Annotated in this window: 49 protein-coding genes, 6 tRNA genes and 1 other annotated feature; of the genes, 50 read left to right on the forward strand and 5 right to left on the reverse strand. The window is 30.3% G+C overall.

Annotated features, from left to right (window positions below):
• Window positions 1-154: 154 nt before the first annotated feature.
• From Q0X02_RS02880 to Q0X02_RS02895, 4 genes are all read left to right on the forward strand, one after another.
• Window positions 155-230 (forward strand) — tRNA-Lys (locus tag Q0X02_RS02880).
• 20 nt (window positions 231-250) lie between these two features.
• Window positions 251-326: transfer RNA gene (locus Q0X02_RS02885), tRNA-Lys, on the forward strand.
• Window positions 327-423: 97 nt separating this feature from the next.
• Entirely contained in the window at window positions 424-807 is a 384-nt protein-coding gene (locus Q0X02_RS02890; RefSeq protein ID WP_297811281.1) for a hypothetical protein, read from the forward strand.
• Window positions 804-1,529: an HAD family phosphatase gene (locus Q0X02_RS02895; protein ID WP_297811284.1), complete on the forward strand. Its 726-nt coding sequence runs from the start codon at window positions 804-806 to the stop codon at window positions 1,527-1,529. Before Q0X02_RS02890 ends, Q0X02_RS02895 begins: the two co-directional genes overlap by 4 nt.
• Window positions 1,530-1,568: 39 nt before the next feature.
• On the opposite strand, the gene Q0X02_RS02900 is transcribed toward Q0X02_RS02895, so the two are convergent.
• Window positions 1,569-2,240, reverse strand: coding sequence for a class A sortase (locus tag Q0X02_RS02900; protein ID WP_297811288.1), 672 nt, complete (start codon window positions 2,238-2,240; stop codon window positions 1,569-1,571).
• A gap of 167 nt (window positions 2,241-2,407) precedes the next feature.
• On the opposite strand from Q0X02_RS02900, the gene mraZ reads away from it, so the two are divergent.
• The 33 genes from mraZ (at window position 2,408) to Q0X02_RS03065 (ending at window position 34,216) form a co-directional block, all read left to right on the forward strand.
• Complete coding sequence (gene mraZ / locus Q0X02_RS02905; RefSeq protein WP_297811291.1) at window positions 2,408-2,839, forward strand: division/cell wall cluster transcriptional repressor MraZ; 432 nt, start codon at window positions 2,408-2,410, stop codon at window positions 2,837-2,839.
• A gap of 7 nt (window positions 2,840-2,846) precedes the next feature.
• Window positions 2,847-3,785: a 16S rRNA (cytosine(1402)-N(4))-methyltransferase RsmH gene (gene rsmH, locus Q0X02_RS02910; RefSeq protein ID WP_297811294.1), complete on the forward strand. Its 939-nt coding sequence runs from the start codon at window positions 2,847-2,849 to the stop codon at window positions 3,783-3,785.
• Window positions 3,786-3,804: 19 nt separating this feature from the next.
• Entirely contained in the window at window positions 3,805-4,194 is a 390-nt protein-coding gene (locus Q0X02_RS02915; protein ID WP_297811296.1) for a cell division protein FtsL, read from the forward strand.
• On the forward strand, window positions 4,194-6,437 hold the full coding sequence (locus Q0X02_RS02920; protein ID WP_297811299.1) for a penicillin-binding transpeptidase domain-containing protein: 2,244 nt from the start codon (window positions 4,194-4,196) through the stop codon (window positions 6,435-6,437). The genes Q0X02_RS02915 and Q0X02_RS02920 overlap by 1 nt, the downstream gene beginning before the upstream one ends.
• A gap of 43 nt (window positions 6,438-6,480) precedes the next feature.
• Entirely contained in the window at window positions 6,481-7,443 is a 963-nt protein-coding gene (mraY, locus tag Q0X02_RS02925; RefSeq protein ID WP_297811302.1) for a phospho-N-acetylmuramoyl-pentapeptide-transferase, read from the forward strand.
• Between the two features lie 7 nt (window positions 7,444-7,450).
• Window positions 7,451-8,770 (forward strand): UDP-N-acetylmuramoyl-L-alanine--D-glutamate ligase, encoded by a 1,320-nt coding sequence (gene murD / locus Q0X02_RS02930; protein ID WP_297811304.1) that lies wholly within the window; start codon window positions 7,451-7,453, stop codon window positions 8,768-8,770.
• Between the two features lie 10 nt (window positions 8,771-8,780).
• The gene (locus Q0X02_RS02935) at window positions 8,781-9,899 is read left to right on the forward strand and encodes an FtsW/RodA/SpoVE family cell cycle protein (protein WP_297811307.1); all 1,119 of its coding nucleotides are present in this window, start codon (window positions 8,781-8,783) and stop codon (window positions 9,897-9,899) included.
• Complete coding sequence (gene murG / locus Q0X02_RS02940) at window positions 9,896-11,008, forward strand: undecaprenyldiphospho-muramoylpentapeptide beta-N-acetylglucosaminyltransferase (protein WP_297811310.1); 1,113 nt, start codon at window positions 9,896-9,898, stop codon at window positions 11,006-11,008. Before Q0X02_RS02935 ends, murG begins: the two co-directional genes overlap by 4 nt.
• A 61-nt stretch (window positions 11,009-11,069) precedes the next feature.
• On the forward strand, window positions 11,070-11,720 hold the full coding sequence (locus Q0X02_RS02945; RefSeq protein WP_297811313.1) for a cell division protein FtsQ/DivIB: 651 nt from the start codon (window positions 11,070-11,072) through the stop codon (window positions 11,718-11,720).
• A gap of 331 nt (window positions 11,721-12,051) precedes the next feature.
• The gene (gene ftsZ, locus Q0X02_RS02950) at window positions 12,052-13,134 is read left to right on the forward strand and encodes a cell division protein FtsZ (protein ID WP_297811316.1); all 1,083 of its coding nucleotides are present in this window, start codon (window positions 12,052-12,054) and stop codon (window positions 13,132-13,134) included.
• Window positions 13,134-13,586, forward strand: coding sequence for a transcriptional regulator NrdR (gene nrdR, locus Q0X02_RS02955; RefSeq protein ID WP_297811319.1), 453 nt, complete (start codon window positions 13,134-13,136; stop codon window positions 13,584-13,586). The genes ftsZ and nrdR overlap by 1 nt, the downstream gene beginning before the upstream one ends.
• Window positions 13,587-13,679: 93 nt before the next feature.
• Window positions 13,680-14,966 (forward strand): replication-associated recombination protein A, encoded by a 1,287-nt coding sequence (locus Q0X02_RS02960; protein ID WP_297811322.1) that lies wholly within the window; start codon window positions 13,680-13,682, stop codon window positions 14,964-14,966.
• Window positions 14,967-14,969: 3 nt separating this feature from the next.
• Complete coding sequence (gene asnS, locus Q0X02_RS02965; RefSeq protein WP_297811325.1) at window positions 14,970-16,355, forward strand: asparagine--tRNA ligase; 1,386 nt, start codon at window positions 14,970-14,972, stop codon at window positions 16,353-16,355.
• A 53-nt stretch (window positions 16,356-16,408) separates the two neighbouring features.
• Window positions 16,409-16,590, forward strand: a binding site (T-box leader).
• Between the two features lie 37 nt (window positions 16,591-16,627).
• Window positions 16,628-19,036 carry a leucine--tRNA ligase gene (leuS, locus tag Q0X02_RS02970; protein WP_297811328.1) on the forward strand — a complete coding sequence of 803 codons (2,409 nt, stop codon included), beginning with the start codon at window positions 16,628-16,630 and terminating at the stop codon, window positions 19,034-19,036.
• A 106-nt stretch (window positions 19,037-19,142) separates the two neighbouring features.
• A complete protein-coding gene (locus Q0X02_RS02975) occupies window positions 19,143-19,547 on the forward strand; it encodes an Rrf2 family transcriptional regulator (protein WP_297811331.1) in 405 nt (134 codons plus the stop codon).
• Window positions 19,548-19,559: 12 nt separating this feature from the next.
• The gene (locus Q0X02_RS02980) at window positions 19,560-20,747 is read left to right on the forward strand and encodes an AI-2E family transporter (RefSeq protein WP_297811334.1); all 1,188 of its coding nucleotides are present in this window, start codon (window positions 19,560-19,562) and stop codon (window positions 20,745-20,747) included.
• A gap of 10 nt (window positions 20,748-20,757) precedes the next feature.
• The gene (gene alaS, locus Q0X02_RS02985; protein WP_297811339.1) at window positions 20,758-23,379 is read left to right on the forward strand and encodes an alanine--tRNA ligase; all 2,622 of its coding nucleotides are present in this window, start codon (window positions 20,758-20,760) and stop codon (window positions 23,377-23,379) included.
• A gap of 11 nt (window positions 23,380-23,390) precedes the next feature.
• A complete protein-coding gene (locus Q0X02_RS02990) occupies window positions 23,391-23,654 on the forward strand; it encodes an IreB family regulatory phosphoprotein (RefSeq protein ID WP_297811342.1) in 264 nt (87 codons plus the stop codon).
• A gap of 62 nt (window positions 23,655-23,716) precedes the next feature.
• A complete protein-coding gene (gene ruvX, locus Q0X02_RS02995; RefSeq protein WP_297811345.1) occupies window positions 23,717-24,130 on the forward strand; it encodes a Holliday junction resolvase RuvX in 414 nt (137 codons plus the stop codon).
• 2 nt (window positions 24,131-24,132) lie between these two features.
• Complete coding sequence (locus Q0X02_RS03000; RefSeq protein ID WP_297811348.1) at window positions 24,133-24,375, forward strand: DUF1292 domain-containing protein; 243 nt, start codon at window positions 24,133-24,135, stop codon at window positions 24,373-24,375.
• The gene (locus Q0X02_RS03005; RefSeq protein WP_297811351.1) at window positions 24,375-24,827 is read left to right on the forward strand and encodes a Fur family transcriptional regulator; all 453 of its coding nucleotides are present in this window, start codon (window positions 24,375-24,377) and stop codon (window positions 24,825-24,827) included. Before Q0X02_RS03000 ends, Q0X02_RS03005 begins: the two co-directional genes overlap by 1 nt.
• Complete coding sequence (locus tag Q0X02_RS03010) at window positions 24,828-26,495, forward strand: ribonuclease J (protein ID WP_297811354.1); 1,668 nt, start codon at window positions 24,828-24,830, stop codon at window positions 26,493-26,495. It begins immediately after the preceding gene.
• Window position 26,496: 1 nt separating this feature from the next.
• The gene (locus Q0X02_RS03015) at window positions 26,497-26,835 is read left to right on the forward strand and encodes a YlbF family regulator (RefSeq protein WP_297811356.1); all 339 of its coding nucleotides are present in this window, start codon (window positions 26,497-26,499) and stop codon (window positions 26,833-26,835) included.
• Window positions 26,828-27,472 carry an O-methyltransferase gene (locus Q0X02_RS03020; RefSeq protein ID WP_297811358.1) on the forward strand — a complete coding sequence of 215 codons (645 nt, stop codon included), beginning with the start codon at window positions 26,828-26,830 and terminating at the stop codon, window positions 27,470-27,472. Before Q0X02_RS03015 ends, Q0X02_RS03020 begins: the two co-directional genes overlap by 8 nt.
• A 46-nt stretch (window positions 27,473-27,518) precedes the next feature.
• Window positions 27,519-28,745, forward strand: a complete 1,227-nt coding sequence (locus Q0X02_RS03025) for a U32 family peptidase (RefSeq protein WP_297811361.1) — start codon at window positions 27,519-27,521, stop codon at window positions 28,743-28,745.
• 37 nt (window positions 28,746-28,782) lie between these two features.
• The gene (locus Q0X02_RS03030; protein ID WP_297811364.1) at window positions 28,783-29,940 is read left to right on the forward strand and encodes an HlyD family efflux transporter periplasmic adaptor subunit; all 1,158 of its coding nucleotides are present in this window, start codon (window positions 28,783-28,785) and stop codon (window positions 29,938-29,940) included.
• Complete coding sequence (locus tag Q0X02_RS03035; RefSeq protein ID WP_297811367.1) at window positions 29,940-30,620, forward strand: YggS family pyridoxal phosphate-dependent enzyme; 681 nt, start codon at window positions 29,940-29,942, stop codon at window positions 30,618-30,620. Before Q0X02_RS03030 ends, Q0X02_RS03035 begins: the two co-directional genes overlap by 1 nt.
• A gap of 11 nt (window positions 30,621-30,631) precedes the next feature.
• The gene (locus tag Q0X02_RS03040; protein ID WP_297811370.1) at window positions 30,632-31,117 is read left to right on the forward strand and encodes a cell division protein SepF; all 486 of its coding nucleotides are present in this window, start codon (window positions 30,632-30,634) and stop codon (window positions 31,115-31,117) included.
• A complete protein-coding gene (locus tag Q0X02_RS03045; RefSeq protein WP_297811373.1) occupies window positions 31,117-31,386 on the forward strand; it encodes a YggT family protein in 270 nt (89 codons plus the stop codon). Before Q0X02_RS03040 ends, Q0X02_RS03045 begins: the two co-directional genes overlap by 1 nt.
• Before the next feature lies 1 nt (window position 31,387).
• Entirely contained in the window at window positions 31,388-32,164 is a 777-nt protein-coding gene (locus Q0X02_RS03050) for a YlmH/Sll1252 family protein (RefSeq protein ID WP_297811376.1), read from the forward strand.
• An 8-nt stretch (window positions 32,165-32,172) separates the two neighbouring features.
• Complete coding sequence (gene lspA / locus Q0X02_RS03055; protein WP_297811378.1) at window positions 32,173-32,619, forward strand: signal peptidase II; 447 nt, start codon at window positions 32,173-32,175, stop codon at window positions 32,617-32,619.
• On the forward strand, window positions 32,619-33,296 hold the full coding sequence (locus Q0X02_RS03060) for a uracil-DNA glycosylase (protein ID WP_297811381.1): 678 nt from the start codon (window positions 32,619-32,621) through the stop codon (window positions 33,294-33,296). Before lspA ends, Q0X02_RS03060 begins: the two co-directional genes overlap by 1 nt.
• Window positions 33,275-34,216, forward strand: a complete 942-nt coding sequence (locus Q0X02_RS03065) for an RluA family pseudouridine synthase (RefSeq protein ID WP_297811383.1) — start codon at window positions 33,275-33,277, stop codon at window positions 34,214-34,216. Before Q0X02_RS03060 ends, Q0X02_RS03065 begins: the two co-directional genes overlap by 22 nt.
• 14 nt (window positions 34,217-34,230) lie before the next feature.
• Here the strand turns inward: Q0X02_RS03065 and Q0X02_RS03070 are convergent, their stop codons facing one another.
• Window positions 34,231-35,118, reverse strand: a complete 888-nt coding sequence (locus tag Q0X02_RS03070) for a DegV family protein (RefSeq protein ID WP_297811386.1) — start codon at window positions 35,116-35,118, stop codon at window positions 34,231-34,233.
• A gap of 32 nt (window positions 35,119-35,150) precedes the next feature.
• Window positions 35,151-35,226 (reverse strand) — tRNA-Thr (locus tag Q0X02_RS03075).
• A 123-nt stretch (window positions 35,227-35,349) separates the two neighbouring features.
• Between Q0X02_RS03075 and Q0X02_RS03080 the strand changes: the two genes are divergently transcribed.
• The 4 genes from Q0X02_RS03080 (at window position 35,350) to Q0X02_RS03095 (ending at window position 37,029) form a co-directional block, all read left to right on the forward strand.
• The gene (locus Q0X02_RS03080; RefSeq protein ID WP_297811388.1) at window positions 35,350-36,024 is read left to right on the forward strand and encodes a glucosaminidase domain-containing protein; all 675 of its coding nucleotides are present in this window, start codon (window positions 35,350-35,352) and stop codon (window positions 36,022-36,024) included.
• Between the two features lie 28 nt (window positions 36,025-36,052).
• Window positions 36,053-36,739: a thermonuclease family protein gene (locus Q0X02_RS03085; RefSeq protein WP_297811391.1), complete on the forward strand. Its 687-nt coding sequence runs from the start codon at window positions 36,053-36,055 to the stop codon at window positions 36,737-36,739.
• A gap of 126 nt (window positions 36,740-36,865) precedes the next feature.
• Window positions 36,866-36,942 (forward strand) — tRNA-His (locus tag Q0X02_RS03090).
• A gap of 3 nt (window positions 36,943-36,945) precedes the next feature.
• Window positions 36,946-37,029: transfer RNA gene (locus tag Q0X02_RS03095), tRNA-Leu, on the forward strand.
• A 263-nt stretch (window positions 37,030-37,292) separates the two neighbouring features.
• Here the strand turns inward: Q0X02_RS03095 and Q0X02_RS03100 are convergent.
• Window positions 37,293-37,379 (reverse strand) — tRNA-Leu (locus tag Q0X02_RS03100).
• Window positions 37,380-37,550: 171 nt separating this feature from the next.
• Between Q0X02_RS03100 and Q0X02_RS03105 the strand changes: the two genes are divergently transcribed.
• Window positions 37,551-38,504: a DUF1002 domain-containing protein gene (locus tag Q0X02_RS03105; protein WP_297811394.1), complete on the forward strand. Its 954-nt coding sequence runs from the start codon at window positions 37,551-37,553 to the stop codon at window positions 38,502-38,504.
• Between the two features lie 146 nt (window positions 38,505-38,650).
• The gene (locus Q0X02_RS03110; protein ID WP_297811396.1) at window positions 38,651-39,214 is read left to right on the forward strand and encodes a redoxin domain-containing protein; all 564 of its coding nucleotides are present in this window, start codon (window positions 38,651-38,653) and stop codon (window positions 39,212-39,214) included.
• A 31-nt stretch (window positions 39,215-39,245) separates the two neighbouring features.
• Here the strand turns inward: Q0X02_RS03110 and Q0X02_RS03115 are convergent, their stop codons facing one another.
• Window positions 39,246-41,087 (reverse strand): ATP-dependent helicase, encoded by a 1,842-nt coding sequence (locus tag Q0X02_RS03115; RefSeq protein ID WP_297811398.1) that lies wholly within the window; start codon window positions 41,085-41,087, stop codon window positions 39,246-39,248.
• Window positions 41,088-41,182: 95 nt separating this feature from the next.
• On the opposite strand from Q0X02_RS03115, the gene Q0X02_RS03120 reads away from it, so the two are divergent.
• The 7 genes from Q0X02_RS03120 to Q0X02_RS03150 form a co-directional block, all read left to right on the forward strand.
• Entirely contained in the window at window positions 41,183-41,983 is an 801-nt protein-coding gene (locus tag Q0X02_RS03120; RefSeq protein WP_297811401.1) for a nitroreductase family protein, read from the forward strand.
• Between the two features lie 68 nt (window positions 41,984-42,051).
• Entirely contained in the window at window positions 42,052-42,849 is a 798-nt protein-coding gene (gene modA / locus Q0X02_RS03125; protein WP_297811403.1) for a molybdate ABC transporter substrate-binding protein, read from the forward strand.
• Entirely contained in the window at window positions 42,842-43,525 is a 684-nt protein-coding gene (gene modB, locus Q0X02_RS03130; protein ID WP_297811406.1) for a molybdate ABC transporter permease subunit, read from the forward strand. The genes modA and modB overlap by 8 nt, the downstream gene beginning before the upstream one ends.
• Complete coding sequence (locus Q0X02_RS03135; RefSeq protein ID WP_297811409.1) at window positions 43,512-44,126, forward strand: ATP-binding cassette domain-containing protein; 615 nt, start codon at window positions 43,512-43,514, stop codon at window positions 44,124-44,126. The genes modB and Q0X02_RS03135 overlap by 14 nt, the downstream gene beginning before the upstream one ends.
• Window positions 44,127-44,202: 76 nt before the next feature.
• The gene (gene rnr, locus Q0X02_RS03140; protein WP_297811412.1) at window positions 44,203-46,308 is read left to right on the forward strand and encodes a ribonuclease R; all 2,106 of its coding nucleotides are present in this window, start codon (window positions 44,203-44,205) and stop codon (window positions 46,306-46,308) included.
• A 12-nt stretch (window positions 46,309-46,320) separates the two neighbouring features.
• Window positions 46,321-46,770: an SsrA-binding protein SmpB gene (gene smpB / locus Q0X02_RS03145; protein ID WP_297811415.1), complete on the forward strand. Its 450-nt coding sequence runs from the start codon at window positions 46,321-46,323 to the stop codon at window positions 46,768-46,770.
• Window positions 46,771-46,779: 9 nt separating this feature from the next.
• Window positions 46,780-47,483, forward strand: a 704-nt coding sequence (locus Q0X02_RS03150) for an NFACT family protein (RefSeq protein ID WP_297811418.1), incomplete at its 3' end; no start/stop codon positions are given.

The following is a 47,483-nucleotide window of genomic DNA, read 5'->3' on the forward strand; positions in this document are numbered from 1 at the left end:
TACATTCCGCATAAAATATTATTAAATTATTCCGTGTTTACGGGTTCAGGTCAAAATTTGACTGCCTTTTTTGATGTTCATAATATATTTAGCCGGCAAAACTCTTTACAAATTCTTAAAATAGTGTATAATAATATTGTTGTCAAAATAATATGCGCCTTTAGCTCAGTTGGTAGAGCAACTGACTCTTAATCAGTGGGCCCAGGGTTCGAGTCCCTGAAGGCGCACCACTTTTTTTACAACTTAATATGCGCCTTTAGCTCAGTTGGTAGAGCAACTGACTCTTAATCAGTGGGCCCAGGGTTCGAGTCCCTGAAGGCGCACCACACAATCCGAGATATCTCGGATTTTTTTATTGTAAATATTTATAAATATCATAAAAATTCGTTTTGAATATGATATAATAACAAAAGGAGGATGATTATGAAATCAATATTATCGGTAATTTGGAAGTACAAAGCATTTTCTTTGATTTTTATTTTAATAGTTATTGCTTCAATTGTTATTGTAAATTTTCTTCATAATAAATTACATAGTAAACAAAAAAAATACATTTTTACAACATTTCTTTTTATTATTTCTGCAGTCTTGTTTGTGTTATCATTTTTGTCGATTTTGAGCAAATATGGGCTAGTGTTTTTGATGTTGTTCGTTTTTTCGTTTTTTACGGCTGTAATTTGTCTTTCTTTATCTATGATATTAGACACAATCAAGCCAATAGTTGTGTACAAGAAAAATTCGGGATTTAGAACTATAATTGATAAATTTGACAGATTAGTAGAAGAATCTAGGAGCAATAAAAGATGACAATAGGTGCTTTTTTTGATATTGACGGTACGATAGCCAGAGACTCATTGATGATTGAACATTTCAAAAAGCTAATTAATTTTGAAATAATCGATCAAAAATTATATTACGAAAAAGTTTATCCGGCTTATCAAAATTATGAAAAGAGAAAAATAGATTATGACGATTATTTGAATGAATTGGTTGAAGTTTACAAATACAAACTAAAAGGATTTAGTTGCGATTTTAATGAGTTCATATCAAATCAAGTAATAAGTCAAGTTAAAGAAAAAGTATACAGGTATACAAGAAAGATGATTCAATACCACAAAGAAAATGGTCATCTGGTATTTTTCATTTCGGGGAGTCCAGATTTTTTGGTAAAAGAAATGGCTAATAGCTACGGCGTCACAGAATATCGTGCGTCAGTATATGTTATTAAAAATGGAATGTATACTGGAGAAGTTATTCCTATGTGGGATAAAAACAGCAAAAAAACAGTTATCGATGAAATAATAAAAAAATACAACATTGATGTAGATAACTCTTATTGCTATGGCGATACATCAGGGGATTTTTCGATGATAAATATGATGGGAAAGCCTACTGCGATAAATCCGACTCGAGAACTGTTTGATATGATTAGAGCTAATGAAAAGATAAACGATAAAACGAAAATTATAATCGAAAGAAAAGATGTAATATATGATTTTCCAAAATATGGTAATGTTTTAGATATTTAAAAAATCCTTGCTACAAATTTGTGAGCAAGGATTTTTCATTTAATTTTGTTTGAAATAATTTTTGTCGTATTTAAAAGTTTTTACAAGTTTTCCTATCTGAAATACTCTGTTGTCAGGGTCATTTGGCATATCGCAAGTCATCAATGATAAAATAGGCTCATTGTTATACTTTTCAATTCTATTATCTTCTAGCATATAAAAAGCATACGAATCTGTAACTTTCCTGTCAATAATTTCATATTCATATATGTTTTTCTTGTCAGTGATATAGACCTTTGTTCCCTTTTCCAAATCGTACACTTTACTGAACAACGAACCATTTCGTTTCATATAATGGCCAGTTAAAGTGTAATTTTTTTCACCCATTTTTTGGTTGTCCTTCATTGTTGCGGCACCGCTCAATAGATGTTCATCTGTTACACCTCTGTGTATTGGAAGCGAAAGATTGTAGTCTGGAATTATGATTTGACCGATAACATCCTCTCCACTTATAGCTGCAAAATTAAACAACGAAGTTTTTGTATTAATAGAATTAACCGCGTCGAAATCATTCTTAAATTCTTTTTTATTATTTTGTTCCATTTGTTGAGATGATATATCTTGACTTATATCATTTTCACTGTAATAAGTAGGTATCAATCTCGCTGCAAAGTACAATGCGAAAAGCAGAATACCAACAGTCATTAGAAATATTCCGAATTTTTTTCTCATATTCATCTCCATAAAAAATTATTGCATAATGTATTCTATCACATAAATTTGAATTAGTAAACAATATAAGAACAAATATTCAGAACGGATAAAAAGATTGAATACAACACATAATAAAGATACTATTAATGTAGTGGAATGAAAGTGGTTTAAAGTGGAGGGGAATTATGTTTATTAATGAATATTTTCATAATATAGACTCAAAAGGTCGAGTAATTATGCCCTCAAAATTTAGAGATGAAATAGGAGAAGAATTTTTTATCACTAAAGGAATGGACGAATGTTTATTTGTTTATCCTGTTTTGGCTTTCATTCAAATGACAGAGAAACTCAACAAGTTGTCGTTAACTAGAAGGCAAGCTCGAGCATTTTCTAGGGTGTTTTTTTCTGGCGCAAGCAATCAAGAAATTGACAAGCAAGGAAGATTTTTGATACCTCAATCATTGAGAAAATACGCTGGTATTAAAAAAGAGGTAGCAATTATCGGCGTGTCCAATAGAATCGAAATTTGGGATAAGGAAAAATGGGAAAAGTATTCTGACGATTCTTCGTTGAATTACGATGATTTAGCAGATGATTTAACAGACCTTGATTTGTAGGTGGATTATGGAATTTAAGCATGTGCCAATTTTGTTGGATGAATGTATTGAAAATTTGAATATTAGACCTGGAAAAATCTACGTTGATTGTACCGTTGGAGGAGCAGGACATTCACGAGAAATTGTTAAAAAAATAGAAGACGGAAAATTAATTTGTTTTGACCAAGATGAAACAGCGTTGAACGTTGCGAAAAAAAGACTTGAAGATTATTCTGATAGAGTTGTTTTTATTAAGGATAATTTTAAAAACATAAAAAAAGATTTGCAAAATATTGGGATTGAAAAGGTCGACGGGATTTTGATGGATATTGGAGTTAGTTCCTATCAAATAGATGAGGATAAGAGGGGATTTTCTTATATGCATGATGCACAGTTAGATATGAGAATGGACCAATCAAATCCAATAAGCGCAAAAGACATTGTAAATACATATTCCAAAGAGGATTTGGAAAATATTATTTTCAAATATTCTGATGAAAAATGGGCAAAAAGGATTGCTGAATTTATCTGCAAAGAAAGAGAAATTAAACCAATTGAGACTACTTTTGAATTGGTAGAGGTTATAGAAAAGGCTATACCAAAAAAAGTTAGGATGAATCAAAAAGGCCACAGTTCTAAAAAAACCTTTCAGGCTATAAGAATTGAAGTCAACAAGGAATTAGATGTATTAGAAAAAGCTGTCGGAGATTGTATTGATTTGTTGAATTTAGGTGGAAGAATTTGTATTATAACTTTTCACTCGTTAGAAGATAAGATTTGCAAGGAAATTTTTAAAGATAGGCAGAGAGGATGTATTTGTCCTCCGGAAATTCCTGTTTGTGTATGCAATCACAAGCCGGAAATTAAAATACTTACAAGAAAGCCTATAGAGCCATCGAAAGAAGAATTAAAACAAAATTCAAGGGCTAGAAGTGCAAAGCTAAGAGTGGCTGAAAAAATTATTTAGACGATAAATGGAGTCGGGTATGGGAAATGCACAAAGAAAAATTGAAATTTTTCCACAATACGAAGAAAAAAGACAATTTGAAGTAAAAAAAATAGAAAAAACTAAGAAATTAAACAGACCTAGCAGAAAATCAGATTTATTTTCTTCGTTCAATAAGATAATGATTTGTGTGGTAATTTGTTTATCCATTTTCGTAATGTATCGTTACTCAAAAATTCAAAGTATGAGTAAAGATTTAAGCGTTATTTCAAATCAAGTTATGATTCAAGAAGGAAATAGAGATGTGATAAAATCTCATATAGAGAGCAAACTTACGAATAAGAACATTGAAGATAAAGCTAAGAATAGTTTGGGGATGCAATTTCCTGAAAACTCTCAAATTATGTATTTGAAGTCAGGAGAAAAATAATGAGAAGAAAAAAAGTTAATCCGAATAAAGGGAAAATCAATATAATTTTCAATAAAAGCTACAATTATCGTATTGTAGTTTTATTTTGTATATTGATGGCGATTGTGGTGCTAATTATAGGGAAACTTGTTTATCTTCAATTGACACCTGCTGGAGATAAATACAGGAAATTATCAGCAAGACAAAGTACAAATACTATTCAAATAGAAGCAGAACGGGGAAAAATTCTAGATAGAAAAGGAGAAGTTTTGGCAGATAATGTTGTAAGCAATAATCTTTATGTCAATGCTACATATTTAAATGAGAAGATGAAATCTGAGTTGATAGATGCTTTGTCAAAAAACATCAACATAAAAAAGGATGAGCTGAAAAAAAATCTTGATAAAAGAAAAACTTCTCTTGTAAAATTTTCGTTAACAAAATCTGAAATAGATAATTTAAAAAAATTGCCAACAGATACTCAAAAATTTATAAGTGTTTTGCCAGAGAAAAAAAGATATTATCCGAACAAAGAAATGTTGGCACAAGTTTTGGGATTTACAAATCTTAACAATGATGGAGTTGTTGGACTAGAAAGCTATTACAATTCAAAATTAAAGGGAAAAGCGGGCAAGAGAATTTTGAATAGTTCCGTGAATAAATCTATAGATTTGTCAAATGATAGTTCGATAATAATAAATCCACAAAATGGTTTTGATTTAAAAACTACTATTGACAGTACTATTCAAGGATTTGTAGAAGATAGCTTAAAAGATATTGATGAGAATTTTAAGCCAAAAAGTGCAACTATTATCGTTATGAATCCTAATAATGGCGAAGTTCTTGGAATGGGTTCGTTCCCAAGTTTTAATCCAAATGACGCGAAAACTCCTATTCAAAAAAATCAGATAGATGAGTTAAATGATTTGAAAAAACAAAACGATGAGAATAAAATAAGCAAATTTTTCTTCAAAATGTGGGAGAACAAAGCTGTGTCTTGGACGTATGAGCCAGGTAGTGTCTTTAAAACGATAACGAGTGCGGCAGCAAGAGAAGAACACACCGCAACAAATTCATCGCATTATTTTTGCAATGGTTTTATAAGAGATATACCGGGTGTTGTTATTAGATGTGAGAGATATTGGAATCCTCACGGCGACGAAACTTTTCAACAAGCGTTTAACAATTCTTGTAACATTGCCTATGTTCACATCGGAAGAGATTTGGGTAAAGCTAATATGCAGAAATATATAACTGGATTTGGATTCAATCAAAAAACAGATATTGATTTACCGTCTGAGGAAATTGGATTGGCACCAAAAAAAGTTTCAGAAATTGATGCGGCAAGGCTTGCAACTTTATCTTATGGGCACGGTATATCGGCAACTCCAATTCAAATGCTAACTGCATTAAATTCAATCGTAAACGGAGGAATGTTGATAGAGCCACATATTGCGAAGGAATTTATATCTAAAGATACAAAGAAAACAGAAAAAATAGATATAAAAGTCAAAAGACAAATAATTTCATCAAAATCATCCGCAGAAATGAATAAAATGTTGCAAGGGGTTGTTGATGATGGTAGTGGTAAAAAAGCACAGGTGAAAGGATACGCTATCGGTGGTAAAACTGGTACGAGCATAAAAATTGTTGACGGAAAATACACTGACAATAAAACAACGGCGTCTTTTTTCGCATCATTTCCTACAGACCATCCAGAATACACAATTATTGTAGTAGTTGACGAACCTCAAAGGAAAAATGGAGGCTCTGCAGTCTGTGCTCCATCTGCTGGAAAAATTATTTCAAGTATTATAGAATACAAGAGGATTAATAAAACAAGAATTGATGCTGACGAAAATGGAAAAGTTTTGGTTCCTGATATAGAAGGATTGCCGATTAAAATTGCAGTAGAAAAATTAAATTCAGCTGGATTGAAATCAAGAATTGATAATTCGGATTCAAATGTCAATTCAATCGTTAAAAAACAACAACAAGCTGCATATTCTAAGGTGGATTCTGGTAGTATAATTGGAATTACAGCGGGCTCAATCGATGATACACCAATAAAAATTCCAGAGATAGTGGGATTTAGAGTCGAAGATGCAGTTGACACGTTAAAAGATTATGGAATTAAAAATATCGAAATCAAAAATGGGAAAAAAGGAAAAGTAGTCAGAATAGTTCCTGAAGAAAACAAATTACTAAATCCAAAATCGTATATAAAAATTTATATTGAACAAGAAAAAAACAAAGAAGATTAAATTTCTCGTGTGATATAATTAATAATTATAAAAGGAGAGAGAAATGGATTTAAAAAACGAAATTATATTATCGATGTTGGTGGCAATAGTCATATCATTGATATTAGGTAAATTTATCATTAAAATTTTAAGACAAAAACACATTGGCCAAGAAATAAGAGATGACGGTCCAAAATCACACTACTCAAAAGCGGGGACGCCGACAATGGGAGGGATTATTTTCATAATATCCACTTTGATAACTGTTTTGATTTTTAGGTTGTTTGACAGCGAAATATTATTAGCTATTTATGGAATGATAGCATTTGGTTCAATAGGATTCATTGATGATTTTATGAAATTGGTGATGAAACGCTCACTTGGTTTAAATGAAAAGCAAAAATTGATATTGCAGTTGTTGTTTTCTATTATAGCTTGTTTTTTGTTAAAAAAAGTCAATCCGAATTTTACCAAACAGGAAATTCCATTTTTAAATATGACTGTTGATTTTGGAATAATTACTTATCCATTTTTGATATTTGTGATGATGGGAACATCCAATGCCACAAACCTCACAGATGGATTGGATGGGCTTGCCACATCTGTTTCGGTCCCAGTATTTATTGCGACAAGTTTTATAATGTATCATTTGGGTTCGCGAATAAGTGTATTCAGTATCATATTTGCAGGAAGTTTGTTGGGATTTTTGGTATACAATTCAAATCCTGCAAAAGTGTTTATGGGTGATACTGGCTCAATGGCTATCGGCGGAGCGCTTGTTATGATGATGGCGACTTATGGATTAAGCTTGTATTTAATTATTTTAGGATTCGTTTATATGATAGAAGTGTTATCTGTAATAATCCAAATGACAAGTTATAAATTGAGAAATAAAAAAAGAGTGTTTCTTATGAGTCCTATTCATCATCATTACGAATTAAAAGGATACAAGGAACAAAAAATAGTATCAACTTTTATGGTGGTTTCAATTATAACAAGCTTGATAACTTTAATAGATTTATTGTAGGTGAAATATGAAAAAAATATTGGTATTTGGTTTAGCTAGAACGGGAATTTCTGCATTAAAAACACTAAAATTAAAAGGATATGAATTAGGAGCAATCGATGATAATATCGATGATGAAAAATCTAAAATACTTAAAGAACTTGAAGTAAAAGTAGAAACTATAGATACAATTGAAGACTACAATATAATTTTGAAAAGCCCAGGAATTAGATTAGACAACCCTGTAATTGTAAAAGCAAATGAGTTGAACATTGAAGTTGTCAGTGACCTTGAATTAGCACAAAGAATATTTGACGATATTAAAATTGTTGCAATAACAGGAACCAACGGAAAGACAACGACTACTTCCCTTATGACAAAAATGCTTAATGATTCAGGAAGAAAAGCCATATCCATAGGAAATATCGGCGTGGGAATGTTGTGGGAGATATACAACAGCGATAAAGACACTTTTTTTGTAATCGAGTGTTCGAGTTTTCAATTGGAAAGTACAAAGAATTTCAAACCTCAATATTCTTGTATCATTAATATTACTCCAGACCATATCGACTGGCACGGAAGTATGCAAAATTATGTAAATGCGAAGAAAAAAATCTTAAAAAACCAAGATAAAAAATGTTTTGCAGTATTAAATTCTGATGACGAATATTTTGATGAATGCAAAAATACTACGAATGCAAATGTATACGAAGTATCTACAAAGAAGGAAGTAAAAAAAGGAGCGTTCATTAAAGACGATTCAATTTACTATTCTGATTCATCAGTACAAAAGATTATTGAGTTAAAAGATGTGAAATTAATAGGCTACCATAATTACCAAAATGTTTTATTCTGCGTAAGCTTAGCAAAATTAATTGGAATTGACAACGAAAATATCAAAAAAACTTTGATGAGTTTCTCAGGAGTTGAACACAGACTTGAGTTTGTAAGAGAAATCCAAGGCGTAAAATACTACAACGATTCAAAGGGGACAAACGTTGATGCCAGTGTAAAAGCAATCGACTCATTCGATAATAATATTATTATTTTAGCTGGAGGATACGATAAAAAAGTAAGTTTAGATAATTTTTTTATAGCGGGAAAAAATAAATTCAAAGCAATAATCTTGATGGGACAAACCAAAGAATTATTTAAAGAAAAAGCATTACAATATGGTTTTAAGAACATATTTTTAGTAGATAATATGAAGCAAGCGGTAGAAAAAGCGAATGAATTATCAGAAAAAAATGATACAGTTTTGCTTTCTCCAGCAAGTGCAAGTTGGGGAATGTACAACAATTACGAAGAAAGAGGAAACGAATTTAAAGAATTGGTAAATAAATTATAAGGACTATTATATGAGACTTTCAAAAGACGGGAAAGCAGTGCTTTATATTACTATATTTCTAACTATTTTCGGAATAATAATGGTATTGAGTTCGAGTTGGCCAACGGCTATTAGCGACAACAAAAAATGGTATTATTATGGATTTAGGCAAGGAATATTTGCGATTTTAGGATTTATAGTAATGTATATTACAAGTAAATATGATACGCAAAATTATAAAAAGAATGCGTTGTGGATTTTTGCTTTCTCATTAATATTGTGTGTATTGGTATTCACACCCTTGGGAAAAGAAATAAATTACGCCAGACGATGGATAAAAATAAGAAGTTTCAGTTTTATGCCAAGTGATTTTTTGAAATTCGCATCGGTAAATTTAGCGGCAACGATAATATCTAAAAATATCAGTAAAATCAAAAATTTTAAGGACGGATTCCTCAGAATGATTCTACTCGCCGGTGTATCTGGAGTGATAGTATTTATTCAGCCTGATTTATCAACGGCAATTGTAATAATTGGCAGTGTTTTTTGCGTGTTTTTAGTAAGTGGATTAAATGCAAGATATATTTTCTCGACTCTTTTTGGAGTAATTGTTTTAGGGTATTTAGCGATATTTAAAGTGAAAATAGGCTACAGTAGAATAGACAGAATTATTGCTTTTAGCGACCCTTTGGGACATCTTGACGATGAAGGATGGCAATTATCACAATCACTTGCAGCGGTTTCTAATGGATGCTTTTTGGGAAGTGGACTTGGTATGAGTAAGCAAAAATTTTTGTACTTGTCACAGGCTCACAATGATTTTATTTTTGCGATAATTTGTGAAGAATTTGGGTTTTTAGGAGCTTTGGTATTAATAATATCATATTTTGCATTTTTGGTTTTCGGAATAAGAATTGCATTGAAAACCAGATATATTTATTTAAGATTGCTTATATCTGGAATATTGTTTGTGATAGGGATTCAAGCATACGTCAATATGACAGTTGTTACGGGGTTAATACCACCTACTGGGTTGACGCTTCCTTTTATCTCTTACGGTGGAACATCATTAATGATAATGTTAGGACTCGTAGGAATAATTTTGAATGTTGATAGCAATAATTTAAAAAATATAGAGGAGAAAAAATGAATATAATTGTTTCTGGTGGAGGTACTGGAGGACATATTTATCCAGCTATTTCACTAATAGAAGAACTAAAAAAAAGAGATAAAAACAATAAAATCTTATATGTTGGAACAAAAAATGGATTAGAAAGCTCAATTGTTCCGCAACTTGGAATTGACTTCAAAACAATTCATGTAAGAGGAATACCAAGAAAAATCAACATAAATTCCTTTAAAGCCTTAAAGGAACTTTTTATAGGTTTGAGAGAAGCAAGCAAAATTTTAAAAGAATTTAAACCTGATTTAGTTATAGGAACTGGTGGATATGTAAGTGGTCCGATATTATACAAGGCAACTAAAACAAAAGCAAAAGTAGCATTTCATGAACAAAACAGTTACCCCGGTATAACTAATAGAATATTATCAAGATACGTTGATAAATACTTTGTAACATTCAAGGAATCTATTAAATTCTTTAAAAACCAAGACAAAGCAATACTTACGGGAAATCCAATTAGAAATAGATTCAGCAATATTGAAGAAAAGAAAAAAGAAGCGATTAAAAAATATGAACTTTCAGAAAACAAAAAAGTGGTATTTGTATTTGGGGGTTCCAATGGTTCGGAAATTTTAAATAAGATAGTACTTGAAATGTCTGATGAAATAGCAAATCAGAATGTTTTTGAAGTTATCTTGGCAACTGGAAAATCAAACTATGACGAATTAAAAGACTCATTAAAGAGTGAACACAAAAACTTGCATTTATATCCATATATCGATGATATAGATAAAGCATACGCGGTTAGTGATTTGATAGTAACAAGTAGTGGGGCTATTACATTAGCAGAACTTTCTTTTTTAGGAAAAGCATCTATTCTAGTTCCAAAATCATACACAACAGAAAATCATCAAGAACACAATGCACGAGCATTTGAAAAAAATGGGGCAAGCAAAGTTATTCTTGAAAAAGAATTAAATGCAAATTCACTTTATGAAATGATAACATCAATATTAAAAGATGAAAATACTCTTAAAAACTTATCGGAAAATGCAAAAAAAATGTCTTACCCTACAGCTTGTAAAGATATTGTAGATGAACTTTACAAATTGGTAGATTGCAATGAAAAAGCATAAAATACTAATAACTTCTATAGTTGTATTTTTTCTATTCTTAGTCACCTATCTAATCCTGACAATGGATTATTTTTCAGTTAAAAAAATTAAAGTGTACAATAATAAATTAGTCACAAAACAAGAATTAAATAACATAACTAAAGATTATATTGGGCAAAATATTTTCAGACTGAAAAAAAATAAATTATCCGACAAACTCGTAGAAAATTCATACATTAAAAATGCAGAAGTAAAAAAAGTGCTTCCAAATCTTGTTGAAATCAAAATACAAGAAACTAAGGATATCTGTTATTTTGAAATAGGAAAAGATAAGTTTTTTGTGGATACAGATTACAACGTAGTGAAAAATAAAAATAGAGTGGATTATACCAAGCTGCCTAAGATAGTTGGAGCAAATCAAAATATTGAAAAGATAAGTAACTTACAAGCAGATAAAAATTTCTACTTATTTATTAAAAATCTTAAAGAGCAAAAAGTTCTTAATCAATTAAATGAAATAAATGTAGATGATGTAAAAAGCATTTTTTTAAACGAAAAAAAAGGTATTTTGATTGAATATGGTGATTTAGGTGATTCAGAAAAAAAATCAATAAAAATTTTTAAAATTCTAAAACAGATTGGTACTAAAAGTATAAATGCGAAAACTGTGAACGTAAGCGATATTCAAAGACCGTTTTTCACAATCAAGGACGATAAACAAACAGAAGAATAAGCCAATCTTCAAATATTAGTTTGAACTTTTATTAAGTTTGGTGCTTAGTATAGGTGTATTTTAAATACATTAATTGATTTTGAATATTAAAACAAGAAAAAAACCATATTCGTATGATTGATATTACTTAACCGTGATATCAAAAAAAGTACAAATGCAAATATTGAAAATAAAAGAATTTAATAGTATATACAAAGAAAAATGTATTAAAAGTACAACCAAAACTTAAAAAATAATAATAAGCTGAACAGGAAAAACTTTTACAAACTTGTAGTATAATTAAGCTATAAGCATTAGAAATAAATTTAGAGTTAATAATTAGGAGGATGTTATGACTTTTGATATGGAATTAGAAGATAATGATTTGGCAAAAATCAAAGTAATCGGTGTTGGTGGCGGTGGAAATAACGCTGTCAAAAGAATGAAAGAAGAAGGCCTTCAAGGAGTTGAATTTGTTGCTGTCAATACTGACAAGCAAATTTTGAACAACTTAGATATTGATACTAAGTTACAAATTGGAAGCAAGATTACGAAAGGTTTGGGAGCTGGAGCTAATCCTGCAGTAGGTATGAAAGCTGCTGAAGAAAGCAGAAATGAAATCGAGGAAGCACTAGATAAAACTGATATGGTATTTGTCACTGCTGGTATGGGTGGCGGAACAGGAACTGGTGCTGCTCCAATTGTCGCACAAATTGCAAAAGAAAAGGGAATACTTACAGTTGGCGTTGTAACAAAACCATTCACTTTTGAAGGAAGAAAAAGACAAATGCAAGCTGAACAAGGTATAGAAGCCTTGAAGGGTAAAGTGGATACATTGGTAATTATTCCTAATGATAAGCTTTTACAAATTTCAGATAAAAGAACTACAATGTCAGAAGCTTTTATGATGGCTGATGAAGTGTTAATGGATGGTATTCAAGGTATTTCAGATTTGATTGCTGTACCTAATTTAATCAATTTGGACTTTGCAGACGTAAGATCTATTATGTTAAACCAAGGAATTGCACATATGGGAATTGGAAAAGCTAATGGTGATAATAGAGCTATGGAAGCTGCAAAATTGGCTGTTAAGTCTCCTTTATTGGAAACATCAATTGGTGGAGCAAAGGCAGTTTTAATTAATGTTACTGGAAAAGAATTGGGATTATTTGAAGTTAATGAAGCAGCAGAATTAATCAGAGAAGAAGTAGATCCTGATGCTAATATTATTTTTGGTGCCGGAATTGATGAATCATTAGGAGATGACATCAAGATTACTGTAATTGCAACAGGATTTGATTCTGATAACCCAATGGCAAACAAATTAAAATCAACAAAAAAACAAGAAAGTTCACAACCAAAATCAGAAGAACATTCTGAGAAAGATTCAGATGATATCGAAATACCATCATTCTTAAAGAGAAGAGGATTCTAATGAAGTGTCCGTTCTGTAATGCATCTGATACTAAAGTTGTGGATACGAGAGCATCTGAAGATGACAAAATAGTAAGACGCAGAAGAGAATGTATAGATTGTCACAAAAGATTTACGACATATGAGAGATACGATTTTAATAATCTTACAGTTGTAAAAAAAGATAAAAATAGAGAAGCTTTTGATAGGGATAAAGTGTATCGTGGAATGAAAAAATCTTGCGAGAAAAGACCAGTTCCAGATTCAAAGTTACTTGAGGCTACTAAAGAGATAGAAGTTGAGTTAACACACGGCAATAAAAGGGAGGTAGATTCATCTGAGATAGGTGAATTGATAATGAGAAAGCTTAAAAAAATTGACAAAGTTGCATATATTCGTTTTGCTTCGGTTTACAGAGAATTTACAGATGTTAAATCTTTTAACGAGGAAATTTCAAAATTAGATGATGAATAAAGGTCGGATTTTTGTCCGACCTTTAATTTTATTTAACGACAATTGATTTTTGTGGTAATATATAAATAAATTAACTGTTAAAGGGGAAATATTTTGGATTTATTTGAATATAATTTACAATTACAAAAAGAAAATAGTTCGCCATTAGCAAATAGATTGAGGCCAAAAAGTTTGGACAAATATTTTGGGCAATCTCACATAGTTGGAGATGGAAAGCTATTGAACAGACTTATAAAGGCTGATAAAATTCCATCGATGATTTTTTACGGACCTCCAGGAACTGGCAAAACAACTCTTGCAGAAATTATTTCAAACCAAACCAATTGTTTGTTTGAAAGACTATCTGCCATTTCAAGTGGTGTGAAAGATGTAAGAGATGTTATATCTTTGGCTAAAAAAAACCTGAGTATGTACAATAAAAAAACTGTTCTTTTTATTGATGAAATTCATAGATTTAATAAATCACAACAAGATGCGCTTCTGGGGTTTGTCGAAGACGGAACAATTACTTTAATTGGGGCCACTACTGAAAATCCTTTTTTCGAAGTCAATAAAGCTCTTCTATCGAGATGTCAGATTATTGAGTTAAAACCGCTGGGAAATGAGGATATTAGAAATATTATCGAGACTGCTCTTGATGAGGATAAAAAGCTCAAAGATATGAGTATTAATATAGATGAAAAAGCGATGGATTATTTAATACTGTCATCAAATGGAGATGCTAGAAGTGCGCTAAATTCTCTTGAGATTGCTATAGAAAGCACGGACTTAACAGATGGAACTATTCATATAGATGAAAGTGCGATAAAAAATTCTGTATTTAGGCCGATTCTAAAATATGACAAAGAAGAGGACCATTATAATGTCGTGTCAGCATTCATTAAATCGATGAGAGGTTCAGATGTGAATGCTTCTTTGCATTATTTAGCAAGGATGATTGCCTGTGGTGAAGACCCAAAATTTATAGCTAGAAGAATGGTTATTTTTGCATCTGAAGATATTGGAATGGCAAATCCTGATGCTCTTGGAGTTGCGGTAGATGTTTTTAACGCTGTAAATATCATCGGTCTTCCTGAATGCAGGATAAACTTGTCAAATGGAGTTGTGTATTTGGCTACAAGCGATAAGTCAAATACATCTTATATAGCTATAGAAAAGGCAATAAGTGATGTAAATGCAAATAAAATTTATGATGTTCCAGATTATTTAAAAGATGCTCATTACAGTGGAGCAAAATCGCTAAATAGAGGGGTAGGGTACAAGTATCCGCACAATGATGATTCATACCAACAGTATTTGCCGGATGAATTAAAAGATGTTGAATATTACAATCCGAAAGATATTGGATTTGAAAGTAAAATATATAAAAAAGAGGAGTAAATAATGATATTAATTAGGGATTTAATTGAAGATTTTGAAAAATTTTCTGACAAGGAAATAGAAGTGGGAGGCTGGATTAAAAATTCAAGATTCAGCAAAAATGTAGGATTTATTGAGTTAAATGATGGAACATTTTTCAATCCTGTGCAAGTTGTTGTAAACAAAGAAATTGGCGATTTTGAAAAAGCAGAAAAATTGAAATTGAGCTCTGCAATAATAGTGGTTGGTAAGTTGGTTCTTACTCCAAATTCAAAACAACCATTTGAAATTCAAGCAGAAAAAATCATAGTTGAAGGAGAATCAACAGATGATTATCCATTACAAAAGAAAAGACATACTTTTGAATTTTTGAGAACAATATTGCACTTAAGACCAAGGACAAATACATTTAACGCTGTATTTAGGGTGAGAAGTAGATTGGCGTTTGCTATTCACAAATTCTTCAATGAGAGAGGGTTTGTATATGTTCATACTCCAATAATAACAGGCAGTGATGCTGAAGGTGCCGGAGAAATGTTCAGAGTTACTACATTGGATTTGAACAATGTCCCTAAAGATAAAGATGGAAATATTGATTTCTCAGATGATTTCTTCTCAAAATCTACTAACTTAACTGTAAGTGGTCAGCTTCAAGCGGAAGCTTATGCACTGGCTTTTAGAAATGTTTACACATTTGGACCTACATTTAGAAGTGAACACTCTAATACCCCTCGACATGCTGCAGAGTTTTGGATGATGGAACCGGAAATTTGTTTTGCTGAATTAGATGATGTTTGTAACTTAGCAGAAGATATGGTCAGATATATTATCAAAGATGTAATGGAAAATTGCAAAGAGGAAATTAAATTTTTCAATAGTTTCGTAGATAAAAATTTAATAGAAAGATTGACAAAAGTAGCCGACAAATCATTCAAAAAATTAACTTATACAGAAGCTGTAGATATATTACAAAAATCTGGCGAAAAATTCGAATATCCTGTTGAATGGGGAATGGATTTACAAACAGAACACGAAAAATATTTGAGTGAAAAAGTTGTAGATGGTCCGGTGTTTATAACTGATTATCCAAAAGAAATCAAGGCTTTTTATATGAGATTGAACGACGACCAAAAGACTGTTGCTGCAACTGACCTTTTAGTTCCAGGAATTGGAGAATTAATAGGAGGTAGCCAAAGAGAAGAAAGATACGATGTATTGGATAAGAAGATGGAAGAATTGGGCTTCAATAAAGAAGAATACAAATGGTATCTTGATTTAAGAAAATACGGCGGAGTTAAACATGGTGGATTTGGTTTGGGATTTGAAAGAATGGTAATGTATATGACAGGAATGTCCAACATTAGAGATGTCATTCCATTTCCAAGAACTGTTGGACACTGTGAATATTAATAAGTATTGAAAATATATTTTAAATATGATATTATGTTAATAAGTTTTTGATATTAATATTTGAATAAAAGTAGTAAATAAATTTTGAAATTTCAGAGAGTTGGTGGAAGGTGCGAATCAATATTTCAAATTATTGAACTTGTTTATTCGAAAAATATACGTATGTCTGCGTTAAAGATTCAAAGTGGGATTAACCAATAAGAGTGGTACCGCGGAATTTTATTTCGTCTCTTCTAAGTGAGAGGCGATTTTTTTATTATATGGAGGTAGAAATGGATAAATATAATCCGAATTCAATTGAAAAAAAATGGCAAAAGTTTTGGAAAGAAAACAAAACTTTCAAAACATCTGATGATAAATCAAAAGAAAGATTTTATGCACTTGTAGAATTTCCATATCCTTCAGGTCAAGGTCTACACGTAGGTCATCCAAGACCTTACACTGCACTAGATATAGTTTCTAGAAAGAGAAGAATGCAAGGATATAATGTTTTGTATCCAATGGGATGGGATGCTTTTGGACTTCCAACTGAAAATTATGCGATTAAAAACAAAATTCATCCTGAAATTGTCACTAAAAACAATATAGCAAACTTCAAAAAACAAATGCAATCAATTGGTTTTTCGTTTGATTGGGATAGAGAAATAAACACAACTGACCCTGAATATTATAAATGGACACAATGGATTTTCATTCAACTTTTCAAAAAATGTCTTGCATATAAGAAAGAAATGCCAATAAATTGGTGTCCATCTTGTAAAGTTGGTCTTTCAAATGAAGAAGTAATAAACGGACATTGCGAAAGATGTGGGGGTCAAGTTGTAAGAAAAGTTAAAAATCAATGGATGCTAAAGATTACTGAATATGCTGACAGGCTAATTGATGACTTAAAAGATGTTGATTATTTGGAAAAGATTAAGGCACAACAAATCAACTGGATTGGAAGGTCATACGGAGCTGAGATTAACTTTTCAATTAAGCAAGTAGATGAAAAAATCAGTGTATTTACTACTAGAGCAGATACTATTTTCGGAGCGACTTATATGGTTATTTCGGTTGACCATCCTTTAATCGAAAAATACAGCGATAAGATTAAAAATATCGAAGATATTAGGAAATATAGAGCAGAAGTTGCAAAAAAATCAGAATTAGAAAGAACAGATTTATCAAAAGAAAAAACAGGATACAAGATAGATGGTTTGACTGCTATTAATCCTGTTACAAACAAAGAAATACCGGTTTATGTTTCGGATTATGTTTTAATGACTTATGGAACCGGTGCCATAATGGCAGTTCCTGCGCACGATGATAGAGATTATGAATTTGCAAAAAAATTCAATATAGAAATGATTCCTGTAATTGAGGGCTCAAATATAGAAAAATGTGCTCACACAGAAACTAATCAAGGCAAACTAATTAATTCAGGTTTCTTAAACGGATTAAATGTAGATGAAGCAAAAGAAAAAATGTATGAATACATTGAATCAAAAGAAATTGGACACAAAAAAACTAACTATAAACTAAGAGACTGGGTATTTTCAAGACAAAGATATTGGGGAGAACCAATTCCTTTGGTTTATTGTGAACATTGTGGATGGGTTCCTTTGGATGAAAAAGATTTGCCATTAGTTTTGCCAAAGGTAGATAATTATGAGCCTACTGATAATGGAGAATCACCACTATCAAAAATAGATGAATTTGTGCATACAAAATGTCCAAAATGTGGAAAAGATGCTGTTCGAGAAACTGATACAATGCCACAATGGGCAGGTTCTTCTTGGTACTATTTGAGATACACTGACCCTCACAACAAAGATTCTATTGCAAGCAAGGAAAACTTAGATTATTACACACCAGTTGATTGGTATAACGGTGGAATGGAACACACTACACTTCACTTATTGTATTCAAGATTCTGGCATAAATTCTTATATGACATTGGAGTTGTACCAACAAAAGAACCATATATGAAAAGAACAAGTCATGGAATGATTTTGGGCAATAATAATGAAAAAATGAGTAAATCTCGTGGAAATGTTGTTAATCCGGATGACATCGTTAGAGATTATGGAGCTGACACATTGAGATGCTACGAAATGTTCATCGGTGATTTTGAAAAATCTGCACCTTGGTCAGAAAATGGAGTTAAAGGTTGTAGAAAATTCTTAGACAAAGTATGGAGAACTCAAGAATTAGTCGATGGAGACTCTAACTTTGAAAAGCTTGAAACATTGGTTCATCAAACAATCAAAAAAGTCAGCGAAGATTATGAAAATTTAAAATTCAATACTGCAATCGCTCAGTTAATGACATTGTTAAACGAGTTCAATAATTATGATAGAATATCAAAAGAACAATACAAAACTTTCTTAGTATTATTAAACCCTGTTTGCCCACATATTACAGAAGAAATTTGGCAAAGAATGGGTTATGAAGGATACGTTCATGAATCTGAGTGGCCACAGTTTGATGAATCAAAAACAATTTTAGATGTAATTGAATTGCCAATTCAAATCAACGGTAAATTGAGAGCTACTATAAAAATAAACAGAGAAGCATCAGAAGATGATGTGTTCAATGAAGCAACCAAAGACGAAGTTGTCCTTAAATATATTGAAGGAAATAATATAGTTAAGAAAATTTATGTCAAAGGTAGGATATTCAATATAATTGTAAAATAATCAGGGTAATAGTAGATTAAAATATTTTAATCTACTATTACTATTGCTATAAGATATTTACACAATTATTGTACTATGATAAAATTTATCATAAATAGGAGGGCTTATGAGATTATCTACAAGAGGAAGATATGGTCTTGCAGCTATGATATATTTAGGAAAAAAATATGGCCAAAGTCCAGTTAATCTGAATGAAATATCTAAAGCTACAGGATTGAGTAATAATTATTTGGAACAACTTATTAGAGAATTAAAAAAGCATGATTTGATAATTTCTGTAAGAGGTGTACAAGGGGGATATTTACTTAATAAATCTCCAAATGAGATATCAGTAGCAGAAATATTAGATTGTTTGGAAGAATTTTTAGGAACGACAGAGTGTTCTGTAGTTCCAGGATTGTGCTCAAGGGAAAAGACTTGTCCATCAAGAATTATATGGACAAAAATGCACGATGAAATGTTAAAAAGCATAGAAAATATCTCTTTAAAAGAGCTGATTGATAAAAAATAACGGTGAGTAATTATGATTTTTAACTCTGAATTTCTAATTAATATTTTATTGATAGTTGGTATAATATTCTTGGGGTTTGCGATTTATTATCTTGTTACAATAGGGAATAAAAATGTTTCTGATAATAAAAAGATTGTTTTTAACGTCAGAAAAATAAGAAAAATTTTAATTCTGGGATTTCTTTTATTTGGATTGATATTTATATTATTTAAATATAAAATAATTTTTGAAACTATAAACACTTTATTGTTTGGCATTGTAATTTCTTATATCATAAATCCTATGGTGAAATATTTTGAAAACAAAGGTCTAAAAAGAGCTTATGCGATATTAATTATATACTTAATAGTGTTGCTTCTAGTAATATTATTAGGAATGATTGTAGTTCCACAAACTATCCAACAAACTAAAAAACTTATTATTAGTTTGCCTGAATTTTTCAGGGATATTTTTGTTAAACTAACCGATATTAACAACAAAATATTCAAACAATATCCAACGGTTAGCCAAATAATGTACAAAACAATTCAGCAATTATATCAAAGACTTGGTAATGTTCAAAATTATATTATGGATGCTATATCAAAAACAGGATATTTTACAAGTAATATATTCAGCAACATTTTAAAATTGATTTTGATACCAGTTGTGACTTTCTATATGTTATTGGACAAAGAAAAATGTATAGATTTTATTATGGAATTAATTCCAGAAAACAATAAGACCAAATTTGTAGATGTTTGCAAAGATATTGATATGGCTTATAGTGAATTTATACGTGGAAGAGTAATAATGGCTATTTTTGTGGGAGTATTGACAACAATATTTTTGCTTATAATGAAGGTTGATTTTGCAATAGTTATTGGAATATTGACAACTGTAGGAGACATAATTCCTTATATTGGGCCTTTTATTGCGGTTCTTCCGGCATTTTTGATAGCTTTTCTAACAAGCCCTATCAAAGCTATCATAGTAGTTATCGGATTCGGATTAATACAATGGGTTGAAAATAATATTCTTGCGCCTAAACTTCTTGGAACAAAAGTTGGATTAAATCCATTGATGATAATTGTCAGTTTGATAATTGGTGGTGGAATATTCGGAGTAGTAGGAATGATTTTGTCTGTTCCTTTTGTTGCTACTATTAAAATATTATATTTACATTTTAAAACAGATATTGAAAAATTTTTGAAAAATTAGAGAGGTTATAATGAAAAAATACGGTTTAAACGAAATTAGAAAAGAATTTTTAGATTACTTTGGTTCAAAAGGTCATCTTGTAATAAAATCATTTCCTTTAATACCACAAGACGATAAAAGTCTTTTGCTTATTAATGCAGGGATGGCACCTTTAAAAAAATATTTTACAGGAGAAAAAAAATTAAAAAAAGATAGAGCAACATCATCTCAAAGATGTATCAGAACTGCTGATATAGATGAAGTTGGTAAAACTCAAAGACACGGAACATTTTTTGAAATGTTAGGTAACTTCTCATTTGGAGATTATTTTAAAAGAGAAGCTATTACTTGGGCATGGGATTTTTTGACGAATGTTTTGGAAGTACCGAAAGATGTGTTGTGGATTTCTGTTTATGAGGAAGACCAAGAAGCTTATGATATTTGGGTAAATGAAATTGGAGTTAGCGCAGATAGAGTTGTGAAATTGGGAAAAGAAGATAACTTCTGGGAATTAGAGCAAGGACCTTGCGGTCCATGTTCAGAAATTCATGTTGATAGAGGATATGAATTTGACCCTAGAGAAGATGCTAGACCAGGAGATGAAGGCGAAAGATTCTTGGAAGTTTGGAATTTGGTATTCACTCAATTCAACAAAACTGCCGACGGAAAATACGAAAGAATAGCACATCCTAATATTGATACTGGTATGGGGCTTGAAAGAATCACAATGGTTTTGGAAAATGCAGACAATATTTTTGAAATTGGTCTTGTAAAAGATATTATAAAAACTATTGAAGATATTTCCGGTGTAAAATACAAAGAAGACGAGAAGAAGGACGTATCAATTAGGATAATTGCAGACCATGTAAGAGCTATGACATTTTTGATTTACGATGGTGTAATTCCTAGTAATGAGCAAAGAGGATATGTTTTAAGAAGACTAATCAGAAGAGCTTGCAGACATGGAAAGCTATTGGGAATAAATGATAGTTTTATCGAAAAAGTTATCGACTCTTGTATCAAAGTATATGAATCAGGATATCCTGAATTGAAAGAGGATAGAGATAGAATTGTTAAAATAGCTAATGCAGAAGAAAGAAAATTCCAAGAAACATTAGATTTAGGATTGAATATTTTAGATTCAATGTTAAAAGAGACAAAAACTGACGTATTTAGCGGCGAAGACGCCTTTAAATTGTACGACACATATGGTTTTCCAATTGATTTGACTAAAGAACTAGTTGGAGAAGTTAATAAAAATGTCGATGAAGATAAGTTCAAACAATTAATGCAAGAACAAAAAGAAAGAGCTAGAGGTTCTCGTAGTGAATCAAATATGGGTTGGTCTTCAGATAAAAAATACGGAGAAGGAGTTCAGGAAACTAAATTTGATGGTTATGATTCATTAAAAGACAGTAGCGAAGTAATTAAAATTTATTCTGAAAATGATGATAATTTAAATGCAGAAGAAATGGGTATAATAGTATTAGACAAGACGACTTTTTATGGAGAAGGCGGTGGACAAGTTGGAGATAAAGGTATTATCTACAATGACCACTTCAAAGCTGAAGTTTATGATACTAAAAAAACAGGGAAAAAAGTATTCTTGCATTATGTAAAAGTTATTGAAGGAAGCATTAAAGTCGGAGACAAAGTTACTGTTGAAGTTGATGAATTAAATAGACGAGATGTTATGAAAAACCACTCAGCAACACATCTTCTCCATCAAGCATTAAAAGATGTTCTTGGAGAGCATGTTAACCAAGCGGGTTCTTATGTTGATGGGGAAAGATTGAGATTTGACATTACTCATTTTGAAGCTGTTTCTAAAGAACAATTAGAAAAAGTTGAACAGATTGTTAATGATAAAATAGCTATGGGAATCCCTGTAAAAATAGATGAAATGTCTCTTGAACAATCACAATCTATCGGAGCAAGAGGTCTTTTTGAAGATAAATACCAAGATGTAGTTAGAGTAGTTCAAATGGGCGACTATTCCAAGGAATTGTGTGGCGGAACTCACGTCAAGACAACTAGCGATATACAAATGTTTAAAATAATTTCTGAGTCTAGTGTAGCAGCGGGAGTTAGAAGAATTGAAGCAATCACAGGTCGTGCAGTTTACAATTATATTAAAGAAAGAGACTTATTGATTGAAGAAGTTAAAGCATCCTCTAAGGCTTCAAATGATGATGAGATTATCAGAAGAATTAATGCCAATAATGAAGAAATCAAAGATTTAAAGAAAAAATTAAAGAACATAACAAATAAAGATTTGTTAATGAATATTGACCAAATTGTCGAAAAAGCTGTAGATGTTAATGGTACAAAAATCGCCACTTTTGAATTGAAAGATTTAGACAACAATGCATTCAGAGATTTTGGCGAAAACATAAAATCAAAATTTGATGATGGTGTGGTTGTACTTGCAAATTCAGATGGCTCAAAAGTATCATTTATAACTCTTGCTACCGAAACTGCCATTAAAAAAGGATTATCTGCAGGAGATATCGTAAGAGAAGTTGCAAAAGTTTGTGGCGGTAATGGTGGAGGACGTAAAGACTTCGCACAAGCCGGTGCAAAAGACTGTTCAAAAGTAAATGAAGCGTTGAAAAAGGCAATTGAGGTTATAAAATCAAAAATAAATGCTTAAAGGAGGCAAAAATGGAAGGTAAGGATTTAAACAATACGGTAAGATTTGAAGCATCAAAACTAGAAAAGCAATCAATTAAAGATATTTTAAAGAAAGTTTATAAATCTTTGGAAGAAAAAGGATACGATCCTAAAAATCAAATTATCGGTTATATTTTGTCAGGAGATCCTACTTACATTACAAGCTTTAATAATGCTAGAAATTTGATAAGACAAATTGACAGAGATGACCTTTTAGGTGAAATGCTAGATATTTATTTGAATGAAATAGATTAATAAAGGATGTTTGAGGAGCTGTTATTTTTTAACAGCTCTCAAAATTATGTTAAATTAAATTTATGGAAAGATATATTGGACTAGATGTAGGAGATAGAACTATAGGGATAGCTTTAAGCGATCCATTTTTATTGACTGCTCAATCTTTGATGACAATTAAAAGAAAGAGCAAAGTTGAAGATATTGAAATTATTAATGGTATAATTAAAGATAAAGAAGTCTCAAAAATAATAGTGGGATTGCCTAAAAATATGAACAATACAATAGGCCCACAGGCAAAAAAAGTTAAAACATTTGTAAAAGAATTACGAAAACATACAGATTTAGAAATAGTATATGTTGATGAGAGATTGACAACAGTAAGCGCTACGAGAGTTTTGATAGAACAAAATGTTTCTAGAAAAAAGAGAAAAGACGTGATTGACAGCGTGGCGGCAACATATATTTTGCAATCTTACTTGGATATGGAAAGATGATTATGGAAACGATAAAATTATATGATGAAAATAATAATGAAAAAGAATTTAAAATAATCAATACATTTGGTATGGATGATGACAATTATTGTCTATTAGAAGACATATCAAATGGAGATAATGTTATTTTGAAATATATTGAAAATGATGAAAAAATTGAATTCATTGGACTCAGAGATCAAAAGGAATTGGACGAGGCTATAGAAGCGTATGAAGAGTTAATGGATTCTAAAAAGGAGCAATAATGAACATAGAAACATTAAAAACTAAACTAATTAATGCCGGTTACAAAGTAACAAAACAAAGAGAAATAATATTTGAAGCTTTATTGGAAAATAAAGAAGCTCACCTTTCTCCAGAAGAGTTAAATGAAATTGTAAACAAAAAAGACCCAGAAATAGGCATTGCTACAGTTTACAGAACTTTATTGATTTTTGATGAATTGAATCTTGTTTACAAATTAGATTTTGACGACAAGAGATATAGATATGAATTGGTTGATGAAGATGAGGACCATCATCACCATCATTTGATTTGTACAAAATGTGGAAAAGTCGAAGAAGTTAAATATGATTTATTAGAAGGAATTGAAAAACAAATTAGAGAAGATTATAAATTCGATATACAAAATCATGATTTGAAGTTTTATGGATTATGTTCTGATTGCCAAGAGGAAAAACAAGACAAGGAGAATTAAATGGCAAAAAAGAATATTGAAAAATTAAAAGTTATTCCACTTGGAGGACTCAACGAAATAGGCAAAAATATGACAGTTGTTGAGTACAAGGATGATATCATAATTGTTGATTGTGGGATGACTTTTCCAGATGAAGAGATGTTGGGAGTGGATTTAGTTATTCCAGACATTTCTTATTTGGAAAAAAATAAAGGCAAAATTAGAGGAATTGTTATAACCCATGGACATGAAGACCACATTGGGGCAATTCCTTATGTTTTGAAAAAACTTGATGTACCAGTATATGGAACAAAACTTACTATGGGGCTTTTAGAAAATAAAATTCTAGAGCACAATTTAAGCTTAAAATCTTTGCATACAGTTGATTATAAAAAGCCGATAGAATTTGGAGTATTTAGTGTAGAATTTGTAAAGGTGTGTCACTCTATTCCTGACTCAGCTAGCTTAGCGATTACAACTCCAGTGGGAGTGTTATTTTTCACGGGAGATTTCAAAATTGATTATACGCCAATAGATAATGATAGAATGGATTTTGGAAGAATAGCGGCAATTGGTAACAAAGGAGTATTGGCACTTTTTGCAGACAGTACAAATGTTGAAAGACAAGGATATACACTAAGTGAGAAAAGTGTTGGCAAAACATTCATTAATTTATTTGATGATGCTCCAGCTAGAATAATTGTTGCCACATTTGCTTCTAATGTTCACAGGATTCAACAAGTAATTTCTGCAGCTGAACATTTTAATAAAAAAGTGGCATTATCCGGAAGATCTATGGTTAATACTGTAAAAGTTGCGAGAGAACTTGGATATATCGATGTCAAAGATGACACAATTATAGATATAAACGATATTAAAAAATATAAATTGAGTGAGATTGTGTTGTTGACAACAGGTTCTCAAGGCGAACCTATGAGTGCAATGACTAGGATGGCAAATGGAACTCACAGAAAAGTTCAGCTTGATCCTACCGATACTGTTATATTGTCTGCAACTCCAATTCCGGGAAATGATAACCAAGTAAGTTCTGTTATCAACAAACTTATGGAGATGGGAGTTAAAGTTATTTATTCCTCGTTGGCGGATGTTCATGTCAGTGGGCACGCTTGTCAAGAAGAATTAAAGCTTATGCATTCATTGGTTAGACCTAAGTTTTTTGTGCCTTTGCATGGAGAAATGAGACATTTGAAATGTCATGCTAATTTGGCGCTAGATATGGGAATGAACAAAAACAACATTGTGATTGCTGATAATGGAAATACTATTGAATTTACAAAAAAAAGCATCAATCTTGTTGACACTAAATACGCTAGCAATATTTTAGTTGATGGCTTGGGCGTAGGTGACGTAGGAAATGTCGTTCTTAGAGATAGGAGACATTTATCTGAAGACGGACTGATTGTGGTTGTAATCACATTAGATTCAAGGAAAAAAGAAGTTATTGCAGGTCCTGATATTATTTCAAGAGGTTTTGTCTATGTAAAAGAAAACAATGACCTTATGGAAGAATCAAAAAAAGTTGTAGAAAAGGTGCTTGCTCAATGCTGTTCAAATAACATATATGATTGGACAACTTTAAAACATAATATTAGAGAAACATTAAAAAAATTCTTATACCAAGAAATTAAGAGAAATCCAATGATATTACCGGTTATTATGGAGGTATAAAATGGAATACAGAAAAAAGGCTGAAGAGCTTGCAAGTTTGTTAAGTAATTCATCTGAATTTAATGAACTTAAAAGACTTCACAAAGATGTTTATAAAAATAATGAAAACAACAAAAAGATGATTGATGATTTCAAAAAACATATTTTTGAATATCAAATCAAATTACAAAAAAATGGAAAAGAAGACCCTGAAGATGTAAAAAAATTGCAAAATTTACAAAATATAATTATGACAAATCATGATATAGCAGCTTATTTGCAGGCAGATGCTAAGTTTTCAATTATTTTAAAAGAAGTCTATGATGCGTTGGAAAAAGGCATTAAATTAGAAGATGAATAGTATTGTTAACGAAAATCTACAAGATTATTTGAGAGAACTATCAAAAAGCGACGATGAAAATATTTTAGAATTAGAGAAATTCGCAATTGATAATCATATACCGATAGTTGAACCCGAAGTTAGACAACTGTTAAAGATGATTTTGCTTACGGAAAAACCAAAATCTATCTTAGAAATTGGAACAGCTATTGGATATAGTTCGATTATCATGAAAAAGACTTGCCCTGATGCAAAGATTATTACAGTCGAAAATTATGAAAAAAACGCAAATTTTGCAAGAAAGAATTTCAAAAAATATGGATACGAGGATATTCAATTAGTATTTGGCGATGGATATGAAGTTATGAAAAATTTAAATCAAAAATTTGATTTTATTTTTATTGATGCAGCAAAAGGACAATATATAAAATATTTCAAAGAAGCAGTTAGACTTTCTACTAAGGATTCTATTATTGTTTGTGACAATGTACTTTTCAGAGGAATGGTTTGTGAAAAAGAATATTATGAACACAGACACAGGAAAATAACAATAGTCAAACGACTTAGAGAGTTTTTGGAAATGATAACTGATAGTTCAAAATACGACACAACAATCATTCCAATTGATGATGGAATGAGTATAACTAAATTAAAATAATTTCAGTCGGAAGTCATTGATTTCCGACTATTTTTGAGGAGTGATTATGAAAAAAGTAGAATTATTAGCACCAGCTGGTGATTTAGATAAATTAAAAACGGCCATCGATTACGGAGCAGATGCAGTTTATATGGCTGGTTCTGATTATGGGTTAAGAACAGCTTCAAAAAATTTTACAGCGGACGATATGAGAGAAGCTTGTGATTATGCTCATAAAAGAGGGAAAAGAATATATATAACTATGAATATTTTAGCTCATAATGAGGATTTGGAGGGAATTGAAGACTATATTCAAAGCCTTATTGATTTAAAAGTCGATGCTTTGATTGTATCGGACCCTGGAATATATTCAATAATAAGAAGTGTTAATAAAGATGTAGAAGTTCATATGTCAACGCAAGCGTCTGTAACAAATTACAGAACTGTGAAATATTGGATGGACCAAGGAATTAAAAGAATAGTATTGGCTAGGGAATTATCTTTAAAAGAAATTCAAGAAATAAAGAAAAATATACCAGATTCTGAATTAGAATGTTTTGTTCATGGGGCTATGTGTATGTCATATTCAGGAAGATGTCTTCTAAGTAATTATATGACAGGAAGAGATGCCAATAGAGGAGACTGTGCACAGGCTTGTAGATGGAAATATAGACTTGTTGAAGAAAAACGACCTGGAGAATACTTTCCAATAGAAGAAAATGAAAAAGGTACATTTATTTTCAATTCAAAAGATTTGTGTATGATAGAACACTTAGATAAATTGATTAATTCAGGTATTGATAGTTTAAAAATAGAAGGAAGAGTTAAGAGTCAATATTATGTCGCAACAGTCGTTAGAAGTTACAGAATAGCTATTGATAAATATTACAACGATGAATTTGATGATAAAACAGCTAAAAGGTTGTTGGATGAAATAAAAAAAGTTTCGTATAGAGATTTTACTACTGGATTTTTTGAAAAAAAGCCGGATGAGAATGACCAATTGTACGAATCTTCTTCATATATTAGAGAATACGATTTTGTTGGTATGCTTTTAGATTATGATGAAGATTCAAAAATTGCTACTTTTGAGCAGAGAAATCGTGTATTTGCAGGAGATGAAGTCGAAATTTTTGGACCTGAAGATGGGTTTATCACAATTAAAATCGAAAAAATTTATGATGAAAATATGAATGAAATAGAAGTTGCTAATAAAGCAAAGCAAATTTTCAAAATAAGAATTGATGAGAAGTTACAAGCAAACTCAATGATGAGAAAAAAGAGCGATAATTAATTTTGGCTTGTAAATTAGACTATGATATAATCAAACTATGAAAATAAAAAAACTCAAAAAAAACAATATTATAGTTATTTTAATATCGGTATTGATGTTTGTGTTTGTTGTTCACAATTTGTTGGGATTTGTGTTCAAAAAAAATATATACGTTGTGAATGATATATGTAAAATTAACAACGAGATAAATACCAATGCAATGACTATTAAAGATGAATATATTTATTTGAATGGCGAAAATGTAAAGCCTGTAGAAAATATCAAATATCCTGTTGGCTCTAATGTTATTACAGTTCCAAAAGAATTAAATACAAAAATGACAACAAAGTATATTGATGATATGATGAACGATTTGGAAGTAAATCATGAAGATAGAACAAAACAAACATATGATATTAGTGATTTAGATTTAAAAAAAATTTCAAATGATATAAGAAATAAGAGATATGATAATAAATTATTGTCAGAATACAACAGAAAGAAAAATATTACCGAGGAAGAATATTTTCACAAGAAAAAGCAACTAAGCATACTTAAAGAAGTATTAAACTCAAAAAAATCACTTATTAAGACACAAGTCAGTGGAGTTGTAAAAAATAATATTGACAATTATGAAGATTTTTTGAAATATAATTCTTCAATGCTGATAAATGATGATTTTTATGTAAGAAATTGTGAAAAGGATTATAATAGCCCGGGGCTTTCTATTGTAGATAGTATGAATTTATCATTGGTTTTTAATGTGGAAAGTTCTAAATTAAAAAGAAATTTAAAGGCTGGTGATGAAATAGAGATTGTATTTGATAAGAACATATACACAGCGATAATAAGAGAAATCAAAGTGAATGGTTCAAAATTAAATATTATTTGTGATATGGATGATGGCATAAATATTTTGATGAACAAAAGGTTTGTTAATATAAAATTAATAGACCAAAAGAGTAAATCATATAAAATACCAAAATCATCAATTATAGAGAAGAACGGCGCACAAGGTGTTTATATAAAAAAAGATACAGGAATTACAAAATTTGTTGCGGTGAAAGTGTTGAAATCTGATGATAAGTTTTTGTATGTATCAACGGGAATAGACGGATATATTGATGTTAATAACAGAAAATTAAAAACTTTGAGATTGTACGATAATATAATTACAAATCCAAAATTTACAAAAGAGGGGGAACTTTTAAAATAATGAGTATTAAAGAAAACTTGGAAATAGTAAATGAAGATTTGACTAAATATGCTATTGATGGTGAAAATCCAAAATTAATAGCAGTCACAAAGACAGTTGATATAGACAGAATAAGAGAAGCTATTGAGTGCGGCGTGACAGATATTGGAGAAAACAAACCTCAAGAGATGAGTTGGAAATTTGATGAATTGGGAGATATCGTCAATTATCATATGATAGGCCATCTTCAAACGAACAAAGTAAAAGATGTTGTTGGCAAGGCTATTTTGATTCATTCTTTAGATAGAATAAGCCTTCTCGATGAAATTGAAAAAAGGGCAAAAGCTAACGGCAAACCTCAAGATTGTTTGATTCAATTAAATGTTGCACAAGAAGAACAAAAATCTGGGCTATATCTTGATGATTTGGATTCTTTTATTGAAGAAATTGAGAAAAAAGAATTTGTTAAAGTAAAGGGATTGATGAGTATAGCTCCATTTGCAGAAAACCCAGAAGATATTAGATGGGTTTTTAAGAAAATGAGAGAAATTTATGATACAATAAAAAATAAAGAATACAAAAACATTGAAATGAAATACCTTTCTATGGGTATGAGTCACGATTACAAAGTTGCTTTAGAAGAAGGTGCCAACATTGTGAGAGTGGGTAGTTTTATTTTTGGTAAGAGAAATTACAATTAGGAGGATATATTATGTCTTTTATGAATTCATTTAAAAAATTAGTTGGCGTTGAGGATGATTACGACGAGTATTACGACGATCAATATTATTACGATGAACAAGAAAAACCAGCACAAGAACATAAAACTTTTGAAACTAAGCCAAGCTACGAATCAAAAAGTAATATAGTTACAATGAATAGTTCGACTTCTAAACCAGTTGAAAACAAATCTTTAAATAGGGTTAAGATTAACATTCACGAGCCGATTAATTTTGAAGATGCACCAAAGGTTATTGATGTTATTTTGAAAAATGAAGTGGCCGTATTAAATATTGAGATGCTTGAACAAGATGTTAAAAGAAGAATTTTTGATTTTGTAAGTGGTGCTATTTATTCATTAGATGGTAAAATGCAAAAAGTAACAAAAGATATTTTTGTACTAGTGCCAAAGGGAGTGGAAATAGACGGTAAAATCAAAGACCAAATTACAAAAAATAATGGATTTTTCCAATTATGATGAGTGGATTTAGTTTTGTAAGATTTCTCTTAACTATTTTAAAATTAATTGAATGGTCAATATTTATAAGAGTGATTTTATCAATGCTTTCAATAAACAGGGATAATTACATTGTAGATTCGATTTTTGTTATTACAGATTACATTATGAATCCAGCTAGGAAATTGTTGAATATATTGGGACTAGATAGGGGATTAATAGATTGGTCTGCTTTGGTAACACTTATATTTCTTCAAATAATCTCATCTGTTGTAATAGGATTGGTATAATATGAATAATGAACTAAATTACATTCAAGATATTGAAATTAAAAAGACTATCGATAGATTTATTGATAGTCTTGTTTCAGTTAAAAGGTGTTCTAGTATTTACGCTACTGATTTTATGAATCCAAAGGAAATAGAGTATGCAAAAGCCATTCTAAACAAAGAAAAAACTATTGGGTATTTAGTTACGAATAATCCAATCAATGCTGAAAATAGTATAATAATTATGTGGGATAATTTTATTTATTCTAGCGAATATATAAATATTTTCGATTACATTGGGATTTTGAAGATTGAAACTAGCCAACAGATTAATCACAGAGATATTTTAGGGGCAGTATTGAATTTGGGAATTAACAGAGATAAAATCGGAGATATTTTCAAACATAAAGATAGATTTTATATTTGTGCTACAAAAACTATGGTTAAATTTTTAAATATGAATTTATCCAAAATAAAAAAATTCAATGTTGAAACTCAAATTATCGAAGAAAATATTGATAAAGATGAGGAAAAACATAAAAGTTTTTCGGGTATAATTAATTCTAATAGGCTAGATTGTGTGGTTTCTGAAATGGTAAATATTTCAAGAAAAGATGCACAGATTATAATTAAACAGAAAAAAGTAAAGCTCAATTATGAAGTTGTTGATAGCATTAGTAAATCTGTAGAAGAAAACTCAATTGCGTCCATAAGAGGATATGGAAGGTTTAGAATTATAAGTTATCCTGGCGTAACTAAAAAGGATAAGTTGAGAATCGATTATATTAAATACATTTAGGAGAGATAATGATTACATTAATTATGATTATTTTGGTAATGGGCTTAGACCATTTGACAAAATATATGGCGATTTCTCTGAAACAAGGAGATGTTGTAATATTTGACAAGTTTTTGAAGCTGACTTACGTAGAAAATAGAGGCGCTGCATTTGGAATTTTTGAAAACAAGAAGATTTTTTTGATGATTATTACTTTGTTGATAATTGCTTTTGTTATTTATTATGTTTTCAAAAGTTACAATCAAATCAAGAATTTTGACAAGGTTGTTTATGGGTTGTTATTGGGAGGAGCGTTGGGTAATTTGGTTGACAGAATATTCAGAGGATATGTCGTTGATTTTATTTCTGTTAAATTGCCTTTTAATTATGATTTTCCTGTGTTCAACGTGGCTGACATTGCCGTTGTGGTTTCTTGTGTATTAATTATATTGTTTAATTATAAAGGAAAGAATTAATGAGTGTTTTTATTGGAAATAGTTGGGATGATTTGTTAAAGGATGAATGGAATAAAGATTATTACAAAAAAATTAGAGAAATATTGATTTCTGATTATAAAAATCAAACAGTTTATCCTGATATGAATTATATTTTTGAAGCATTAAAACTTGTTAGTTTTGAAAATTGCAAGGTAGTGATTTTGGGTCAGGACCCTTATCACAATCCTGGTCAGGCTCATGGGCTAAGCTTTTCTGTAAAGCCGAATGTAAAAACGCCACCTTCGTTGCTAAATATTTACAAAGAATTGCAGATGGAATATGGATATGCGATTCCAAATAACGGTTATTTGATGAAATGGGCCAAACAAGGTGTTTTACTTTTAAATTCATCATTGACTGTAATAAAAAACAAACCAAATTCTCACTCAAAGATAGGATGGCAAATTTTGACAGATAAAATTATCGAAATATTAGGAAATTCTGGAAGGCCAATTGTGTTTATTTTGTGGGGGAATAATGCCAGAATGAAAAGAGAATTGATTTCTAATAAAAAGGCTCTTATATTAGAATCGCCACATCCATCTCCTTTTTCAGCGAACAGGGGATTTTTTGGGTGCAATCACTTCAAAAAAACAAATGAATTTTTAATTGACAATGGACTAGAACCAATTGATTGGGAAATAGAAAATATATGATGTGTGAATTTTTAATAAAAGCAGATAATGCAAATAAGAGATTGGATGTTTTTTTATCTGAGAATATGAATTTGTCAAGAAGCGAAGTACAAAAATTTATTGATGATAAAAAAGTGTGCGTGAATGATAAGTCTCAAAAGAAAAACTACAAATTGAATTTAAACGATAAAATAAAGTTTGATTACGAGAAGGAAGATAAGACCATAAAAGCTGAGAAATATGATTTAGATGTTGTATATGAAGATGATTATATCGCTGTGATTAACAAGGATAAAAATGTCATTGTTCATCCTACTGAATCTATTTATTCAAAAACATTGGTGAATTATTTGATGTACAAATTTAAAAAACTAAGCGATATCGATGGAAATTTTAGGCGTGGAATTGTTCACAGATTGGACAAAGACACTACTGGACTAATAATAATTGCAAAGGACAACGAAACTCACAACAAATTAAAAAAAATAATCCAAAATCACGAGATTTCTAAAACATATTTGTGTATTGTTCATGGAAAAATTGACGAAAATGGAGTTATCGAGAAGTTTATGAGTAGAAATCCTAAGGATAGGAAGAAAATGATGGTCTCAGACGAAGGAAAACTTTCTGTATCGTATTTCGAGAGGTTAGATTATAATGAGGATTATTCCCTTGTTAAAGTTCAAATTAAGACGGGAAGAACTCATCAAATAAGAGTGCATATGAATTATGTCCATCATCCTATTTTAGGGGACAAATTGTACGGTCTAAAAAAAGAAAAAATTATTTTCGACAGTCAAGTTCTTCATGCTTACAATTTACAATTCACTCATCCGATTACTAATAAAAAATTAAATATTACTGCAGATTTAAAAGATGATTTTATATTGGCTTTGAAAAAAACAGGATTAGATTACAAAAAAATTCCTTCTAAGATTTAACTTAGAAGGAATTTTTATATGTCTGCTAATTCTTCTGATAAAAAAGTATTGCTGAAAAATACACCCAATAATTCAGGACCTGTATGTGCACCGATAACACAACCAAGATTTTTCGTAATTATATTTTTGAAAGCAAAATCTTCACTTAATTTTTCAACAAGCTGTTCTGCTTGTGATTTATTTTCTCCGTAACAAACATAAACTGTTTGATTTGAATTTACATTGTTATTGCATTTTTCAATTATCAGATTTTTAATTTTCAAATAAGTTTGTTTGTCGCCTCTAGCTTTGTCAAGAACATTTAATTTCCCATTAGATTTATCAACATGTATTATAGGTCTAATGTTTAATAGTGAACCCATAATTTTTTGTGTCTTGGACAATCGTCCGCCTCGATATAAATATTCAAGATTGTTTACTGTAAATATATGCTCTTGTGATTTGATAATTTCATCTAATTTTTCGGAAATTTCTTCGAAACTATAATTCAACTCAATAAGTTTCAATGCTTTGTAAACGACAGATGTTTGACCTGAGCAGGCAGACAAAGAATCTTTTACTATTATTTTGTAATCTTTGTTTTCTGATAATAAATCATTCATAGCCATCAAAGCAGTTTGAAAAGTGCTAGACAAACCACTAGATAAAGTGATGCAAATTATCTCGTTGCCATCATTCAATTCATTTTTAAAAGTTTCATAGTATTGTTTGTAAGAAACTTGGCTTGTTTTGAATACTTCAGATTTTTTCATCCTCGAAAACATATCTTTAGAAGTAATGTTGATGCCTTCAAAATACTCGTCATTGCCGCTTATAACTGGCATATTAAGTAAAATTAGATTCTGATTTTGCTCTGATTGAGATAATTGGCTTCCAGAATCTGTGATTATTTTTATTGACATTCTATCCTCCGATAAAGTTTTATATATAAAAATGGTGCTGTTGAGAGGAATCGAACCTCCGACCTATTGATTACGAATCAATTGCTCTACCGACTGAGCCACAACAGCAAATACATATACATTTATTATAAACTTTACGCATATAATTTACAAGCGGTTTTAAGAATAGAAATAATTATTTAAAATTAAGATAAATTATGATAAAATACTAAACATATTCTAGGAGGAAGAATGAAAAATAAAAAAATACTCAAAAAAAGATTTGCCATTTTTATATTGATGATTGGATTTTGTTTTTGTTTAGTGGTAAACTTTTCTGGCAATTACTTGGGATTTGCAGGAGTTAAAACACATAAAAAATCAGAATTGAATCCACAAGAGTTGCAAACTCTGGACAAAATAAAAAAAGATTTGGATGTATTTAAAAGAAAAGGCGCCTTAAAAATATCAGAAGATAATATTTTCTATCCAATTCATAAATCAGGAATATCGGAGAGAATGCTGGAAGTTTGTTTGGAAGATACTGCATTGAGAGGAAACGCTCATTCTTTTATTAAGGTTGAAAAAAAATACGGAGTTAATGCTATTTATTTGCTTGCTATTGCAAACCACGAATCAAATTTTGGCGAGAGTAGAATAGCAAAAGATAAAAAAAATCTTTTTGGATTCAATGCCATAGACTCTAATCCTTACAATGGAGCAAGTGAATATGAATCTTTGGATAAGGGAATACAAGAAATTGGAAAGAAAATCAAGATTTTATATCTCAGCGAAAACGGAAAGTATTTTAAAGGATATAATTCGTACGCTATGAACAAAAATTATGCCAGTGATAAAAATTGGGGAGAAAAAGTAAATAATCATATGATTATGATTGCAGAAAAAATACTCAATAGCTATAAATAAACTATATTACACGAAGACGAGAGGATTTATGAAGAAATTATTATTGTTTTTACTGTCGATAATCGCATTGACAAGTTGTGATAATTTTTCACGACAAAACAGCGAAAATATGTACGATGTCGTCAGAGTAGTCGACGGTGACACTGTTATCTTAAATATTGATGGGAACAAAACTAGAATAAGGTTGATAGGGGTGGATACACCCGAAAGTGTTGCACATGATAAAAGCAAAAATGTCAAAGAAGGTAAGATAGCTAGCGATTACACGAAAAAATTATTGACTAACAAAAAAGTAAGATTAGAATATGATAATGAAAAAGAAGACATCTACCATAGAAAACTCGGATATTTGTTTTTGGATGATGAATTTATAAATGAAAAATTGCTAATGGAAGGAATGGCAAAGTTATACACAAAAACTGGCAATAAAAAATATTTCGAGAGATTAAAAAATGCAGAAAATTTTGCGAAAAAGAACAAAAAAGGATTCTGGAAAAATTATTATGTTAAAGATAATAAATTATATGTAAAGTACATTGATTCGAATGGAAGGGGATTAATCAAAGGAAACATCAATAAAAAAGGATACAAAATTTATCATCTTCCTCATCAAAAAAACTATAAAAATGTTAAAATAAACTTAAAAAAAGGTGAGAAGTACTTTAGAACAGAAAAAGAAGCACAAGATGCAGGTTTTTCAAGGGCGGCACGATAAATTCTTGCAAAAAAATGTAAATGATGCTATACTTAAAAAGTCATAAACGCACAAAAGAAATTTTACAAATACTTGACAAGTAAAATTTACTGTGTTAAGATAATAAAGTAGTCAATTGAGGCTATGGTGGATGTAGCCTAGTTGGTTAGGGCGTCAGTTTGTGGCACTGAAGATCGAGAGTTCGAATCTCTTCATCCACCCCATAAGCAGGAATGGCGGAATTGGCAGACGCGCTAGACTTAGGATCTAGTGTCTTTGACGTGGGGGTTCAAGTCCTCTTTCCTGCACCAAATTATAAAGTCAATTTAAATGGTTTTAATCATTTGAATTGACTTTTTTTATTTGAAAATTTTACTTATTTCTGTTTATTAGAATAAAGATAAATAAATTATCGAATAAATTATGTTGGAAACGTCTTTGTCGGATATAAAGCGTAAAAAAATCATTAAAATTGATTATGCGTTGTAAATTAAGGGTTCAGGACAAAAATTCTACAAGAAAATTTTCAAAATAAAAAACAAAAAAGATAGCTAAAATAGCTATCTTTCTTTTATGGTGCCGGAGGCGGGACTTGAACCCGCACGGTGTTGCCACCGCTGGATTTTGAGTCCAGTACGTCTGCCAATTCCATCACTCCGGCTGACTTAATAAGTATAGCATAAAGTAAAAATAATGTAAAGTATTTTTTGAAAAAAAGATAAACATTTCAAGCCTTTAAATTTTCCATTAGAAGTTAGCGTATCTTAGTAATTTTGTAGACTTTAGGGTATTATTTTTGTGCTATAATCTATGTGAATGGAGGATGGATTCTATGAAAAGAATTATAATTTGTTTATTTGCAATTTTGATTTCTTTATCGCCGACAATTAGTCAAGCAAAAGATATCGATACTAAAGTTGTTGATGAGAGATGGGGTAAACCTACTTTTGTATATGGAGAAAGTCTTGATAAATCACAAATTAGAAAAACAATGGAGCTTTTGAATATTGAAGATTACAATAATGTCAAATCAGTTAGAGTAAGTTACAATGACTTGCTAAAATATGTTGGTGGGGATGAATCAAATCAAGGAAGTATGATTTCTAGTGTTTTGGTAAAAAAAGAAAATAAAGGACAAGGCATAAACGTAAATATTACAACGCCGGACAATATTACATTAATTACGGAAAAACAATATCAAAATGCAGCTGTAACTGCAGGAGTTAAAGATTGCACTATAATGGTAGCTGCTATCAGACCGGTTACTGGGGAATCTGCTTTAACAGGAGTTTATAAGGCTTTTGAAGCGAATGGGGAAAAATTAGACAGAGATAGAATTAGAGTCGCACAAAAAGAATTAGAAGTTGTCAGCGACATCAATCAAGAAAACAATGATAAATCAAAATACAGTAGAGATAAATTAAATGATGCTATGGTGGTCATTAAGGACAATATAGCAAATATAAACATAAATAATGGAAACGCACCATCATTAGAAGAAATCAAAAAAATTGTAAATGATGCTATAAAGGACAATAACTTGGATGATGTAATAACCGAAAAACAAAAAGAAGAATTGGTAAAATTGTTTGAAAAATATTCAAATACTAAATCGATTAATGCTGAAGATATTAAATCGGAATTGTCAAATATTTCAGGAAAAGTTATTGAGAGTGCAAAAAATATTTATAAAAAAGCTGAAGAATCAGGACTTATTGATAAAATAATTAATTTATTTGCTTCAATTTTAAAATCTATTGCTGAATCATTAGATTCAAGTAAATAAACGGGTTCAGGTAAATTGATGCCCTTTTCTCATTTTTTAAAATAAAAATTTTTATGTTATTTAGATAACTATTATTATTACAAACTTGTATTTGTTTTAAAATGTGATATAATGTAATTGTAAATTGAAAATGAAAGGGTGATTATATGTCATTTATTAAAAAACATGTAGAGGAATTTAAGGTTCCAGCATATCATAATGAAAAATTAACAGAAGTTTCTAGCGAAGATTTGAAAGGTCATTGGTCATTGTTGTTCTTCTATCCAGGAGACTTCACATTTGTATGTCCTACAGAATTAGAAGATTTACAAAATTTATATTCAGAATTTAAAAACTTGAATTGTGAAATTTATTCTGTATCTACAGATTCAGAATTTGTTCATAAAGCATGGCATGATAAATCTGAAAAGATTAAAAAATTGGAATACCCAATGTTATCTGATAGAGCATTCACATTATCCAGACAATTTGATGTTCTAAAAGAAGCAGATGGCCAAAGCCAAAGAGGTGCTTTCTTGATTAATCCTGAACTTGATGTAGTTTTATATGAAGTATCAGCAGATGGTATTGGTAGAAATGCACACGAATTATTAAGAAAATTACAAGCTGCTCAATATGTAGATAAATATGGCGATCAAGTTTGTCCAGCTAACTGGACTCCAGGTGAAGAAACATTAAAACCAGGAATAGACTTAGTAGGTAACTTATAAAAACAAAAAATTAGCTGTAGATTCAATACAGCTAATTTTTTTTGCTTTTTTCTATTTTTATTATGTCCTTTATAAATTGTGATGAATCGACCTCAACTGAGTTTCTTGTTTTAGGTGATAAAAGCGTAAGCTTATCTTTGGCTCTTGTCATAGCAACATAGAACATTCTTCGTTCTTCTTCGTACAATCCATCGTAGTTTTTATTATCAGAATCAATGTTTGCTGGAAATTCTCCGTCTATCAAATCAATAATGAAAACCTCATCAAATTCAAGACCCTTGGCAGAATGCACCGTAGACAAATTTAGATTGCTGGATTTTTTTGTAGACTCTTTTTGTATTTTTTTCAATTTGTCGATTTCTTTAATAAAATCTTCGTAGCATTCGCAATCTTTGAAAATATATTTGTAAATTTCTACAAGTAAATCCAGTGAAATCTTTTGATTTTGGAACAGAACACTATCTTCGATGTATGTCTTGTAGTCGATATCATTCATTATGATATCAATTTTTTTAGAACCTTTTGCTCTTTTTATAGCAGAAAAATAAGATTTCAAATCCATAAATCTGTCTACATAATATCTACTTAAAGTTGAATCATCGAGAAGTCTGTCGAGAATGGGGATTTTTTCGTCATAGGTTTCAAGTTGGTTCACTGACGTTTTTTTGATGTAACTATTGAGTTTATAATAAATATCTCTAAACAAACCAACCGAAGTTTTATTTTCTGAAAAAGCCACCATTTTCAAAATATCATTCAATACAAAATGATTATAAAAGTCATCTTTTTGATATCTTGAATGAAATTCTACATTGTAATCTTGTAAATATTTCATCAGAGCTATTGAGGAGATATTTTTTCTGTAGAGAATAGCGGTTTTCTTATTTGCATTCACATTGTTGATTATATATTTGTACATAGACAGAAAATTTTGTGTAAATTTAATGATAATTTCCTTATCAGATTGCTTTGTAAAGGATACATCTTTGTTATACCTATTTTTATTTTGCTTTATAAACAAATTACTAGCATTAACAATTTTTTCACTGCATCTAAAATTTTGATTTATATAATAAATAGTCGCATCACTAAATATATTCTTGAAATCTAGCAAATAGCCTGGGTCAGCTCCTCTAAAGGAATATATAGATTGGTCATCATCAGCAACTATGAAAATATTATTTTCAGGAAATGCTAGTTTTTTAATCAATTCAAATTGTATTTTTGATGTATCTTGTCCCTCATCAACTTGAATAAATTTATATTTTCTTTTTATTCTTTTTAGAATATACTCATTATTTTGCAAAATTTCGTATGATTTTGTAAGCATATCGTCAAAATCTAAGAAAAAATTTTTTGATTTGAAACTCTCATACTCGTTGTATATCTTGCAGAAATTTTCGACATCGAATCTTGGAAAATTATCTATAATCATCATATTCTTACAGTAACCATAATACTGAAGAAATTTCTCGACATCTTCATCTTTTACGATTGATTTGTTGATGTTTTTGATTATGTGTTTTAACACAGAGTATTTGTTTACGTCACTATTCGATTCCAAAACTTTAAATATTCTGTTGTTCATTTTGTAATGAAGTTTTATTATATAATAGCAAAAAGAATGAATTGTAGAAAAATATGGAGCCTTGATATCCGGAAAATTCAGAGAAAATCTTTCTTTCATATCAGTTGCTTGAGATTTACTGAATGTTATCGAGAGGACATTTTCAGGATTTACGTTGTATTTTTCTTTTAGATAATTTATTCTATTTAGCAACACCGTTGTCTTGCCGGCACCAGGAACTGCAAGTACAAGTGCAGGGGATTTGTAGTGTGAAATAGCTTTTAATTGATTTTCAGTAAATTTCATATTATCACCAATAATTATTATATCAAAATGTTTGTTATTATCTACAATTTGTAGTATTATAAAGATATAAGAATTATGATAAGGGGTAAATTTATATGTCAATGAATGAATTTTTGGAAAATAGAAAATCTATAAGAGATTTCAAATCAAAAGATTTAAGCAGTGATGATATTAAAAAAGTAGAATCTATTATTTTTGATATAAATAACAAAGCAAAAACTCATGGTGTATTATACAAATTACACAAAGATGGCTCTGCTATTTTTAATGCACTTGATGGTCAAGGTGGATATGAAGGATGTATGATTAAAGCTAATCATTATATTTCTATGCACGCAGATAAAAACAATGAGGATTCTATGATTTTTGGTGCATATTATTTGGAAAATTTGATTACAAAACTAGACGAACTTAACGTTGGAAGTTGTTGGGTAACTATTTCAAAAGCATCAGAAGATTCTAAAAAAGCTGCATTTGATGGTGAAAGCGATGTGGACTTCTTATTAGCTCTTGGATACGCTCCAAGTGAATTAGGATTCGGTAAAAAGAGATTCAGTTCAAGAATCGGAGTTGAGGATTTTGTATTTGACAAATCATTATCTACTCCAATTGACATAGAAAAACTAGAAAATTATGGTTTGGATGAGTTGTTTAGTTATTTGAGATTTGCTCCTTCAACTAAGAATGAACAACCTTGGAGGTTTGTTCTAAACAATGACGATTTTGATATGTATATAGAAAATTATAAAGGAATTGACAATTTAATAGATGCTGGTATAGTTATGTATTATTACACAGAATTAGCACATTACAATAGCATTGAAGTTGAGTGGAAAGTAAAAGATGATATTAAGGATACTGCTAATTTCAAATACATTGCATCTGTCAATTTTTAAATAGTATAAGAAAGCCTTTAAATAGGCTTTTTTTATAAATAACGTTCTATTTCAAGGAGGATAATGAAATGAAAAAGAAGTTTTTATTATTAATGTTAGTGGGGTGTTTAATTATGACAAGTTGTGCCAAAAACAACAAGGAAAATAAAGAAGAAAAGAAAACTGAACAAAAGGCTGAAGCTCAAAATGTAAGCTTATTTGCAGCGGCTTCTCTTGAAGAATCTCTAGGAAAAATAATTCCTGAATTTGAAAAAGAAAATAATTGTAAAGTTGATGTAAACTTAGCTAGTTCAGGAAAATTACAAAAACAAATAGAACAAAAAGCTCCTTGCGATGTATTTGTATCAGCCGGAAAAAAACAAGTAAAAGCTCTTGAAGAAAAAGGCTTGGTAAAAGAATCAAAGAGTTTATTAAAAAACAAATTAGTTATTGTTAAAAACAAAGAAACTGATGTTAAAATTGCAAAAATCGAAGATTTGGAAAATGTCAAAGGAAAGATTGCTGTAGCTGAATTGGAAACTGTTCCTGTTGGTCAATACACAAAACAAAGTTTGACACACTTCAATTTGCTCGACAAGCTTCAATCAAAATTCGTGTACGGAAAAAATGTAAAAGACACATTGAGATTTGTTGACAGCAAAGAAGCAGATGTTGCATTTGTTTATTCTTCTGATGCTATAACAGATGACAAAGTTGATGTTGCATTTAGCGTGGATGGAAGTTCTCACAAGCCAATTATTTACCCAATAACTAAGACAACTTACTCTAAGAACTCAGAGTTACAAAATAAATTATATGAATTTTTGCAAAACAAAATTTCTGAAGGATATTTTAAAGAAGCGGGATTTGAATTAGCAAATGAATAAAGATATTATGATGCCTATTATCATAAGCGTAAAGGTATCCATAATTGCAACAATCATAACATCAATAATGTCAATATTAATTGCTTGGTTGATGGTTAGATACAACAAAAAAAACGGCAGTATACTAGAGGCAATAATTACATTGCCTCTTGTTTTACCACCGTCCATTTTAGGATATATACTTTTGTTAATAATAGGAAATAACGGATTGATAGGTAAATTTTTTTATGATAACTTTGATTTGAGTATAATTTTCACGTGGAAAGCGTGCGTGATAGCTTCTGTTATAGTTTCGTTTCCACTTATGTACCAAAACTGCAAATCTTCATTTCAAAGTATCGACAAAAAGATTTTAAATGCAGCAAGAACAATGGGTGCTAGCGAATGGAAAATATTTTTCAAATTGGCTATTCCATTGTCATATACTGGAATAATTAGCGGATTGGTATTGGCTTTTGCGAGAAGCTTGGGGGAATTTGGTGCGACTATGATGGTTGCTGGAAATATTCCATATAAAACACAAACAATTCCACTTGCTATGTATTATGCAGTTGAACGTGGTGACCAAAAAATCGCAAATACTTTAATGATAGTAGTTGTTGTATTTTCATTTTCGTTGATATATTTTTTAAATCGATGGATTGAAAAAAGAAGGAGTAGAAATGCTGAAGTGTAAAATAATAAAAAAACTAAATCATTTTTCTCTCGATGTTGAATTTCAAGTAGATAATGAAATTACGTGCATAATGGGACAATCAGGAAGTGGGAAAACATCTATATTAAACTCTATAGCAGGATTGTTGAAGCCTGATGTAGGAGAGATTATCCTTGATGAAAATGTGCTTTTTTCCAATCAAATCAATTTAAAACCTCAGCAAAGAAATATTGGATATGTTTTTCAAGATTACGCACTATTTCCGAATATGAGTGTAAAAAGCAACATATTTTTTATGAGTCCAGACGAAAATTACACTAATTCTCTGATTAAAAAATTGGAGATAGAGTATTTACTGGAAAATTATCCCAACACTCTTTCGGGTGGGGAAAAACAAAAAGTATCAATAGTAAGAGCTTTGGCTAACAAACCTAAACTTTTGCTAATGGATGAACCATTCAGCTCGATTGACGAAAAATTCAAAAACAAATTCTACGAAGAACTAATTGAAATTAAGGAATTTTTGGATATACCAATAATTATGGTAACTCATAATAGAGCAGAGGCAGAAATATTGGCTCATAGAGTTATTTTCATAGACAAAGGAAACATTATCAAGTAGTGTTTAATGTTATTAGTTAGGTAGTTTCTTATTTTTTGGTGTATAATATAATATAGAACTTTCTAGGAGGTAATTAATGAAGATTAAGCACAAAGTTCTCAATATTGTTAATTCAAAAGATTATGTACCGATAAGTTTTAATGGGTTAGCTCATAAACTAGATATAGAAAAAAGAGACTATAAAATATTTCATAAAGTAATTGATGAACTAAAAAAAGACAATAAAATCATCATAGATAAAAATTTAAATATAATTCCTATTTCTCAGCAAAAAGCATTTACTGGAGTTTTACAAGGTTCAGGAAGTGATTTTTGCTATTTTATTCCAGATGATGAAAATGTTGATGATATTTTTATCGCAAAAAATGATTTAAATGGAGCTATTCACAAAGACAGAGTTTTGGTTTTGATAACCACTGAAAAGAAAGCAAACAGAAGCGCTGAAGGAAAGGTAATTCAAATAATTTCAAGAGAAAACAAAAAAATTGTTGGAACATTTGATGAACAAAAGGGATATGGGTTTGTAATACCAGATGATAAAAAATATGGATTTGATGTTTTTGTGCAAGCTGGAAATAAAAATGCTGCAAAGAATAATGATAAAGTAGTTGTAAAATTGACAAAAACTCCATCGAAAAAGCACAAAAACCCCGAAGGTGTTATTGTTGAAGTGTTAGGAGCTTTTGATGAACCAGGAATAGACATATACTCTATAGCAAAGCAATACAACTTGCCATATGAATTTCCTAAGAAAGTAAAATTACAAGCTTCAGAGATAGACCAAAATGTTGAAGAATCTGATAAAAAGAACAGAATTGATTTCAGAAACTTACTAACAGTGACAATAGACGGAAAAGATGCAAAAGATTTTGATGATGCGATAAGCATAGAAAAAGAAGACAACAATTTTATTCTTTATGTTCATATTGCTGATGTAAGCCATTATGTTAAGAAAAACACAGCTATTGACAAGGAGGCTTTCAGAAGAGGGACAAGTGTTTATATGTTAGATAGAGTTATTCCTATGCTTCCAATTGAATTATCTAACGGAATATGTTCATTAAATCCCGGTGTTGATAGATTATGCTTAACTGTGAAAATGAAAATTTCTCCAACAGGAAAAACTCTGGACTATAAGTTCTACGAATCAGTCATAAACTCCAATTACAGGTTGGTTTACACAAATGTTTCAGATTTTTTAGAAAACAAAAACAAATCCAATTTCAGTGAAGAATTGAAGTATAAACTTTCTGTTATGAGAGATTTATATGAGATATTGGGCGCTAGAAGAGAAAAAAGGGGAAGCATAGATTTAGATTTTCCAGAAACTAAAATTGTATTAGACGAAAACTCCAGAGTAATTGATGTGGAAAAAGAAGAAAGAAGAGTTGCAAACAAAATAATTGAAGAATTTATGTTAATTACCAATGAAACAGTTGCGGGACATTTTGGATATTTGGATAGACCATTTTTGTATAGAGTTCATGAAGAGCCAGACGAGGAAAAAGTCAATACATTTAAAAGAATATTGTCCAATTTTGGATACCATTTGAAGGGAAAAAATCTTTACTCGAAAGACTATCAAAAAATACTAAACGAGTTGGAAGAAAAGCCCGAAAAACCTCTTCTATCTTCATTGTTATTGAGGTCGATGCAAAAAGCTGAATACAGTGAACAGCCGAATATGCACTTTGGATTGTCATCAATGTTTTACACCCACTTCACATCGCCAATAAGAAGATATCCGGATTTGTTCATTCATAGAATAGTCAAGAATTTTATAAATCACAAATCAGATACTAATAATGAAAAAGAGTTTATAAAATACATCAAAGACATCGCAAAACAATGTTCACTCACGGAAAGAAGAGCCGATGAAGCGCAAAGAGAAGCAATTGATATGAAATCTGCAGAATTTATGCAAAAACATATTAATGATGAGTACGAAGGAGTAATAAGTTCGCTTACTAAATTTGGGATTTTTGTTCAACTTGACAACACAATCGAAGGTTTAGTACAATTTCAGACGATGATTGATGATTATTATATTTTCGATGAAAATAATTATACAGTTTATGGAGAACACTCTAAAAAAACATATAAAATTGGACAAAAAGTAAAAGTAAAAGTTATTAATAGCGATAAGGATAAGCGTCAAATAGATTTTGAATTTGTAAATTAATAAGGAATTAAAATGAGCGATATAAAATTATTAGCAAACAATAAAAAAGCACGTCACGAATATTTTATTGAAGATGTATATGAATGTGGAATTGAATTAGTGGGCACTGAAGTGAAATCAATCAAGAATGGAAAAGTTTCAATCAAAGAAAGCTATTGTATGATTGAAAATATGGAGGTTTTTGTATATTCAATGAATGTGAGCCCGTATACACAAGGAAATATTTTCAATGTAGATAGCTTAAGAAAGAGAAAATTGTTGATGCATAAATCTGAAATCAGAAAATTAATTGGCAAAACAAAAGAACAAGGATACACATTGATTCCGCTTCGAGTTTATGATAAAAATGGATTGATTAAAGTTGAGATTGCACTTGCCAAAGGTAAAAATCTCTATGATAAGAGAGATACACTTAAAAAACGAGATGATTTGAGAAATATGCAAAGGGCAATGAGAAGATAAGGAGATACAATGAGTTTTGATGGAATTGTAACAAAATCCGTAGTAGATGATATAAAAACAAAATTAATAGGTGGCAAAATCAGTAAAGTAAATCAACCAGATAAAAACGAATTGGATTTGACGATTTACAACAATAAACAAAATTATAAACTTCTTATTTCTGCATCCTCATCATTACCGAGGATGCATTTTACAAATGAAAATAAGAAAAATCCAATCGAGGCGTTTAATTTTTGTATGTTGATGCGCAAATATTTACAAGGAGCTGTTATATCAAATATATATCAAGAATCTATGGACAGAATAGTTGGTATAGATATAAAAAGCCGCGATGAAATGGGATATGATATGAATTTTACCTTAGTAATAGAGTTAATGGGTAAACATTCAAACATAATTTTAATTGAAAAAGAAAGTCGAATGATAGTGGATTCTATAAAGAGAATAAGCTTCGACAATAAAAGCATTAGACAAATTTTGCCAAAAACGAAATACGAGTTTATTCAAGATGATAAAGTTAATATACAAAAATCAGGGAAATTGCCTAGTGAGTTCGAAAATGAAAACACAAAAATTCAACAGTTGTTTTATAGAAATTACACTGGATTTTCCCCTACAATAGCCAAGGAAATTTGTTTGAGAGCCGATTTGGATTTTGATATCAAATACCTGTCTCTTATACACATCTCCGAGCCCACGAGACCGTTATTCTA

Source organism: uncultured Finegoldia sp. (assembly GCF_947252345.1).
Taxonomy (GTDB): Bacteria; Bacillota; Clostridia; order Tissierellales; family Peptoniphilaceae; genus Finegoldia.

Bases quoted from the DNA above. Each gene is read 5' to 3' on its own strand.
- Q0X02_RS02890 (WP_297811281.1), top strand. From the start codon at position 424: ATGAAATCAATATTATCGGTAATTTGGAAGTACAAAGCATTTTCTTTG.
- Q0X02_RS02895 (WP_297811284.1), top strand. From the start codon at position 804: ATGACAATAGGTGCTTTTTTTGATATTGACGGTACGATAGCCAGAGAC.
- Q0X02_RS02900 (WP_297811288.1), bottom strand. From the start codon at position 2,240: ATGAGAAAAAAATTCGGAATATTTCTAATGACTGTTGGTATTCTGCTT.
- mraZ (WP_297811291.1), top strand. From the start codon at position 2,408: ATGTTTATTAATGAATATTTTCATAATATAGACTCAAAAGGTCGAGTA.
- rsmH (WP_297811294.1), top strand. From the start codon at position 2,847: ATGGAATTTAAGCATGTGCCAATTTTGTTGGATGAATGTATTGAAAAT.
- Q0X02_RS02915 (WP_297811296.1), top strand. From the start codon at position 3,805: ATGGGAAATGCACAAAGAAAAATTGAAATTTTTCCACAATACGAAGAA.
- Q0X02_RS02920 (WP_297811299.1), top strand. From the start codon at position 4,194: ATGAGAAGAAAAAAAGTTAATCCGAATAAAGGGAAAATCAATATAATT.
- mraY (WP_297811302.1), top strand. From the start codon at position 6,481: ATGGATTTAAAAAACGAAATTATATTATCGATGTTGGTGGCAATAGTC.
- murD (WP_297811304.1), top strand. From the start codon at position 7,451: ATGAAAAAAATATTGGTATTTGGTTTAGCTAGAACGGGAATTTCTGCA.
- Q0X02_RS02935 (WP_297811307.1), top strand. From the start codon at position 8,781: ATGAGACTTTCAAAAGACGGGAAAGCAGTGCTTTATATTACTATATTT.
- murG (WP_297811310.1), top strand. From the start codon at position 9,896: ATGAATATAATTGTTTCTGGTGGAGGTACTGGAGGACATATTTATCCA.
- Q0X02_RS02945 (WP_297811313.1), top strand. From the start codon at position 11,070: ATGGATTATTTTTCAGTTAAAAAAATTAAAGTGTACAATAATAAATTA.
- ftsZ (WP_297811316.1), top strand. From the start codon at position 12,052: ATGACTTTTGATATGGAATTAGAAGATAATGATTTGGCAAAAATCAAA.
- nrdR (WP_297811319.1), top strand. From the start codon at position 13,134: ATGAAGTGTCCGTTCTGTAATGCATCTGATACTAAAGTTGTGGATACG.
- asnS (WP_297811325.1), top strand. From the start codon at position 14,970: ATGATATTAATTAGGGATTTAATTGAAGATTTTGAAAAATTTTCTGAC.
- leuS (WP_297811328.1), top strand. From the start codon at position 16,628: ATGGATAAATATAATCCGAATTCAATTGAAAAAAAATGGCAAAAGTTT.
- Q0X02_RS02975 (WP_297811331.1), top strand. From the start codon at position 19,143: ATGAGATTATCTACAAGAGGAAGATATGGTCTTGCAGCTATGATATAT.
- Q0X02_RS02980 (WP_297811334.1), top strand. From the start codon at position 19,560: ATGATTTTTAACTCTGAATTTCTAATTAATATTTTATTGATAGTTGGT.
- alaS (WP_297811339.1), top strand. From the start codon at position 20,758: ATGAAAAAATACGGTTTAAACGAAATTAGAAAAGAATTTTTAGATTAC.
- Q0X02_RS02990 (WP_297811342.1), top strand. From the start codon at position 23,391: ATGGAAGGTAAGGATTTAAACAATACGGTAAGATTTGAAGCATCAAAA.
- ruvX (WP_297811345.1), top strand. From the start codon at position 23,717: ATGGAAAGATATATTGGACTAGATGTAGGAGATAGAACTATAGGGATA.
- Q0X02_RS03000 (WP_297811348.1), top strand. From the start codon at position 24,133: ATGGAAACGATAAAATTATATGATGAAAATAATAATGAAAAAGAATTT.
- Q0X02_RS03005 (WP_297811351.1), top strand. From the start codon at position 24,375: ATGAACATAGAAACATTAAAAACTAAACTAATTAATGCCGGTTACAAA.
- Q0X02_RS03010 (WP_297811354.1), top strand. From the start codon at position 24,828: ATGGCAAAAAAGAATATTGAAAAATTAAAAGTTATTCCACTTGGAGGA.
- Q0X02_RS03015 (WP_297811356.1), top strand. From the start codon at position 26,497: ATGGAATACAGAAAAAAGGCTGAAGAGCTTGCAAGTTTGTTAAGTAAT.
- Q0X02_RS03020 (WP_297811358.1), top strand. From the start codon at position 26,828: ATGAATAGTATTGTTAACGAAAATCTACAAGATTATTTGAGAGAACTA.
- Q0X02_RS03025 (WP_297811361.1), top strand. From the start codon at position 27,519: ATGAAAAAAGTAGAATTATTAGCACCAGCTGGTGATTTAGATAAATTA.
- Q0X02_RS03030 (WP_297811364.1), top strand. From the start codon at position 28,783: ATGAAAATAAAAAAACTCAAAAAAAACAATATTATAGTTATTTTAATA.
- Q0X02_RS03035 (WP_297811367.1), top strand. From the start codon at position 29,940: ATGAGTATTAAAGAAAACTTGGAAATAGTAAATGAAGATTTGACTAAA.
- Q0X02_RS03040 (WP_297811370.1), top strand. From the start codon at position 30,632: ATGTCTTTTATGAATTCATTTAAAAAATTAGTTGGCGTTGAGGATGAT.
- Q0X02_RS03045 (WP_297811373.1), top strand. From the start codon at position 31,117: ATGAGTGGATTTAGTTTTGTAAGATTTCTCTTAACTATTTTAAAATTA.
- Q0X02_RS03050 (WP_297811376.1), top strand. From the start codon at position 31,388: ATGAATAATGAACTAAATTACATTCAAGATATTGAAATTAAAAAGACT.
- lspA (WP_297811378.1), top strand. From the start codon at position 32,173: ATGATTACATTAATTATGATTATTTTGGTAATGGGCTTAGACCATTTG.
- Q0X02_RS03060 (WP_297811381.1), top strand. From the start codon at position 32,619: ATGAGTGTTTTTATTGGAAATAGTTGGGATGATTTGTTAAAGGATGAA.
- Q0X02_RS03070 (WP_297811386.1), bottom strand. From the start codon at position 35,118: ATGTCAATAAAAATAATCACAGATTCTGGAAGCCAATTATCTCAATCA.
- Q0X02_RS03080 (WP_297811388.1), top strand. From the start codon at position 35,350: ATGAAAAATAAAAAAATACTCAAAAAAAGATTTGCCATTTTTATATTG.
- Q0X02_RS03085 (WP_297811391.1), top strand. From the start codon at position 36,053: ATGAAGAAATTATTATTGTTTTTACTGTCGATAATCGCATTGACAAGT.
- Q0X02_RS03105 (WP_297811394.1), top strand. From the start codon at position 37,551: ATGAAAAGAATTATAATTTGTTTATTTGCAATTTTGATTTCTTTATCG.
- Q0X02_RS03110 (WP_297811396.1), top strand. From the start codon at position 38,651: ATGTCATTTATTAAAAAACATGTAGAGGAATTTAAGGTTCCAGCATAT.
- Q0X02_RS03115 (WP_297811398.1), bottom strand. From the start codon at position 41,087: ATGAAATTTACTGAAAATCAATTAAAAGCTATTTCACACTACAAATCC.
- Q0X02_RS03120 (WP_297811401.1), top strand. From the start codon at position 41,183: ATGTCAATGAATGAATTTTTGGAAAATAGAAAATCTATAAGAGATTTC.
- modA (WP_297811403.1), top strand. From the start codon at position 42,052: ATGAAAAAGAAGTTTTTATTATTAATGTTAGTGGGGTGTTTAATTATG.
- modB (WP_297811406.1), top strand. From the start codon at position 42,842: ATGAATAAAGATATTATGATGCCTATTATCATAAGCGTAAAGGTATCC.
- Q0X02_RS03135 (WP_297811409.1), top strand. From the start codon at position 43,512: ATGCTGAAGTGTAAAATAATAAAAAAACTAAATCATTTTTCTCTCGAT.
- rnr (WP_297811412.1), top strand. From the start codon at position 44,203: ATGAAGATTAAGCACAAAGTTCTCAATATTGTTAATTCAAAAGATTAT.
- smpB (WP_297811415.1), top strand. From the start codon at position 46,321: ATGAGCGATATAAAATTATTAGCAAACAATAAAAAAGCACGTCACGAA.